The organism is Luteimonas huabeiensis HB2, assembly GCF_000559025.1.
GTDB lineage: Bacteria > Pseudomonadota > Gammaproteobacteria > Xanthomonadales > Xanthomonadaceae > Luteimonas > Luteimonas huabeiensis.
The window spans coordinates 1-55,560 of sequence record NZ_JAAN01000003.1; the positions used below are offsets into that span (position 1 = coordinate 1).

General features: G+C 73.3%; 41 protein-coding genes and 1 pseudogene. 9 read left to right on the forward strand and 33 right to left on the reverse strand.

Features of this window, described 5'->3' with window-relative positions; translation table 11 throughout:
• The 16 genes from Z164_RS0100240 to Z164_RS0100315 form a co-directional block, all read right to left on the reverse strand.
• Positions 1-3,792 (reverse strand): two-partner secretion domain-containing protein (locus Z164_RS0100240; protein WP_024888742.1); only part of this gene is annotated, 3,792 nt, incomplete at its 3' end.
• 12 nt (positions 3,793-3,804) lie between these two features.
• The gene (locus Z164_RS0100245; protein ID WP_236621721.1) at positions 3,805-5,613 is read right to left on the reverse strand and encodes a ShlB/FhaC/HecB family hemolysin secretion/activation protein; all 1,809 of its coding nucleotides are present in this window, start codon (positions 5,611-5,613) and stop codon (positions 3,805-3,807) included.
• Complete coding sequence (locus Z164_RS0100250; RefSeq protein ID WP_024888744.1) at positions 5,606-5,908, reverse strand: hypothetical protein; 303 nt, start codon at positions 5,906-5,908, stop codon at positions 5,606-5,608. The genes Z164_RS0100245 and Z164_RS0100250 overlap by 8 nt, the downstream gene beginning before the upstream one ends.
• The gene (locus Z164_RS0100255; protein WP_024888745.1) at positions 5,905-9,438 is read right to left on the reverse strand and encodes a bifunctional serine/threonine-protein kinase/formylglycine-generating enzyme family protein; all 3,534 of its coding nucleotides are present in this window, start codon (positions 9,436-9,438) and stop codon (positions 5,905-5,907) included. Before Z164_RS0100255 ends, Z164_RS0100250 begins: the two co-directional genes overlap by 4 nt.
• Positions 9,435-10,157: a PP2C family protein-serine/threonine phosphatase gene (locus tag Z164_RS0100260; RefSeq protein WP_024888746.1), complete on the reverse strand. Its 723-nt coding sequence runs from the start codon at positions 10,155-10,157 to the stop codon at positions 9,435-9,437. The genes Z164_RS0100255 and Z164_RS0100260 overlap by 4 nt, the downstream gene beginning before the upstream one ends.
• Positions 10,154-10,837, reverse strand: a complete 684-nt coding sequence (tagF, locus tag Z164_RS19620; RefSeq protein WP_024888747.1) for a type VI secretion system-associated protein TagF — start codon at positions 10,835-10,837, stop codon at positions 10,154-10,156. Before tagF ends, Z164_RS0100260 begins: the two co-directional genes overlap by 4 nt.
• 3 nt (positions 10,838-10,840) lie before the next feature.
• Positions 10,841-14,353, reverse strand: a complete 3,513-nt coding sequence (tssM, locus tag Z164_RS0100270) for a type VI secretion system membrane subunit TssM (RefSeq protein ID WP_024888748.1) — start codon at positions 14,351-14,353, stop codon at positions 10,841-10,843.
• Between the two features lie 4 nt (positions 14,354-14,357).
• Positions 14,358-15,629 (reverse strand): type IVB secretion system protein IcmH/DotU, encoded by a 1,272-nt coding sequence (icmH, locus tag Z164_RS0100275; RefSeq protein WP_425477198.1) that lies wholly within the window; start codon positions 15,627-15,629, stop codon positions 14,358-14,360.
• A 34-nt stretch (positions 15,630-15,663) separates the two neighbouring features.
• Entirely contained in the window at positions 15,664-17,001 is a 1,338-nt protein-coding gene (gene tssK, locus Z164_RS0100280) for a type VI secretion system baseplate subunit TssK (protein WP_024888750.1), read from the reverse strand.
• Between the two features lie 188 nt (positions 17,002-17,189).
• A complete protein-coding gene (tagH, locus tag Z164_RS0100285; RefSeq protein WP_024888751.1) occupies positions 17,190-18,491 on the reverse strand; it encodes a type VI secretion system-associated FHA domain protein TagH in 1,302 nt (433 codons plus the stop codon).
• Positions 18,492-18,540: 49 nt separating this feature from the next.
• Positions 18,541-19,074: a DUF6931 family protein gene (locus tag Z164_RS0100290; RefSeq protein ID WP_024888752.1), complete on the reverse strand. Its 534-nt coding sequence runs from the start codon at positions 19,072-19,074 to the stop codon at positions 18,541-18,543.
• Between the two features lie 7 nt (positions 19,075-19,081).
• The gene (locus Z164_RS0100295) at positions 19,082-21,082 is read right to left on the reverse strand and encodes a type VI secretion system Vgr family protein (protein WP_024888753.1); all 2,001 of its coding nucleotides are present in this window, start codon (positions 21,080-21,082) and stop codon (positions 19,082-19,084) included.
• A gap of 7 nt (positions 21,083-21,089) precedes the next feature.
• On the reverse strand, positions 21,090-22,466 hold the full coding sequence (locus Z164_RS0100300) for a tetratricopeptide repeat protein (protein ID WP_236621722.1): 1,377 nt from the start codon (positions 22,464-22,466) through the stop codon (positions 21,090-21,092).
• Positions 22,463-22,759, reverse strand: a complete 297-nt coding sequence (locus tag Z164_RS0100305; RefSeq protein ID WP_024888755.1) for a PAAR domain-containing protein — start codon at positions 22,757-22,759, stop codon at positions 22,463-22,465. The genes Z164_RS0100300 and Z164_RS0100305 overlap by 4 nt, the downstream gene beginning before the upstream one ends.
• Before the next feature lie 112 nt (positions 22,760-22,871).
• Complete coding sequence (locus Z164_RS0100310; RefSeq protein ID WP_024888756.1) at positions 22,872-23,477, reverse strand: ECF-type sigma factor; 606 nt, start codon at positions 23,475-23,477, stop codon at positions 22,872-22,874.
• A 112-nt stretch (positions 23,478-23,589) separates the two neighbouring features.
• The gene (locus Z164_RS0100315; protein ID WP_024888757.1) at positions 23,590-24,192 is read right to left on the reverse strand and encodes a recombinase family protein; all 603 of its coding nucleotides are present in this window, start codon (positions 24,190-24,192) and stop codon (positions 23,590-23,592) included.
• Positions 24,193-24,365: 173 nt separating this feature from the next.
• Here Z164_RS0100315 and Z164_RS19625 point away from each other — a divergent pair, with 173 nt between their 5' ends.
• Positions 24,366-25,235: an EAL domain-containing protein gene (locus Z164_RS19625; protein ID WP_024888758.1), complete on the forward strand. Its 870-nt coding sequence runs from the start codon at positions 24,366-24,368 to the stop codon at positions 25,233-25,235.
• Between the two features lie 75 nt (positions 25,236-25,310).
• Here Z164_RS19625 and pgaD read toward each other — a convergent pair whose 3' ends face one another.
• The 5 genes from pgaD to Z164_RS0100345 form a co-directional block, all read right to left on the reverse strand.
• On the reverse strand, positions 25,311-25,778 hold the full coding sequence (pgaD, locus tag Z164_RS0100325) for a poly-beta-1,6-N-acetyl-D-glucosamine biosynthesis protein PgaD (protein WP_024888759.1): 468 nt from the start codon (positions 25,776-25,778) through the stop codon (positions 25,311-25,313).
• A complete protein-coding gene (gene pgaC / locus Z164_RS0100330; protein ID WP_024888760.1) occupies positions 25,775-27,028 on the reverse strand; it encodes a poly-beta-1,6-N-acetyl-D-glucosamine synthase in 1,254 nt (417 codons plus the stop codon). Before pgaC ends, pgaD begins: the two co-directional genes overlap by 4 nt.
• Position 27,029: 1 nt before the next feature.
• Positions 27,030-28,934 carry a poly-beta-1,6-N-acetyl-D-glucosamine N-deacetylase PgaB gene (gene pgaB / locus Z164_RS0100335; RefSeq protein ID WP_024888761.1) on the reverse strand — a complete coding sequence of 635 codons (1,905 nt, stop codon included), beginning with the start codon at positions 28,932-28,934 and terminating at the stop codon, positions 27,030-27,032.
• Positions 28,935-28,936: 2 nt separating this feature from the next.
• A complete protein-coding gene (pgaA, locus tag Z164_RS0100340; RefSeq protein ID WP_024888762.1) occupies positions 28,937-30,955 on the reverse strand; it encodes a poly-beta-1,6 N-acetyl-D-glucosamine export porin PgaA in 2,019 nt (672 codons plus the stop codon).
• Positions 30,956-31,142: 187 nt separating this feature from the next.
• A complete protein-coding gene (locus Z164_RS0100345; protein WP_024888763.1) occupies positions 31,143-32,636 on the reverse strand; it encodes a hypothetical protein in 1,494 nt (497 codons plus the stop codon).
• A 196-nt stretch (positions 32,637-32,832) separates the two neighbouring features.
• Here Z164_RS0100345 and Z164_RS0100350 point away from each other — a divergent pair, with 196 nt between their 5' ends.
• Positions 32,833-33,093, forward strand: a complete 261-nt coding sequence (locus Z164_RS0100350) for a hypothetical protein (RefSeq protein WP_024888764.1) — start codon at positions 32,833-32,835, stop codon at positions 33,091-33,093.
• A 479-nt stretch (positions 33,094-33,572) separates the two neighbouring features.
• On the opposite strand, the gene Z164_RS0100355 is transcribed toward Z164_RS0100350, so the two are convergent.
• The 10 genes from Z164_RS0100355 to tssB all read right to left on the reverse strand — a co-directional run bounded on the left by Z164_RS0100355 (position 33,573) and on the right by tssB (position 44,573).
• Entirely contained in the window at positions 33,573-34,067 is a 495-nt protein-coding gene (locus tag Z164_RS0100355; RefSeq protein WP_152540819.1) for a hypothetical protein, read from the reverse strand.
• 118 nt (positions 34,068-34,185) lie between these two features.
• A complete protein-coding gene (locus Z164_RS0100360) occupies positions 34,186-34,881 on the reverse strand; it encodes a hypothetical protein (protein ID WP_024888766.1) in 696 nt (231 codons plus the stop codon).
• A 27-nt stretch (positions 34,882-34,908) separates the two neighbouring features.
• Positions 34,909-37,671: a type VI secretion system ATPase TssH gene (tssH, locus tag Z164_RS0100365; protein ID WP_024888767.1), complete on the reverse strand. Its 2,763-nt coding sequence runs from the start codon at positions 37,669-37,671 to the stop codon at positions 34,909-34,911.
• Between the two features lie 22 nt (positions 37,672-37,693).
• Entirely contained in the window at positions 37,694-38,761 is a 1,068-nt protein-coding gene (tssG, locus tag Z164_RS0100370; RefSeq protein WP_024888768.1) for a type VI secretion system baseplate subunit TssG, read from the reverse strand.
• The gene (gene tssF, locus Z164_RS0100375; RefSeq protein ID WP_024888769.1) at positions 38,725-40,608 is read right to left on the reverse strand and encodes a type VI secretion system baseplate subunit TssF; all 1,884 of its coding nucleotides are present in this window, start codon (positions 40,606-40,608) and stop codon (positions 38,725-38,727) included. The genes tssG and tssF overlap by 37 nt, the downstream gene beginning before the upstream one ends.
• A 5-nt stretch (positions 40,609-40,613) precedes the next feature.
• On the reverse strand, positions 40,614-41,117 hold the full coding sequence (tssE, locus tag Z164_RS0100380; RefSeq protein ID WP_024888770.1) for a type VI secretion system baseplate subunit TssE: 504 nt from the start codon (positions 41,115-41,117) through the stop codon (positions 40,614-40,616).
• 14 nt (positions 41,118-41,131) lie between these two features.
• Positions 41,132-41,956: a type VI secretion system accessory protein TagJ gene (locus Z164_RS0100385; protein WP_024888771.1), complete on the reverse strand. Its 825-nt coding sequence runs from the start codon at positions 41,954-41,956 to the stop codon at positions 41,132-41,134.
• 18 nt (positions 41,957-41,974) lie between these two features.
• Entirely contained in the window at positions 41,975-42,475 is a 501-nt protein-coding gene (locus Z164_RS0100390; RefSeq protein WP_024888772.1) for an Hcp family type VI secretion system effector, read from the reverse strand.
• Between the two features lie 91 nt (positions 42,476-42,566).
• Positions 42,567-44,057, reverse strand: coding sequence for a type VI secretion system contractile sheath large subunit (gene tssC / locus Z164_RS0100395; protein ID WP_024888773.1), 1,491 nt, complete (start codon positions 44,055-44,057; stop codon positions 42,567-42,569).
• A gap of 6 nt (positions 44,058-44,063) precedes the next feature.
• A complete protein-coding gene (gene tssB / locus Z164_RS0100400; RefSeq protein WP_024888774.1) occupies positions 44,064-44,573 on the reverse strand; it encodes a type VI secretion system contractile sheath small subunit in 510 nt (169 codons plus the stop codon).
• Between the two features lie 376 nt (positions 44,574-44,949).
• On the opposite strand from tssB, the gene Z164_RS19630 reads away from it, so the two are divergent.
• The 6 genes from Z164_RS19630 to Z164_RS0100430 all read left to right on the forward strand — a co-directional run bounded on the left by Z164_RS19630 (position 44,950) and on the right by Z164_RS0100430 (position 51,538).
• Positions 44,950-45,435 carry a helix-turn-helix domain-containing protein gene (locus Z164_RS19630; RefSeq protein WP_024888775.1) on the forward strand — a complete coding sequence of 162 codons (486 nt, stop codon included), beginning with the start codon at positions 44,950-44,952 and terminating at the stop codon, positions 45,433-45,435.
• Positions 45,436-45,633: 198 nt separating this feature from the next.
• Positions 45,634-46,149, forward strand: a complete 516-nt coding sequence (locus Z164_RS0100410) for a c-type cytochrome (protein ID WP_024888776.1) — start codon at positions 45,634-45,636, stop codon at positions 46,147-46,149.
• Between the two features lie 93 nt (positions 46,150-46,242).
• A complete protein-coding gene (locus Z164_RS0100415; protein ID WP_024888777.1) occupies positions 46,243-47,997 on the forward strand; it encodes an ExeM/NucH family extracellular endonuclease in 1,755 nt (584 codons plus the stop codon).
• Positions 47,998-48,408: 411 nt separating this feature from the next.
• A complete protein-coding gene (locus Z164_RS0100420) occupies positions 48,409-49,086 on the forward strand; it encodes an alpha/beta hydrolase (RefSeq protein WP_024888778.1) in 678 nt (225 codons plus the stop codon).
• A gap of 55 nt (positions 49,087-49,141) precedes the next feature.
• Positions 49,142-50,554 carry a cell division protein ZapE gene (gene zapE, locus Z164_RS23600; RefSeq protein WP_024888779.1) on the forward strand — a complete coding sequence of 471 codons (1,413 nt, stop codon included), beginning with the start codon at positions 49,142-49,144 and terminating at the stop codon, positions 50,552-50,554.
• A gap of 135 nt (positions 50,555-50,689) precedes the next feature.
• Positions 50,690-51,538 (forward strand): glycoside hydrolase family 16 protein, encoded by an 849-nt coding sequence (locus Z164_RS0100430; RefSeq protein ID WP_081769998.1) that lies wholly within the window; start codon positions 50,690-50,692, stop codon positions 51,536-51,538.
• Positions 51,539-51,607: 69 nt separating this feature from the next.
• On the opposite strand, the gene Z164_RS0100435 is transcribed toward Z164_RS0100430, so the two are convergent.
• Positions 51,608-52,843 carry a glycoside hydrolase family 64 protein gene (locus tag Z164_RS0100435; protein WP_024888781.1) on the reverse strand — a complete coding sequence of 412 codons (1,236 nt, stop codon included), beginning with the start codon at positions 52,841-52,843 and terminating at the stop codon, positions 51,608-51,610.
• 252 nt (positions 52,844-53,095) lie between these two features.
• Here Z164_RS0100435 and scpC point away from each other — a divergent pair, with 252 nt between their 5' ends.
• Positions 53,096-54,613: a succinyl-CoA:acetate CoA-transferase ScpC gene (scpC, locus tag Z164_RS0100440; RefSeq protein WP_024888782.1), complete on the forward strand. Its 1,518-nt coding sequence runs from the start codon at positions 53,096-53,098 to the stop codon at positions 54,611-54,613.
• Between the two features lie 331 nt (positions 54,614-54,944).
• Here scpC and Z164_RS23760 read toward each other — a convergent pair.
• Positions 54,945-55,502, reverse strand: a pseudogene (locus Z164_RS23760) (Tle-like phospholipase domain-containing protein); the annotation flags it as partial.
• Between the last annotated feature and the right edge of the window lie 58 nt (positions 55,503-55,560).

A 55,560-nucleotide genomic window follows, 5' to 3' on the forward strand; every position in this document is an offset into this window, starting at 1 on the left:
CGCGCCGACGAAATCGTTGCCCGCTGCGGCCAGGCGGATGTCGCCGCCCGCCTCGGCGGTGGTGGTCCCTCCGGCGTGGATGCTGCCGCCCGTCTGCGCCACGTCGCCGTGCGTGCTGGACAGCGTCAGCTCGTCGCCGGCAGCGACGTCGTGCGCGAGCACCACGCCCCCGGCGCCATGCAGCGTCAGCGCGCCGCCGGACAGCGCGCCGGCCGTGGACAGCGTGCCGCCTGCGACCAGGGTCAGCGCGCCGTCGCCGGTGTCGATCGCCTGCTCGGGCAGGGCCAGCGCGCCGCCCGCCTCCAGGTGCACGCCGTGGCCCGCGCCCGTGGCCAGGCCGGCGATGGTCAGGTCGCCGGCGTCGTGCAGCGCGACGCCCTGGCCGGACTCCAGGCGCACCGGGCCGGAGAAATCGTTGCCGCCGTCGCGCAGCGCGATGCCGCCCGACGCGCGCAGGTCGGCGCTGCCGCCGACCGTCCACGCGCCGTTCTGGCCGATCCCGCCGGCGGTCGTGGCGATCGCCAGCGCCCCGGCCGTGGCCAGCGGGCCGCCGGCGCGGAAGGTCGCCGAGGCCGCGTCCAGCTCGCGCAGCTGGACCGCGCCGCCGAAGTCCACCGCACCCTGCGCGGCGCGCGCGGTCATCCGCTGCGCGCTGCCGTCCACGGCCTGGAAGCTCAGGCTGCCGGCGTCGCTGCTCAGCGCGGTGTCGCGCTCCAGCACGAGGCGGCCGGCATAGGTCTGGTCGCCGCCCGTGGCCACCGTGTCGAGGTCGAGGCGGATCGTCTGCGCCCGCACGTGCAGGTCCGTGGCATCGATGCCGGTCAGGCGGATCTCGTTGTCGTCGCTCAGGCGCGCGTCGATGCCCGCCACGGAGACCGTGGCGAAGTCGTTGCCGGCCTGCGTCAGCAGGATGTCGCCGCTGCCGGCGTCGAGCGCGGCGTCGCCGGTCACGGTCAGCGCGCCGGACTGGCCGATCCCGCCGGCGGCGCTGGTCGCGCTCAGCGCACCGCCGACGAGACCCTGGCCGAGCCCCAGCGCGCCGCCGCTGGAGGCCGTCAACGCGCCGGTGGCCAAGCGGCCGAGCGTCAGTGCATTGGCGTCGTGGATCCGCACCGCATCGCCGGCGAGATCCACCGTGCCGCGGAAGTCGTTGCCCGCCTGGGTCAGGACGATGTCGCCGCCCCCCGCATCCAGCGCGCTGGCGCCGCCGATGGTCCAGGCGGCGGCCTGGCCGATCCCGCCCTGCGCCACGGTCAGCCGCAGATCGCCGGCGACGGCTACGCTGCCGGCGGCGGCGAACGTGCCGCTGTCCACGGTCAGCGCCGCCAGCGCACCAGCGCTCGCACTGCCGATCGCGCCGCCGAAGGCGACGTCCGCCGCCCGCGCGCTCAGCGCGTGCGCGCCGTCGACGGTGGACTGGAAGGCGATGCCGCCGTCCGCGCTGGCCAACGCCACGCTGCCGCCCAGCGACACCGCGCTGCGGTAGATCTGATCGCCTCCGGTGGCGACGTCGCCGCCGAGGTGGATCCTGCCCGCGCCCACGTCCAGCCGTTCCAGCGCGGCGGTCGCGCCGACGGCCGTCCTGAAGAACACGTTGCCCGCCGCCGTGACCTCGAGCGCATGCGCGCCGTCGAGGGTGCCGCGGATATCGACGTCGCCGAGCGTCGACGCGATCCGGGTGTCCTGCGCCAGGCGGACGTCGCCGACGTAGAACTGGAGGCCGTCGCTGCGCATGTCCGCCGCCAACCACAGTTCCGGCGCGGTGGCCTGGAGGCTGCCGACATCCACCGCGCCGAAGCGCAGCGCGGTCCGGTCGCGGATCCGGACGTTGCCTCCGCTCAGCCAGACCGGCCCCTGCAGCCGGTTGTCCGCGTGGTCGAACGCGATTTCGCCCGCGGACAACGAGATCTCGCCGCCGATGCTGGCCGCGCCGTCCTGCCGGATCCCGCCGCCGGCCGAGCGCGCGGCCAGCGCGCCGGAGAGCGTCGTGGCGCCGAAGGTCAGGTCGCCGCCGCTGGCCACGTCCAGCACGGCGGCGTCGACCTGACCGAACGTCAGCGCGTTCGCATCGGCCATGACCACCACGCCGGCGCCGAGGATATCGACGGTGCCGACGAAGTCGTTGCCGGCCTGGTTCAGGAGGATGCCGTGGCTGCCGGCGTCGAACGTGGCGGCGCCGCGCACGGTCAGCGCGCCGGACTGGCCGATCGAGCCGCCGGCCACGACCTCGAGCGCGCCGCCGACCGTCCCGCCGGCGAAGGACACGCCGCCCTGGCTGGCCACCGTCAGGTTGCCGCGGGCATCCAGGCTGCCGAAGCGCAAGCCGGTGCTGCTGCCGAGGCTCGCATCCTGGGCGACGATGTCGACATCGCCGCCGAAGGCGTTGCCGGCATGGCGCAGGTCGATGTCGTGGCTGCCCGCGTCGAACGCGCTGCCGTCGCGCACAGTCAGCGCGCCGGTCTGGGCGATGCCGGCGGCCTCGACATCGAGCGCGCCGGCGACCGTTCCGCCGGCGAACGAGACGGCGCCCAGGCTGTCCACGGCCAGGTTGCCTCGCACGTCCAGGTCGCCGATGCGCAGGTCGCTGCCGCTGACGAGGTCGACGTTCCGGCCGGCCGCATCGACGCGGCCGCCGAAATCGTTGCCGGCCCGGCTCAGGTCGATGTCCTGGCTCGCCTCCAGCACGGCGGTGCCGCGCACGGCCAGCGCGCCGCCGCCCTGCTGGATGTCGCGGGCGTACAGCGACAGGCTGCCGGCCTCGATGTCGCCGTCCAGGTACGCCTGGGCGTCGCCCGAACTCAGGCTCAGGCTCGTGCCCGCGGCGATGTCGCCGCCGGCGCGCAGCTGGCCGCCGCTGCCGGTCAGCGCGATGTCGGACGCCTCGATCACGCCCTCGGTGTTGATCGCGGCGCTCACCGTGCCGACGCGACCGCGCGCGCCGAGGATCGCGCTGCCGCCGACGGCCTGGATGCGGCCGAGGTTGTTCACCAGGGTGGCCTGCAGCGCGTTCTGCACCGCCTGCTGGATCGTCACGCCGGACACGCTGCCCCAGCCCAGCGTCAGTTGCACGCCATCGGCCGCGTACAGGCCCGCGCGCCCACCGTCGGCCTGGATCGTGGCGCCGGCCGCGTTCTCGACGTATCCCCCGACCAGCGCGATCTGCCCGCCGCGCAGCGCGCCCCGGTTGACGATCGCGCCCTGCGCGTTCGGCCCGATCGCCAGCGTCATCGACGGGCTGCCCTGCAGGAAATCTTGGATCGGATCCGGGGCGCCCGGATAGGCGGCCACGGGCGAAAGCGTGGAGGCCACCAGGCCGCCGACGTTCACCTGCGCGCCCTCGCCGAACAGGAGGCCGTTCGGGTTGATCAGGAAGATGGTCGCGGTGGCGTCGAGCTTGCCCAGGATCTGGCTGGCATCGCCGTCCAGGATCCGGTTCAGCGCGATGCTGCCGCCGGACTGGGTGAACCTGACGCTGGCGTCGCTGCCGATGTCGAAGGTGCTCCAGTCGATCACCGTGCGCCCGTTCTGCACGATCTCCAGGCTGCCGTGGCCCGGGGTGATGCTCGCCGAGCCGCCGACGATGTTGCCGCCGGTGGGCAGGTCGAGCGCGCCCGGCGCCTGCGCGGCCGCCTGGCCGGCGGCGGCGAGCAGGGCCGCGCACAGCACCGACTTGCCGGGCGCGCCCGCGCGGCCGCCGGCCGCCGCCGCGCCGCGGCGCCGCGAGGCGACCTCGGCGACGGCCTGCACCTGGCCGAGGGCGCGATTGAACACGAGACGGTAGATGCGATTCATGCGCGTGGTCCTCTAGAAGGTCATGCCGAGCCGGGCCCAGACCTGCAGGTCGTCGCCGTCGGAGGGATCGTCGCCGCCGATCGGCACCGCGGCCGAGAGGCGGAAACTGAAGTCGTGGCGATGCGGCAGCCGGAACTGCAGGCCGGCGCCGGCGCCGTGGAAGGTACGGCCGCCGGCCGACACGCTGGCGCGGCCGGCGGGCATCGCCCGCCCGTGGTCCACGAACAGGTCGAACTGCAGCAGGTCGCGCCACGGCCGGCCGCCGAACGGCGAGGCGCGGTCGCCGAAGCCCGGCGCATCGACCTGGTACTCCAGGCTGGCGTGGTAGCCGCGGTCGCCCAGCGCCTCGGACACCGGCAGCGAACGCACGCTGTCCGGCCCGCCGACGGCGATCTGCTCCATCGGCACCAACACGTCCTCGGTGTGCTGGCCGTAGAAGCGCGCGAACAGCCGCTGCGAACGGCCGAGGTACTGCATGCGCGCCAGCGACAGCCGCAGCACGGTGAAATGGCTGTCGCGCTGCGGGGTGATCGAATCGGGGTCGCGCGAGCGGTCGTCGGTGGCCTGCCGCACGCTGGCCTGCAGCAGATTGACCCCGCGCGTGCGGCGGTCGATGTGGCGCAGCGTGTAGCTGCCCTCGACCACGTCGAAGCGCTGGTCCGACAGCGGCACCGCGCCGTCGAAGACCGACAGCTGCGAGCGCTCGCGCATGAAGCGCAGGCCCGCCTGCATCTGCAGGTGCTCGCGATTGAGGAACTTCCAGTCGCCGCCGACGTAGGCGAAGCTGGCCGGACCGCTCAGGCCCAGCGCGGCGAACGGGCCGGTGTTGACGTCCATCTCGCTGCGGGTGTAGCCGGCGCCGATCGACAGCCCGTCCACGGCGTGGACCGGCAGGCTGTAGCCGATCGCGCCGAACTGGCTCTGCTGCGGATCGAAGGCATGGGTATAGCTGGCGGTGAGCACGTCGCCCAGGCCCAGCGCGTTGCGCCAGACCAGCCCGGCCTGCGCGCGGTAGCGGCCGGTCTGGTCGGTGCCGTGGTTGCTGGCCGCCAGCGAGACCGCGAACGGGCGCGCCTCCTCGCTGGCGGCGATCAGCAGGTCGGTCTCGCCGGTGTTCTGCCCGGGCGCGAGCACCGGCGAAGCGGACACCCCCGGCAGGTCGCGCAGGTACAGCAGCGCCGATTCCAGCTCCGGGCGGCGCAGCGCGCGCCCCTGCAGCCGCTGCGCGGGCGCGGCCAGCACGCTCGCGCGGTAGCGCTCGGCGCCCTCCACCACCACCCGGCCCAGCCGCCCTTCCAGCACCGCGATGCGCACGATGCCGTCCGCGCCCAGGTCCTGCGCGGGCAGGTACGCGGTGGCGACGATGAAGCCGGCCTCGCGATAGGCGGCGGTGAGCGCATCGGCCACGCCCTGCAACTGGTCGAAGTCCAGGCGCGCGCTGTCGGCGCCGCCGGCGAGCGCGCGGAAGCGCGCGTCGGCCAGCGCCTGCAGGCGCGCGGGGTCGATCCCGGCCTCGGGATAGTCGCCGACGCCCTCGACGCGGAAGCCGCGCACGACCAGCGCCGGCACGCGCGCGTCCGCGCGCTCGCGCACCGGCGGCAGGCCGAGCCCGGCGGCCGTCTCGTCCACGCCCGCCGCGGCCTGCCCGGCCTCGCGCAGCTGCTCGCGTTCGTCCGGCAGCGTGCCGTGCGGCACCGGCGGCGGCGCCGTCTGCGCCGCCGCGTGTCCGCCCATGCCGAGCGCGCCCGCGCACGCCAGCGCCAATGCCGCGCGCGCGACGCCCCGCGAGCCGGGCGCACGCGCCCAGAGCCGATCACACATGCCCCTGTCCCCTGTTCCACAGTCCGAAGAAAATCGCCAGCGCGACGACGAAGAGCGCCAGCACGAATCGCCAGGACGCGAAGCTCCCCCGCCGCGACGCTAGCAGCATCCGCGCCGGAACGTCCTGAATGGCGCTCGGCGGCTGCCGCCGCTGGGTGATCGCCTGCGACTCGCGCAGCGTGGCGAACAACCGACGGCGCCGCGCGCGATAGGTCTCGCGGCCGATGCCGCCCTGCCGGTAGGCCTCGCCCAGCGCGCGCAGCGACGCGTTGGCCTGTCGTTCCCAATCGTTCATTTCAATTCCCGCAAGACCCGGAAGCCCACGTCGGCCTGCGCGGCGCCGCTGTCGGAGCGACGCGCCTCCACCGTGCAGTCCGACCAGAAGCTGGTGTAGGCGCCGCCGCGCACCGCCACCGCGCCGGCGCTGTCGGTCCATTCCCAGAGGTTGCCGCTCAGGTTGATCAGGCCCCAGGGATTGGCGGCGCGGCCGCGCGCCGAGACCGGCGCGGCGGCGCCCCCGGCGCTGGCGCCGGGCGGGATGCAATGGCTGTCCTCGGCCTGGCGCCAGCCGGCCGCGGCGCGCGCGGCATGCGTCCATTCGGCATCGGTGGGCAGCCGGTAGCGCCAGCCGCCGCTGGCGTGCGCCAGCCAGCGCGCATAGGCGCGCGCCTGCGCCAGCGGCACGCCCGACACCGCCACCGTGCCGGCCGCGGCGTCGGCGACCGGCCGCAGCCGGCAACGGCCGGTGGCGCTGCAGAAGGCGTTGAACTCGTTGACGGTGACCTCGGCACGGCCGAGCGCGTACGGCCTGCCGCCGTCGCGCCCCGGCACCACCACCAGCGTCGGTCCGCGCCCTTCGCCGATCGCGTCGAAGCAGAAGCGGCCGCGCCCGGCCAGCGCGGCGTCGCAGGGGTCCGGCCCGTCCGGCACCGGCGGCAGCGCCGCGTCCGGATCGGACGCGACCGGGGCGGCGGCGGGCGCCGCCGCCGGGGCGACGGGGACCGGCTCGGCGCGGGGCGCCGGGCGTGCGGCGCCCGCGGCGCCGCGCGGGGCGGGCGCCAGCGCCTCCAGCCGCGCCTGCAGCGTGCCTTCGGGCAGGCGACCGCGCTCGCGCAGGTCCGCCTCCAGCGCCGCCAGGCCCTCGGCGTCGGTGCGAGCGAGCGCACGCAGGCGCTCGCCCAGCTGCGCAAGGCGCTCGGGCGTGGGCGCGTCCTGCGCGGCGGCATCCAGCAGGGCGACCAGGTCGTAGCGCGCCTTCGCGGTGCGCAGGTCGAGCCGCTCGCCGAGCAGCGCCTCGGCCTCGGCGAGCCGCTGCGCGGCCTGGTCGGCGCGGCCCTCGGCGAAGCGGCGCGAGGCGGCGGCCAGGTAGGCGTTGGCGAGCAGCTGCGGCCCCTCGACGGTGGCGAAGGCGCCGCCGGACTGCAGCGCGCGCAGGCGCTGCAGCGCTTCGCCCGCCTTGGACAGGTCGCCGGCGGCCGCGGCGCGACGCAGCGATTCGCTGCGCGCGGCGGTCTCGGCGGCGGCGCTGTCGCGCGCCAGGCGCGCCTCCAGGTCCGCCGTCAGGCCCGCCAGCCGCGCCTGCTGCGCGCGCAGCTCGACCGAGGCCGGCACCTGCTCGAGCCCGAAGTCGACCAGCGCGCGCGCGCCGGCCAGCTCGACCGGCTCGTCGGCCCCGTCGGCGTGGTGGGCGATGGCGCGGCCGAGCGCGTCGAGGCGCGCGCGGTGCGCGGCGGAAGCGTCGCTGCGCAGGGCCTGCAACGCCGCGGCGACGTCCGCACGCCAGGCCGGATCGGCCGACGGCGCGGCGATGCGCTCGGACAGCAGCGCGCGGGCGCGCTCGGCGTCGAGCGGCGCGGCGGCCCGGGGCATGGCGGCGTCGGCCCCGGCCTGCGCGGCGGCGAGATCCGCCGCGGCCAGGTCCAGCCGCAGCGATTCGGGAAACGCCGCCTGCGCCTGCCGCAGGCGCTCGCCGGCCAGCGCGAAATCGCCGCGCTCGCGGGCCTCGGCCACGGCCTGCGCGTAGGCCGTTTCCAGCCCCGGATCGCGCAGCAGCGGGCTGGCGGGATCGATCGCGCGCACCCGGGCCAGGGTTTCGCCGGCGTTGGGCGCGCGGTCCTCGAACAGCGCGCCAGCCTCGACGCGCTCGGCCAGCTCGGTGTCCAGCGCGTTGAGCAGCTCGTCCTTCTGCAACTCCATGCGCGCGCGGCGCGCGTCGAGCTCCGGCGAATACAGCCGCAGGTCGTCGCGCAATGCGAACACCTGCTGCGCGCGGGCGTACTCGAACCGGCCCAGCTCGGGCTTCCACAGTTCGTCGAGGCGGCGCAGCAGGAAGGCCTCAATGCGGCGGTCGTGGCCGAGCACCAGGGCATGCCGCTCGTCCTCGTCCAGCGCCGAGAGCGCGTCCCGCGCGGCCGTCTCGTCGGCGTAGCGGTCCGGGCCGTCGACGTCGAAACCGGCCACCACCGCCGCCAGCTGGCGCGCGTGCAGGTGGCGCGCCAGCGCCCAGGCGCCGCCCCCGGCCAGCAGGGCGAACGCGGTGCCCCAGGCCGCCAGCGGCAGCAGCCGCTCGCGCAGGCCGATCTCGCGCAGGCCCTCCAGCAACGGCTCCACGGTCTGCAGCCGCTCGCCGGCGTGGAAGGCCACCGCGCGGCACAGCGTGCGGTACTGGCGCCGGCTCAGCCCCGGCACCTTCGGCGGCACGCGGCCTTCGCGCAGCGCGACCTCGGCGCTGGCCTTGCCGAACGGGTGCTGGCCGGTCAGCAGCTCGAAGCAGACGCAGCCCAGCGCGTAGACGTCGTCGGCCGGGGTCGGCTCGCCGCCGCGCAGCATCTCCAGGCTGGCGTAGGCCGGGGTCAGCGCGCCCAGGGTGGCGGCGTCGAACACCGTCAGCTCGCCGCTGGCGCCGGCGCCGTGATGGCCCGCGCGCGCGATGCCGAAATCGAACACCTTGGCCACGCCGTCGGCGGTCACCATGACGTTGCCGGGCTTGAAGTCGGAGTGCACCACGCCGGCGGCGTGCGCGCGGGCCAGCGCGCGCGCCATGCCCTCGATCAGCGGCCGCGCCCGCGCCAGCGGCATGCCCTGCCAGGCCTGCTCGCGGATCAGCGTGCGCAGGTCGGCGCCGTCGATGTACTCCATCGTCATGAAGACGATGGTTGCGTCCTTGTCGAAGTCGTAGACGCGCACGATGTTGTCGTGGGCCAGCCGCTGCGAGCGCCGCGCCTCGCGCTGCAGCGCGACCAGCGAGTCCGGGTGGCGGCGGAACTCGTCGTTGAGCACCTTGACCGCGACGTAGGGATCGCGGTCGCGCGCCTCGACCTTGCGCTCGTCGCGGGCCAGGAACACCACGCCCATGCCGCCGCGGCCCAGCTCGCGCTCCAGCAGGAAGCGGCCCTTGAGCAGCATGCCCACGTGCGCGGCCTCGCCGGCGGCGGCCTCGGCGATCCGTTCCCAGCCGTCGGTGCCGACGGCGGTGCCGGCGGTGGTCCCGGTCCGGTCCGGCGCGGGCGGCACCACCCGGGTGGCGTCGCCGCCGGCCGGCGCGGCGAACACGGTGGCCTCGTCGGCGCCGGCGCGCGCGGGCGGCGGCGGCGCCACCACGGTCGCGGCGTCGCGCAGGGCCTGCATCCGCGTCACCAGCGTGGTGACCGTCTCGTCGTCGAAGACGCGCTCCTCGCGCAGCCGCTGCAGCGTCTCCACGCCGACGTGGTATTCCGCCTCGGGCAGCACGCCGCGCCGCGCCAGCGCCGTGAGCACGCCGCCGAGATCGAGCTTTCCGGCGCGCAGCGCCGCGACCAGTTCCACCACGCCGACTTCCTCGCTCACTTCGGACTCTCCTGGGCCTGGACCGCGACCGCGGTGACGTTGTCGCGGGCCGCCCGCGCCAGCGCCAGCTCGAACAGGCGCGTCACCAGCGCCTGCGGATCGCGCGCGCGCAGGCACTCGCGATCGAGCTCCTCGTCGCCGATCTCCTTGTTGATGCCGTCGGTGCACAGCACGAACCGGCCGCCGCGGCGGCTGTCGACCAGCGTCCAGTCGACGAACAGCTGCGGCTGCGCGCCGACCGCGCGGGTCAGCGCACCCGGCGGCGGCGCGGCGGCGCCGGCGTAGCGGGTGGCGTCGTCCTTCTGCCCGTGCACGTGATCCTCGGTGATCTGGCGCAGGCGCCGGCCGTCCACGCAGTAGCCGCGGCTGTCGCCGACCCAGCCGCACAGCACGAACTCCGTCCCCCGCACCAGCACCACCACGGTGGAGCCGATCAGGTCCAGCCCGCGCTCGGCGGCGACCCGCAGCAGCTCGGCGTTGACCGCTTCCAGCGCGTCCTCGATCGCGTCCACGAAGTCGCACAGGTCGCCGGCGCGCGGCACCGCCGCCAGCCGCTCGACGATCAGCCGGCTGGCGTAGTCGCCTGCGCTGTGCCCGCCCAGCCCATCGGCCACCGCCCACAGGCCGGCGTCGTCGCGCAGCAGGATGGCGTCCTCGTTGCAGCGCCGGACCTTGCCGGTCTCGGTGCGCCCGAAGGAATGCCAGCGCCCGGCGCTCATGCCGCACCGCCCGCGGCCGCCATCGCCGGCGCGGCGAGGAAGCCGGCGTAGGTCTCGGCCGCCGGCAGGCCGCGGCCGACCCGCAGCCGGCCCGCGCGCGCGCTCCACCACAGCGCGCATCCGGCCGGCGCCAGATGGCTCCACAGCGCCCTGGGCAACCCGGCGCGCGCGGGCAGCGGCAGCCAGTAGTCGCGGCGCGCGCGGTCGATCCCGGCCGGCAGCGCCGGCAGCGTGGGCGCGTCCGGATCGGGCGGAAGCGCCAGCGCGGCCACGCGCTGGTCGAAGCCGTCGGCGCCGAGGCGGCGATCGTGCGCATCGCGCAGGGTCCGTTCCGCCGCCTCGAACCAGCGCTCGCCGTCGTACAGCAGCCCCGGCGCGTCCGCCTCCAGCGGCGCGGCGATTGCCATCGGGAAGCAGCGCCCGACCCGGTCCGTCGCCGGGCCGACCACGCCGCCCCAGGCGCCGGCGCCGCAGATGCCGGGCGAAAGCAGGAAGCGCCACGCCGGGCTGGCGCGATAGGCCGCGCCCCAGTCCGCACCGAGCAGGTCGCGGCTTTCGGCGATCGCGCGCGAGAAGCCGCGGTCCCAGGCGTCGACGAACGCCGGCGGCAGCCGGCGCTGGACGAAGTCGCCGGCGCCGGCGAGCTTGCCGAAGTATCCGGGGGTCCGCGCCCGCGCCATCGCTCAGCCCCCGCAACCGAACCGGCGCACCGATTCGTCCAGGAACGGATGGCGCAGGCTGCCGGCGCGCAGCGGCAGCTCCACGCTGCCGCCGTCGAACCCGAAGCGCGCGACGAATTCCAGGTCGGAGCGGCGCGCCAGATCGGTGTGCAGCAGCCGCAGCACGGCCCAGTCGCCCTGGTGGGCGATGCGTCCGAGCGGTGCGCCGGCGGCGTCGAAGGCCGCGATCGACGCCCGGCCCGGCGTCGGGCCGGGCCAGCGCACGGGCGCGGCCTGCTCGCCGTCGGCCGCCCATTCGAATGCCTGCCCGTCGAGATCGACCGCCACCCGCGCGACGCGTCCGCTCATCGCCGCCGGCTGCAGGGTGAACCTCACCTCCGGCAGCGCGCCGTCGCGGAAGTAATGGCGCTTGATCCGGTCGGCCGCCTGCATCCGCGCCGGCAGCCCCGGCGGGCCCTCGACCAGGCCCGGGCCGGTGCGCCAGCGCCAGCTGCGGCCGCCGGTGTCGATCAGCTTCTCCAGCGATTGCCGGAACAGGGTGTCGAAGCGGCCGCCGTAGCCGAACAGCTCGCCGAAGTTCTGCAGCGGGATCTCCGACCGGCTGTCCGGATCGAACGGGTAGCGCCCCTGGACGAATTCCGCGCAGTCGGCGCCGATCGAGGCCTGCGCCTGCGCGCCGAGCGCGTCGCGCGCGCCGGAGGCGACCAGCGACGCGCTCGCGCCGCTGAGCGCGGCCACCCAGCCGGACACCGGCGGCGGCAGCTGCGCCGCCTCCTGCCGCGCCAGCAGCAGCTGCGGGTTGGGCTGGCCGGCGTCGAACTCGGTCATCGTCAGCAGCGTCCTGCCGAGCTGTTCGACCACGCCGAGGGTCCGGTCCAGCGGCATCGCGCCGGGCTCGCCCTCGGTGAGCCGGTTGAGCGCGGCGAAATGCGCCTCCACCGCCTGCCCCGGCGCCTCGGCGGCGGCCGCGTCGTCGCCGCCCAGCGCCGCCGCCAGCGCGGCGCTGCGCGCGGCGGCCTGCTGCGTGGCGGCCTGCGCGGCCGCGGCGACCTGCTCCGCCGCCGCGCCGGCTGCGGAGGCGTCCGCGGGCGCGCGCATGAGGTCGGTGGTGTGCTCGCGCACCAGCTTGAGCAGCAGCCGCAGCGGCGATCCCTGGCCGGACAGCTTGGCCGCGAGCATGCTCGCCTCCTGCAGGTCGGCGGCCGGGCGCAGTTGCAGATCCTCCAGCAGCCCGTCCCAGGCGCGGATGTAGTCCTGCTCGTACAGCGCGGCGACCTGCCGCACCGTGCGCGCGCGCGCCAGCGCATCGGCCGGCGCCGCCGCGAACACCCAGTCGTCGGCGAGGAAGCGCCCGACCGCCGCCTCGATGCCGCCGTCGATCTGCGCGGCGAACACCGGCTGGGTGTACAGCGCCGGCCACGGCGCCGTCAGCGGCGCGCCGCTGCGGCGCTGGAACACGTCGCCGAGCAGGCCCAGCGCGCGGTCCAGCCGCACCGCGTCGTCGCTGGCGCCCTGCTGGCCGAGCTTGAGGCTGCTGTAGACCAGCATCGGCAGGTCCGCCGAGCGCAGCGTGTTGCGCGCCCGCTCCACCTGCGCCTGGTCCAGCGGCAGCGCGCGCAGCCGCTCCGGCGCGTCGAGCAGCGCCTGGAAGTGGCCGGCCAGCGCCGCCTGCAGCGCCGGATCGCGCGGGAACAGGCGGCGCCACTCGATCGCCGCCAGCGACGCCAGCTCGCCGGCGTCGACGTGCTGCGGCTGGCCGAGCATCAGATAGCCCTTGAGGTAGTAGTACAGCGCCTGCAGGTCGGCGGCGTTGCCCGACAGCCCGCGGCGGAACTGCGCGCCCAGGCCGGGCAGCAGCGCGGCGTTGAGCTCGCGCAGGTAGGCGTCGCGCAGCTGCCCGCCGATCGCCCGGCCCTGGTACAGCCCGGCGCGCATCGACCACGGCACGTCGCCGCGGTGGCGCTCGGCCGCCTCGAGCGCCGGCCGCACGGCGTCCAGCCGCTGCAGCGCCAGCGCGAAGAAGCGCGCCGTCGTGTCCGCCGGCGGTGCGGCGCCGTCGGCGGCCGGGCGCGCATCCAGCGCGGCGCGCACCTCGGCCAGGTAGCGGGCGTTGCGCACGTAGCTGCCGGTCATCGCCGCCAGCGCCAGCGCGGCGGCCACGCCGATGCCGCCGTAGCAGGCCGCGCGCCGCAGGGCGCGCCGGCGCGCCTCGGCCGGGGCGATGCCGGCGAAGCCGGCCTCGGCGAACACCACCTGCTTCAGCAGCCGCTCGACGAAGAACGTGCGCGTGCGCATGCCCGGCGCGTGCATGCGCGCCTCGTCGACGCCGAAGGTGCGCGCCACCGCGCCCATCATGCGGTCGATCGGCGTGCCTTCCTGGGTGCCGGAGGTCAGGTAGACGCCGCGCAGCAGCGACGGCATGCCGTAGGCGTGGCCGGCGAACGCGCCCTCGACGAACTGCCGCGCGGTCTCGCCGAAGGCGGCCAGCTGCTGCGGGAACGACAGGATCGCCGCGCGCCGGACGCGGTCGCGCTCGCTGTGCAGGCGGTCGAGCAGCCGCGCGTTGAGCCGGTCCAGCAGCAGGTCGAACTCGTCGGCGAAGGCGCGCACCGCGCTGCCGTCCAGGGTCCTGTCCACCGGGAACGACATGCCCCAGACCTGGGCGCGCTGCTCGGGATCGAGGTCGTCGAAGAACTCGCCGAAACCGGCCAGCAGGTCGCACTTGGTGAACACCAGGTACACCGGCACGCTGACCTTGAGGTGCTCGGCCAGCTCGTCGAGCCGGCGCCGGATCGCCTGCACGTGCTCGTCGCGCTCGGCGGCGTCGAGCAGCAGCAGGTCCGACAGGCTCATGGTCACGATCACCCCGTCCACCGGCCGGTGGCGGCGGAACCGGCGCAGCAGGCCCAAGAAGTCGGCCCAGGCCCCGGCATCGGCGCGGCGGTCGGAATCCTGGGTGGTGTAGCGGCCGGCGGTATCCAGGAACACCGCCTCGTCGGTGAACCACCAGTCGCAATTGCGGGTGCCGCCGACGCCGCGCAGCGCCTGTTCGCCGAACTGGCCGCCGAGCGGGAAGCGCAGCCCGGAATTGCGGATCAGCGTGCTCTTGCCCGAGCCCGGCGGGCCGATCACCACGTACCACGGCAGGCTGTAGAGGCTGCCGCGGCCCAGGCGCCGGCGCAGCAGCCCGACCGCCTCGCGGAAGCGCGTCTGCAGTTGCGCGCGCTCGGCGGCGGCGATGGCCTCGCGATCGTCGGCCGCGCCGGCCTGCGCGGTGAGCTCCCGGCCCATGCGCGCGTCGCGCGCGCGCTGGCGCAGGCGCCAGGCCAGCAGGCCGACCGCCCACGCCAGCCCCATCAGCGCGATCGCCGCCAGCCGCGCCAGCGGGCTGGCCAGCGGCTGGCGCCCGGCGAAACCCAGCAGCGGCCCCAGCGTCCACACCAGCAGCGCCAGCAGCAGCAGGCCCAGCAGGGTCATGAACCATCCGGACCTGAGCACGGTCAGCAGCTTGCCCATCGCCTCAGTCCCCCGGCTGGAACAGGATTTCGACGCGCCGGTTGCGCGCCCGGTTGTCTGGCACGGACGGCGGCGTCGCGATCGGCTGCGAGGCGCCGGCGCCCACCGCCTCGATCCGTCCCGGGTCGGTCAGCGCCGCGGCCAGCACCTCGGCGACGGCGCGCGCGCGCGCGGTGGACAGCTCGTAGTTGTCCTTGAAGCGCAGCGACCGCAGCGGCTGGTCGTCGGTGTGGCCGACCACGATCACCCGGCCCGGCAGGCGTTCGAGCGCGGCGCCGACCCGCTCCAGCAGCGCGCGCTGATCGGCATCGACCTCGGCGCCGCCGGAAGCGAACATCCGCGTCGCCGCCAGCCGCACGCGCGCGCGGCCGTCGGCGCCCTCCTCGACGTCGAGCAGGTCCGCCCGTTCCTCCGCCGACAGCAGCGCCTTCAGCCCCAGCCGCGGCGGCGCTCGCGCGGCGTCGCCAGGTGGAACCGCCGTCTCCAGCCCGATCCGCGCGGCCGCGGCGCCGATCGGCGCCGCCTGTTCGTTGAGGCGGGCGTGGAACCACAGGAACGCCGCCAGCAGCAGGCACGCCGCCGCCGCGCCGAACACCCACAGCGGCACGTAGCGCACCAGCGGATTGCGCCGGTCCCCGGCGCCGCGCCAGTGCGGCGCCAGCGCCTCGGGCGCGCGGCCGCGATGGGCGCGGATGCGCCGGTACAGGTCGTCCTGGATCTCGGCCAGCCGGGCGCGGCCGCCGGCCTCGATCTGGTAGCGGCCGGAGAAGCCCAGCGCGAGGCAGACGTACATCAGCTCCAGCAGATCGACGTGGCGCGGCACGTCGGCGGCCAGGCGTTCGAGCAGCAGGAAGAACTTGGCGCCGCCGTAGGACTCGCCGTGGAAGGTCACCAGCAGGGTCTTCTGCGCCCAGCCGCTGCGCTCGCCCCACGGCGAGTTCAGCACCGCCTCGTCCACCGTCGCGCACAGCACGTAGCGCGCGGCGGTGACGGCCTGCGGCGCCACCCCCGATTCCGACGCGCGCTGCTCGAAGCGGGCGATCTGCGCGCGCACCTGCTCGCGCAGCGCCTCCGGATCGCCGGCGGCGGCGCTGTGGCGCAACTGCACCGCCAGCAGCAGCAGCGGGCTGGCCGCCTGCACCAGCGGGTTCAGCCCGCGGCCGAGGAATTCGCTGATGTCGGCCGGCGGCGGGTCGTCGTCGCCGGCCGGCCGCGGCGGCGCGGGCGGCGGCGCGGACGCCGGCGGCTGCGGGCGCACGATGGTCGCGTCCTCCAGCGGGTCGTAGGCCGGTCCCGGCGTGCTCATGCGCTCACCCCCGGATCGCCCAGAGCTGCAGGTCGAGGCCGGGGTACGCGTTGCCGAAGTGGAACGCGATGCCGCCGGCGCCCTTCAGCTCGCGCCACAGCGGCGCCTGGCGGTCGAACTCGAAGTACAGGTAGCCGGCGTGGTACGGGATCTGCCGCGGCGCGACCGGCATCGGCAGCAGCCCGATCCCCGGCAGCTGCAGGTTGACCAGGTCGCGGATCTTCTCGACCGGCCCGATCTTCGCCTGCGCCGGCAGCTGCCGGCGCAGCGCCTCCGACGGCTGGTCGGCGCGCGCGGCGAGCACGAAGGCGGCGCCGTCGAACAGGCTGGGATCGGCCGCGACCGCCACCCAGACCCCGAACTTGCGCTGCTGGATCGGGATCGCGACGGCGGTCTGCTCCAGCACCGCGCTGAGGCTCGCGCGCAGCGCCGCGATCACCGGCTCGAAGCTCTCGCGCAGCGCCTCGTGGCGGTACGGCGGCAGCGCCGGCAGGCGCTTGCCCGGCGCGGTGAAGGTCGCCAGTTCGCCGGCCAGCGAGGCCAGCGCGCGGTACAGGTCCTCCGGGTGCGGCGTGGACGCCTCGGCCCAGTGCGCGACCTGCGGCTGCCAGCGGTTGAGCGCCTGCAGCATCAGGAAATCGGCGATCTCGGCCGCGCCGCCGCGATCGGTCAGCGCGACCCGGTTGGCCAGCGCCTCGCCGCGCTGGTGCAGCAGGCCCAGCAGCTCGACCAGGAAGGTCTGCAGCCGCGGCGCGGCGCGGCAGGCGCTGACGGTGGGCACGAAGGTCTCGTCGAGCGCGACCCGGTTGTCGGCGCGGCGCTCGACGATGCGCGCGAGCGGGATCCGCGCCAGCCCCTCCAGAGGCTGCGACTGCGGCAGCAGCCGCGCGCTCATGCCGCCGACTTCCAGCAGCACCGCATCGGCGACGCTGCCGGAGGCGTCGATGGCCTCCGACTCGCGCACCCGGTAGCGCACCAGGCGCTCGGCCGGCGCGTCCGGCCAGGCGCTGTCGGGCTGCGACGGCGAGCGCAGCGGCAGGGTCAGGTGGACGATCTCGTCGCGGCAGCCGGCATCGACCTCCAGCGGCGGCGGCAGCGGATCGTCGTCGGGCATCGAGAACGGGGTGCCGTCGGGGAACACGCCGCGCGCGCGGCGCAGGCCGATCCGGCCCACGGCCAGCAGGTCCGGCTCGAACTCCAGCTCGGAGAATCCCCAGGCGTGCGGGCGCAGCGCGCCGGCGCGCAGCTCGATGCAGCGCTCCAGATAGCGCTCGTGCTGCTGCATGTGCTGCGGGCGCAGGAACAGGCCCTCGCTCCACACGATCTTGTTGTTGTGCGTCATCCGCTGTGCTCGTCCGTCCCGTGCGGCCGATCGGGCGCATCGGCGGAGGCTCCGGCGTCCCCTGCACGACCGGCGGCGTGGTCCGCGGCGGCGGCGCCGGCGCGATGCGTCGGCGATGGCTGCCGTGGAGGGCCGATTCTGCGCGGGGCGCGCGCGGCCGGCCCGACATTTCGTCTCAGCGACGACGCTCAGCCGCGCTGGCGCCCGCGCCGCGCCGACTTCAGCCGCGCCAGCTGGGCCTCGTAGGCGCGCGCGAACTCGTCGCCGAACAGCATCCGGAAGCATTCGTCCGGGTCCGCGACCGCGCGCTCGAACTGCTCGCGGTAACGCGCCCAGTAGCGGGCCTTGCCGGCGAATGCGCGCCGCCCGGCGCTGTCGGCCTCGCGCTCCAGCCGATCCGGGTTGAAATGGAACAGCAGCGATTCGAACGCCGCGCGCATGCCGGCCAGCATCGCCATCTGGTGGCAGCGGATGTCGTCGAAGGCGTCCTCGAAGGCGTCGGCGCCGGACAGGAACGCGCCGTCGGCCTGCGCCAGCTTGCGCATCGCCTCGTCCGGGGTGGCGGCGAACTTGAGCGGATTGTTCTCGCTGCGCTGGATGAGGGTGACCGGCAGGCGGAAGGTGTTCTTGATCTCGGCGCGCGCGCGCAGCACCTCCATCACGCCGTCGACGACGATGCCGAAGATGCGGTCCAGCTCGGCCGGCGCGGGCAGCCCCGCCGGCGCGGCGGCGGCGGGCGGCTCGGGTGGCGGCGCGGCCAGCAGCGCGTCGAGGTCGGCGCCCTGCGCGGGCGCCGCGGCGTCGGGCGCCGCGGGCGCGGCGGCGAAGTCGCCGCTGGTGAGGTCCCACGCCTCCGGCAGCACCGGCGCCGGCGCCAGCGGGCGCGGCGGCCGGAAATGGTCGGCGCTCGCCGGGCCGTGGTGCCAGCCGGCGTCGGCCGGCGCCGCGGCCGGCGGCGGCGACGGGGCCTCGAACAGCCGCAGCGGATCGAGTTCGTCGCCGGCGGCGTCCAGCCCGCCGAACAGGGCGTCGATCGCGCCGTCCCGCGGCGACGGCGCGGCGACCGGCGGCGGCGGTAGCGGCGGCGACCGGGCCGGCGCGGGCGCCGGGGGCGGCACCGCCGCCGCGGGCGCGGCCATGAAGGTCGCCTCGGCCTGCGCGCCGGCCTCGTCGCGCAGCGCGACCTCGATCTGGTAGGTGTCCAGCTGCAGGCGGTCGCCGTCGGAGAGCATCGCCGGTTCGCTGCGCGCCAGCGGGGCGCCGTTGAGCAGCAGGCCGTTGGTGCTGCGGTCCTCGACGAAGTAGAGCCCGTCGAGATAGCGCACCACCGCATGCGTGCGCGACACGCCCGGCGAAGCGAACACCCAGTCGCATTCCTCCGAGCGGCCGATGCTGCCGCCGCGCTGGCGGAACTCGAACGCGGCGCGGCCGCCCGGCGGCGGCGCGCGGGTGCCGGACAGCGTCAGGGTCAGGATCTGGGGACGGGTCATGGCGGCGGCTTCCTCGGTTCGGGTCGCACGGATGCGGCATCGGGGCGGGTCACGGCGCCGCCCCGTCGCCGAGCAGCGGCAGCGCGCGGTTCGCGAAGGCGATGCGGCGCTGCTCGAAGCGTTCCGGCTGCAGCGCCGCGAGCAGGTTGGCCGCGGCGGTGGCCGCGCGCGCGGTCATCCACGGCGCCGGCGGCACCGCCGGCTGCTGGGCGGGCGCCAGGCTGCCGCCCGCCCAGCCGGCGCTCGCCGCCAGCCAGGCACCGAGCGTGCGGTAGCCGGCGGCGCTGGCGAACTCGTAGGCGTCGCGGCGATGGGCCTCGCTGGGCTCGCGCACCCAGCGCTCGGCCAGGGCCGCGCCGGCGCGATCGGCGGGCGCGAGCGCTTCGTCGCGCGCGCACTGGCACAGCCACGCGACCACGTAGCGCCTGGGCAGCAGCCGCGCGAGCAGCCGCAGCGCGTCCTGCACGCGGCCGTGTTCCAGCAACGTGGCGACCGCCGCCTGCGACGCGGTCTCCGCCGCCAGCAGCGCGCGCGCGCCGGCATCGATCTCCATCTCCTCGCAGGCCTGCCGCAATGCGTCCATCGCCGCCTCAGCCGATCTTGATCAGCGGCGCCGACATCTGCGCGATGCCCTGGCCGTCGAGGCTGAGCACCGGCGACCTGACCGTGGCGGTGGCGCCGCCCTCGGCGGTCAGCATCGCGTCGGACTTGAGCGTCATCGCGGCGCCGGCCTTGACGTCCATCGTCGCCCCCGCCTGGATGCCGACCTGTACGCCGCCCTCCGCCTGCACCGCGTTGCGGCCGGCGATGGCGATGTCGATGCCCTCGATCCGGATCTCGCCGGCGCTGGTCATGACGATCCTGGACTGGCCGGTCACCAGCTCGATCTCGCTGCCGGCCTCGAGCCGGAACTTGCCGCCGACCTCGAGGGTGTCGTCGTTGCCGATCTCGTGGCGGCGGTCGCGCGTCACCTTCAGCCGCTGGTCGTTGCCGATCTCGGCGTCCTCGTCGCGCTCGACCCGGAGCAAGCGGTCGTTCTCCACCGCCTCGCGCAGGTCCTTCCGGGCGTGCAGGTACAGCTCCTCGCTGCCCTTCTTGTCGTCGAAGCGGATTTCGTTGAAGTCCTCGGCGCCGCCGCCCTCGCTGCGGCTCCTGATGCCGCTGCGGGTCTTCTCGCCCGGCAGCGGGTAGGGCGGCATGTGGGTGGCGTTGTAGACGCTGCCCACGATCAGCGGGCGGTCCGGATCGCCTTCCAGGAAGCTCACCACCACTTCCTGCCCGACCCGCGGGATGTGGATCGCGCCCCACTGCTTGCCGGCCCACGGCGTGGCCACGCGCACCGGGCAGGAGTGCGCCTGGTCGCGCCCGCGGGCGCTGTCGGACCAGTGGAACCGCACGTGGACCCGGCCGTGCCGATCGACCGCGATGGCCTCGTCGTCGCCTTCGCCGCCGGCGTCGCAGACCGTCGCGGTCTGCAGCCCGGCCACCAGCGGGCGCGGCGTGGCCTGCGGGCTGCGGAACGCCACCCGGCTGTCGATGGCCTCGAAGCGGCATTGCCAGGGCGCCTCGCCGGCATCGTCGTCGCCGGCCTCGCGCGCGGCGAAGGCGCAGGCGGTCAGCAGGTACTCGCGGTCCCACGCGCCCCCGGGCGAGCCGGCCAGCGCGAACAGCGCACCGGCGGCCAGCCCGTAGGCGTCGCAGGCGCCGCTGCAGCGCGCGCGGGCCACGGCCTGCGCCTCCACCGCCACCTGCGCCAGCCGGCCGTGCTCGCCGGCGCTGGCGCGGGCGCCGGGGAAGTCGAACTGCTCCAGCCCGTCCACCGCGTGCAGCCGCACGCCCTGCGCGGCGTCGCCGCGGCCCTCCAGGTCGGTGCGCGGGCTGGCGGGATCGTAGTCGGTCAGGCGCACCGCGGTGGCGTGCAACGCGCTCGACGGCCGCCACTCGGTCACCCCGACCGCCTCGCGCATCCCGTGCGCGCCCGCCGCCAGCCACGGCAGCTTCGCCGCGCCCTTCGCCGCGGCGTGGGCGCCGATGCCGTCGGCCAGCACCAGCGTGTGCTTGGCCGCGTCGTGCTCGAACCAGTAGTAGATGCCCTCCTGCTCCATCAGCCGGCTGAGGAAGGCGAAGTCGTCCTCGCGGTACTGCACGCAGGTCTCGCGCACGGGATAGTCCGCCGACAGGCCGACGCGCACGTCGGAGAAGCCGATGCCGTCGAGCACCGCGCGCAGGATCGAGACCACGTCGCGGTTGGCGAACACCCGGCTGTGGCGGCGGCGGGTGAGCAGCCACAGCCGCGGCGCCAGCACGATCTCGTAGACCGCGTGGCGCAGGTCGTCGATCACCGTGAAGCCGGTCTGCGCCGCCTCGATGGCGATGCCGTGGAAATGCCGCGAGAACCCGTCCGGCATCCGCATGGCCACGGCCATCGGCTTGCCCAGCAGGCCCACCAGGTCGAGCCTGGGGTCGGGGGAGGCCGCCCGCACGCGGAACTCGTACAGCGCGCCCAGGCGCTCGCGGCCGTCCATCGCCAGCAGGCGCAGCGCGTCGCCGTGGTCGGATTCCAGGACGAAGCTGGGCCGATCGCGCGCCATCGCCCGCTCAGGCCCCGGCGCGGCGTGCGGCGACCACCCAGCCCGGCACCGGCAGCCCGCCCTCGCTGCGCAGCTCGCGCGCCTGGATCCGGGTCTCGGCGAAGCCCGCCGCCGCCAGCGCGGCAGCCACGTGCGCGCGCGCATGCCGGTAGCGGCCGCTCGGGCCCAGTTCGAACGCCGGGCCGTCGCCGGCCGCATCGTCCAGCGCCTCGACCGAGAACGCCAGCCAGCCGCCCGCGCGCAGCGCGCCGGCCGCCGCGGCGCAGACCCGGTGCAGGTCGCCGAAGTAGACCAGGGTGTCCGCCGATGCGACCACGTCCCAGCGCCGCGGCCGCGCCAGCAGGTGCGCGGTCAGCTCGCCCTCGTGCAGGGCGTCGTAGCCGCCGCGCCGGCGCGCGCGCTCGAGCATGCCGGGCGACAGGTCCACGCCCTCCAGCCGCCGCGCCAGCGGCCGCAACAGCGGCGCGCACAGGCCGGTGCCGCAGCCGGCGTCGAGCACGTCCAGGCCGTCGCGGCCGGCCAGCGCCGCCGCCAACGCGTCGGCCAGCAGTTGCGGCGCGCGGTAGTCGAGGTGGTTCAGCAACTGCTCGTCGAAGCTCGCGGCGAAGCCGTCGAACAGCGTGCGCACGTAGGCGTCGCCGGCGCGCTCGGGGGCCTCGGCGCCGCCGGATGCGGCGAGCATGTGCGCCGCGACCGGCGAGTCCGGCTCGCGGTCGAGCCAGTCGCGGTAGACCGCCCGCGCCGCTTCGTGATCGCCCAGCACGTACAGCACGGTGCCGAGCGATTCCAGCGCGCGCAGGTTGCCCGGGTCCAGCTCCCACGCGCGCCGCAGGCAGGCCGCGGCCTGCCGCCCGTGCTCGGCGTGCGCAGCGTGGTTGCGCAGGAACAGGCCCAGCAGGTGGTAGCCGTGCGCATAGGCCGGGGCGACGGTCAGCAGCAGGCCGTAGGCCTTGAAGGCGTCATCGAGCCGGCCCTGCAGCTCCAGCGCCACGGCGAGGTTGCCGATCGCGACGAAGTGCGAAGGCGCGCAGCGCAGCGCGCGCCGGTAGCAGACCTCGGCCGCGACCGCGTCGCCGCGCTCCTTGTGGATGTTGCCGAGGTTGTTGTGGATGTCGGCATGCCGGGGCGCGCGTTCGAGCGCGCGCGCGATGAGCGCGATCGCGCCCTCGCTGTCGCCGCGCCGGTGCCGCAGCACGCCGAGGAAGTGCAGCGCGTCGGGCTGGCCCGGATCGAGCGCCAGGACGTCCGCGTAGCGCGCGGCCGCGGCGGCGGCGTCGCCGGCGCGGTGCATGGCGACGGCCGCCTGCAGCAGCGCCTGCACGCCGGCGCCGTCCTGCGCGCTGGACGCCGCGGCGCGCGCGGCCGCGGCCGGCATCGTGCTCATCCGCCGCCGCCGTAGAGCACGGTCGGCAGGCCGGCGACGATGACGCCGCCGTGGGCGGTCGAGTCGCTGATGCGCGCGGCCGGCTGGCCCATGATGAGGATCGTCGGCACCCCGGTCACGATGACGTCGGGCGGGCCGACGCAGGCGGCGGTGTCGCCCATGCGCGCGGCCGGCAGGCCGCCGACCAGCACCGGCGGCGCGCCCGGCGCGACGATCGGGCCGCCGACGTGCGGCACCACGCCGGTGACCATCGGGCAGGCGTGCATGTCGGTCAGGCGCGCGGCGGGCAGCATGGCGGCGGCTCGGAAGGAACGTCCCGGAAGCTTCGGCCGCCGGCGCCGCGGTGACCCGACGATTCGTCTCAACCGGCGCGGCGCCGGGCGTCCGCGGCCCGGCGGCGGCCGCTCAGCCGAGCTCGCGGCGCAGCCACGCGCGCGCGATCCGCCATTCGCGCTGCACCGTCGAAACCGACAGGCCCAGCAGCGCGGCGACCTCCTCCCCGGTCAGGCCGGCGAAGAACTTCAGCTCGACGATGCGCGCCTGCCGCGGGTCGATCGCCGCCAGCTCATCGAGGACCCGGCCCAGCGCTGCCGGCCCGGCATCGCCGGCCAGCGCATCGACGATGCCGGTCAGCGCGATGCGGTCCTCCGGTGCGGGCCGCTTGGCCGCGTTGCGGCGGCGCGCGGCGTCGATCAGCACCTGCCGCATCGCGCGCGCGGCCATGCCCAGCAGGTGCCGGCGGTCCTCGATGCGCGGCGGCGCGCCGGCGCCGAACAGGCGCAGGAAGCTCTCGTTGACCAGCTCGGTCGCGCTGAGCGTGCGCTGCTGGAACTCGCCGCCGAGCTGCTGCCGCGCGACCTGGCGCAACGCGGCGTACATCCGCCGCATCACCCGCTCCATCGCCTCGGCGTCGCCGGACAGCGCGTCCGGCAGCCAGGCGGTGACGTCTTCGCGGCGCGCGCGCCCGCCGTGCCCGGCGCGCCGTCCCGTGGCCACGCGATCCTGGACCATCGCCGCGTTCCCCTGGCGGTCGATCGAAGCGGCAGTATGCCACCGGCGGCCGGGGCCGCAGCGACGCAGCCCGGCCGCCCGCGGCCGGCGCACGGCGCCGCCGCGGCCGCCCCTACGCGCGGCGCGCCTGCGCGGCGACGATGCCTTCCTGCCCGTTCCGCTCGATCCGGCCGACCAGCCGCAGCAGCGTGCGCTCGGTGACGCCGAAATGGCGCGCCGTCCAGGCCGGACTGCGCCCGGCGTCGAGGTAGCCGAGCGCCTGCAGGCACTGCTCGCGATCCAGCGAGGGGCGCCGGCCCACGTGCTTGCCCTGGGCCCGCGCGGCGGCCATGCCGGCGCGGGTGCGTTCGCTGATCAGCGTGCGCTCGAACTCGGCCAGCGCCGCCATCATGTGGAACACCAGGCGCCCGCCGGAGGAACTGGTGTCGATGTGCTCGCACAGCGACTTGAACCGCACGTCCCGCCGGCCCAGGTCGTCGAGCAGCTGGACGAGGTGGACCAGCGATCGGCCCAGCCGGTCCAGTCGCCAGACGACCAGCTTGTCGCCCGGCGCCAGCGCCGCGAGCGCGCGGTCCAGGCCCGGGCGACTGACGAGGCTGCCCGAGATGCCGCTGTCGGTGAACACGCGATCGCAGCCATCCCGCTCCAGGGCCTGGATCTGGAGATCCAGGTTCTGTTCGTCCGTCGATACCCGGGCATAACCGATACGCTTCATGATTGACTTCAAGGAGAGTTCTCTACGGGAGATCGCGCCCGCCGAACGTGCGCCGGGACCCGCGCGGTACGTCCGGGCCATGATGACGGCCCGTATCCGCGAACGCCGACCTCCGTTGTTGAAAAAAGGGGGGACCCCTTTTGGTTGAAAGGCGGTCGTCAGAAGGGGGCAGGATGCGCCATCCCGAGCAGGCGGCGGACCGTCGCGACACCGGCGACACCGCGAGTCGGCAACGCACGTCGGGCCTGGAAACGGCGGCCCATCGTCGCGACCGGACGCTGGCAGCGGAGCTGCTGGACGACCTGATCCATCGGCGCCTCGTCCTGGCGTTCCAGCCCGTCCGCCGGCTGGCGGCCGCGGACGCGTCGGCCTGCCTTTACGAAGAAGCCCTGCTGCGCCGGGCGGGCGAGCGCGACGACGCCCCCGCCGAGGCCATCCGCGCGCTGGAGCGCCAGGGCGCGATCGCGCAGCTGGACCGCAGCGTGCTCTGGAGCGTGATCCAGACGCTGGCGCGGCACCCCGGGCAGTGCCTGGGCGCGAACATCTCGGCGGCCTCGCTGCGCGCCGAGGCCTGGTGGCAGGCGCCGCTGCGCTACCTGGGCGCGCACCCCCGGGTCGCCCGCCGGCTGACGGTGGAGATCACCGAGACCGCGCCGGTCCGCCACCCCATCGAGGCCCTGAGCCTGATCGCGGGGCTGCAGGCGCGCGGCGTGCGCGTCGCCCTCGACGACCTGGGCGCCGGGCACGCCACCCTGGCGTTCCTGGCGCGCAGCCGGGCGGACCTGGCCAAGATCGACCGCTCCGTGCTGTTCCGTCCGCCCGACGCCCTGCGCGAACTCGTGCGCGCCTGCGCGGACCACTGCCCCTGCGTCGTGGTCGAAGGCATCGAATCCGAAGCCGACCTCGCCGCCGCCCGCCACGCCGGCGCCCATGCTGCGCAGGGCTTCCACGTGGGACGCCCGACGACCACGCCGCCGTGGCTGACCGGGCCCGCAGTCACGGTGTCCCCAGTCGAGCCGGCGTCGTGTCCCCAGCCCCGGTGAATCCGCTCGATGGAAGCGGCGTCGTGTCCGCGCCCGGAACAGCGACTGCGGCCTGCGCCGGCCCCATCGCGCGCGTCACGCGGCGCCGGAGGCGTCGATGCGCACGTCCACCGGGCGCGCCCGGTCGTCCATCGCCAGGGTCGCGATGCGCGCCCGCGAAAGCCGCCGCGCCAGCTCGACGTCCACCCCCAGGCCCTGCGCCACCTCGTCCAGCGTGGCCGCCGCCTGCGGCGCGCGTCTTTCCTTGTCGGCGAAGCGGAACCGGTTGTACTCGGCCCAGGCGATGAGCGCGATCGCGCAGGCGGCGCAGATCAGCGGCAGCGCGACGAGGACGAAGGTGTCCACCTGCTGCTCCTGGCGGTACAGCTGCAGCCACGCCAGCCGCGCGCCGAACAGCCACGACAGCAGGGTGAGCAGCGGCACCCAGAGGTAGAGGTAGAAACCCCAGAACGCCAGGGTCACCACGCCCCACAGCGTCCGGTGCGCGATCTGCTGGCGCTCGGGCTTGTGGATCAGGCGCGAATCGTAGCGGCTGGCGCTCATCGGATCCCCCTGTCCGGGCTGACCCAGACCGCGCGCCCGCCCTTGCGCTTGAGCAGCGCGCGCGGCAGCGCGACGACGGTGGTGAACAGGTTGATGGTCCAGTAGGCCATGGGATACCAGATCACCCAGAAGTAGTTGCGGCCGACGCGGGTCTCGTAGCGCCGGTCGATGATCACGCTGCTGGCGAACTGCAGCAGGCAGACCAGGGCCAGGACCATGCCGTGCCACTTCGGCAGCAGCGTGGCCACGTGCAGGTCGGGCGGCAGCGCCACGAACCTGCCCAGCGCCCAGAGCAGGACGATCGCCAGCATCGTGTAGGCCCAGGCCACGCTCAGCACGTACTCGCCCAGCACGCCCCACATGCGGCGCATGCGCCAGCTCAGCAGCGAGGCGCCGTGCCGCAGCAGCACCTCCACGCCGCCCTGGGCCCAGCGCAGGCGCTGCTTCCACAGCCCGCGCAGGGTCTCGGGCATGAGGATGAAGCACATCGCGTTCGGCTCGTAGCGGATGTCCCAGTGGTCGCGCTGGATGCGCCAGCTGATGTCGATGTCCTCGGTCACCATGTCGTCGGCCCAGTAGCCGACGCGGTGCAGGGCGGTGCGGCGGAAGCCGGCGATCACCCCGGAGACGGTGAAGATGCGGCCGTAGACGCGCTGGGCGCGCTTGATCATGCCGATGATCGAGGAGAACTCCGCCACCTGCAGCCGCCCGAGCAGGGTGGAACGGTTGCGCACGCGCGGGTTGCCGGTGACCGCGCCCACGCGCGGGCCGGAGGTCAGGTGCCAGACCATCCAGTGCAGCGCGTGCGTTTCCAGCATGGCGTCGCCGTCGATGCACACCAGGTACTCCGAGCGCGCGGCCAGCGCGCCCATGCGCAGGGCGTTGGCCTTGCCCAGGTTCCGGCTGAGGTGGATCACGCGCAGCCGCGGATGCCGCGCCGCCAGGGCGTCGAGCCGGGCGCCGGTGTCGTCGCGGCTGCCGTCGTTGATGGCGATGACCTCGTAGTCGGGGTAGGCCTGCGACAGCGCCGCGCCGAGGGTGTCGTCCACGTCCTCGGCCTCGTTGTGGCAAGGCACCAGGATCGTGGCGAACGGCGCCTCGGCCATCGGCGGCGGGTCGGCGCGGTCGCGCGCGCCGCGCTCGCGGCGGAAGAAGTAGTACAGCCCGCCGGACATCCAGAAGAACGCCATCACCATCGGGTAGAAGAAGGCGAACTGGAACATCGCGAACAGCACGGGATGCATGTCCATCTCACGGCTCCTGGTACGGGAAGCCGCTCGACGACAACGCCGCCCGCGCCTCTTCGGTGGTGGGCCGGTCGGCGACGAAGTCGTCCGGATACCAGGCCAGGTGGCGCACGCCCTGCGCCTGCAGCCGGCGCAGCTGCGCGAGCAGGCGCGGGCCGGGGATCGGCCGGCCGCTGCGCCAGTCCCGGGTCTGCAGCTCGAACACGGTGTGGACGAAGGCGGGATCGTGCGGCCGCACCGCGTCCACCAGCCGGTCGAGCCAGCGCTCGGGATCGTCGGCGCCCTCCATCCAGGGCATGGCCATCACCGCGGTGTAGTCGTAGGCCTCGCGGAACAGGTCCAGGCGCTGGGCGAACCACGCCGTGCTGGCCGGCTCCAGCAGCGGGCGCGCGTACATGTTGCGCGCGGTCTCCAGCTTCGGTCGCCAGCGCTCGGCGCGGTCGCGCAGTTCCAGGGTGAAGTCGATCAGGGCGCGCGTGCGCGCCGGGGCCTGCGCCGTCTCCGCCGGCAGTTGCGGCAGCTCCGCGTCGCGCAGGTAGGCATCGTCGTGGAACAGCAGGCCGGAGAAGCGGGCGCTGGCGGCCAGGTCCTCGTAGAGATCGCCGATCAGCGCGCGCACCTCCGGGCGGGTGAAGTCCAGGCGGTAGATGCCGTCGGCCTCGTGCGAGGCGATCGCCCACGCCCGCCGCCGTTGCGGGTCCGGCAGCTCGTAGGCCAGCACCGGCATCCAGGCGTAGACCTCGGCGCCGGTCCGGGTTAACAGCTGCCAAGCCACGCGGTTGAACAGGTCCGCGCGCATCGGCAGGTGGCGGTTGGGGAAGTACAGCGCGTCGGCCGCGCCGTTGCCGTCCGGGTCGGCGAAGGCCTGCAGGAACACGTGCGAGGGATGCACGCGCTTGACGCGCTCGACCAGGACGTCGAGGTTGCGCGCCTGCTGCGCCGGATCCGGGTCGTAGACCGCGTCCAGGTCCACGTGCAGCGCGCGCATCGTCTCCAGCGACAGGTCGCGCCGCAGTTCCGTGGCCAGGTCGATCGCGGTCGGGTTGTCCATCACCAGCAGCCGCGCCAGGTCGTGCAGGTCGGCGGTCAGCGGCGTGTCGCGGCCTTCCAGGTCGAAGGAGACGTGCATGCCCAGCGCGTCGGCGATCTCGCGCGCCGGGGCGTTGTACGCCGCGTACGGCCAGACGATGGCCCGCGGGCGGCGGCCCAGCGCCTGCTCGATGCGCTGCGCGCTCAGGGCCAGGTCGGCGCGCAGGCGCTCGATGTGCGCCGCCTCGGTTTCGTAAACGCCGCGCGCAGCGTCGTACATGCGCGTGGTGACCGCCGGCGCGGTGTTGCCCTGGGGATTGGACGGGATGCCGCGGTGCAGGTCGTGGGTATGGCTGGCCACCTCCACCAGGCCGCTGTCCTGCATCTCGCGCAGTTGCGCCCAGGTCAGGAAGTCCTCGCGGCCGAACTCGCGATAGCCGTAGTCCACCGTCCGCCCCGGCTCCAGGTCCACGTAGCTGGTGATCACGGCCGCCAGCGCCGGGTAGCCGTAGGCGCGCAGCAGCGGGAAGACCTTGTCGTAGACGCTGCGCAGGCCGTCGTCGAAGGTCAGCAGCACCGGCCGGGGCGGCAGCGGGCGGCCGCCGCGCGAGGCCTCGATCACCTGCGACAGCGAGACCGGCTGGTAGCCGTGCCCGGCCAGCCAATCGAAGTGCGCGGCCAGGTTCTGGGTGCTGATCGCGTACAGGTCGGCATCGCCCTTCTCGGCGACGTCGTCGCGCACGTCGTGGTAGCTCAGCACCAGCAGGCGCGGCGCGTCGGCCGGCGCGGCCGGGCGCGCCAAGGCCGGCAGGGCCAGGAGCAGGCCCAGCAACAGGGCGGCCAGGCCGGGAAGACGGGATGTCCAGCGGTCGCGGTGCATGCTCACTCTCCCCAGTACAGCGCGGCATCGAAGCCGATGCGTTTCTCGCGGCCGCCGTCGTAGACCGGGCGCGACCAGCTCACGCCGTACTCCAGGATCCGGCCCGCGCCCAGGCGCCACTCGTGGCGGTACGCGGCCGCGGGCACGAGCGCCGAGCCGTAGCCGTCCTGCCAGTAGTCGCCCACGGACACGGTGAGCCGATGGCGGACATGCCGTTCGTAGCGCCGCCACAGCAACTGGTCGGCGCGCAGGCCGAGTTCGAGCGAACGATCGCGCGCCGGGCTGAAGTAGGGCACGTCGTCGCGGCGGCCGCGGCTGGCGTAGAGACCGCCGAGCCCGTCGAGCTGCCAGGTGGGGCGGGTCAGCAGGCGCTGCTCCAGCGACACGGACGCATCCTCGCGCCGGTTGCCGTCGTCCAGCCGCCATTGCCCCACGCCGAAATCGAGCGCGGTGCGCTCGTGCGGCCGGAAGCGCGCACGCAGTTCCAGCCGGTCGGCGGCGATGCCGGCGGCGCGGGCCTGGCTGGAGGCGTCGGCGGCGTTGCGGTCGGCGTGCGCGGAGACGTACCAGCGATCGTCGAAGCGCCAGCCCACGCTGGCGCCGGCGGAGGTGCCGCCGAGGTCGTCGTTGGGACGGCCCAGATAGGCCTCGGCGTCCAGGCGGTCGAACCGGTAGCGCAGGCCCGCGCCCAGCCACAGCGGATCGACCTCGCGTTCGTCGTAGTCGACCTCGTTGCGCTCGGCGAACGCGAACAGGCGCCAGCGGTCCCGCAACAGCCGCGATTCCACTTCCAGCCCGAAGCTGCGGTCGTCGTTGCCGAGCGGCGATGCGCCATCGCCGCCCCGGCTGCGGCCGGCCGCGGCGCGGGCCTCGATGTGCCACCCACGGTGGGCGCGCCATTCGCGGCCGGCGCGGCGCACGTCGGCGCGCGCGTGGTGCATGCGTTCCAGGTCGTCGTAGATCGGGCGCGCGATGTCGGTGCGCTGCAGGCGCATCCAGGACTCGGCCATGCCGATGCGCGGCGGCACCGCGCGCGGCTCCAGCGTATGGGCGATGCGATGGCGCTCCAGCGCCCGCTCCGACCAGCCGCGCATCCCGTAGATGGTGCCCAGCGAGGTCTGCAGGCCGCCGTTGGCCGGCGCCATCGCCACCAGGGCTTCCAGGTCGCGCTGCGCGCCGGGCAGGTCGCCGGTATAGCCGCGGATCATCCCCAGCGTCAGGTCCACGTCGTGGCGGGCCCAATTCTCGTACGGCCGGCCGGCCTGGCCCCAGGCCGGTTCGGCGGCCTGCCACGCCTGCAGATAGTCGAGCGCGCGCCGCGGCTGCTCGCTTTCCAGGAAGGCGTAGGCCAGCTCGGTCCGGGCCCGCGAGCGGGCGGGATCGTTCCGGGTCGCCGCTTCCAGCACCGGGATCGCCTCGTCCGGATGGCCTTCGGCCAGCAGCGAAGCGCCCACGTACTCCAGCACGTAGTCCGGCAGCGTGACGCCATCGGCCTGCAACGCCTGCACCTCGCGGCGAAGCTGCGCGTGCCGGCCCAGGCGATGCAGCAGGATCAGCCGATCCAGGCGCACGCGGACCGGCGCGCGCTCAGGCGAAGTACCGCTGCGGTCGAGGTACTCGTGCAGGCGCGCTTCGGCCTGCAGCGCCTCCTCGAGATCGCGTTGCTCGGAATCGCCCGGGACCAGGCTCCAGTTGACGAGCCGGGCCAGATACTCCGATTCCAGCCGCTGCACGTGACCCGGCTCGAACAATTCGGGGCGCTGCCGGTACGCGTCCCAGGCGCGGTAGGCGCTGCCGAGGTCGCTCAGGGTCAGGACCCGGAGCCGGTACAGCGCCGGATCGTCCGGTGCTGCCGCCAGCGCCCGCTCGATGGCGTCCAGGGCGTCGAGCCACCGGCCCTGGTCGCGGGCCTGCGCGATGCGTTCCAGCGGCCCGGCAGGCGTCGAAGCCGAACCATCGGCATGGGCGAGCGCAAGGCAGGCCAAGCCGACACACGCGGCCAATGCGGCAGGTCGTGACATGAGAAGAGCCGGTTAACACCCCAACAAAATGTGACATACATCACATTATGGGGTCAAGGTTTTGTGAATCCCGGTGACTCGCGCACCGCGGCCCGCCGATATCCATGACCACGATGGCGGTCCTGAGACGTTCCGGATCGCCCTTCTTGAGGGCGGAACCGGGTGCGCTCGAAGTGCCGATCTCCCCTCAGCCCCCGATCTTCTTCATGATCGTGACCAGCCGATCGGCGAAGCTGTGCTCGTTACCGATGATCGAGACCGGCTTGCCGATCTCGCGCTTGTTTTCGTACAGGTCCAGCACCGTCTGCACCAGGGGATCCGACGTACTGACCGCGATCTTCTCGGCCTGCGCATACTCCAGCAGGCGCTTGCTCGTCTTGTAGATGTACCGGGTTGCGGCCGCGTAGTAGGACGACCCGCAGGTCGCGCGCCCGAGCCGATCCGAGTTCATCATCCGGAAGAAGTACACGGGGTTGCTGCAACCGGCGAAGTTGAGGGTGCAGGCAGGCACGAACGGCACCTTGACCGCGCCTTCGCGATACCACTTCGCGAACGCGTCATGGTCCCGGTAGAGCTTCATTTCCAGTAGTTTTCCCGCCTCCTCGCAGAATCTCCGCAACCTGCTGGTCTGCCAGCCCTTGACCACCGCGCGCGCGATGCAGCTGCATGCGGCGGAGATCATCTCGATCAGACTGGCGGCGAGCGGCGTGGCCATGACGCCGGCGATCCCCTTGCCGGCGTTGACGAGTGCGTCGAAGAACGTCTTGCCGAGATCCACCCGCATCGCCACGTCCAGCGCCTTGACGATGGTCTGGGGATGCCCGTCGCGAATTTCCACGCCGCCACGGCGGAGCGCCTGTTCGTCGAAATACCTGCGCGCGTACTCGATGCTCTTGCCGATGCCCCCCACCAGCGAGCGGAACGTACCGATGAACGCGCCGACGAACGCGCCCGCCGCCTCCGCCGCCTTGGTGTTCACCAGCTTGAGCACCCAGTCCGAGGCGGTCGCCGCGATGTCCGTCCAGCTTCCGACCGCGTCCAGTGTGGTGAACATCGTTTCCACCAGCCGTCCCACCATCGCCCGCAGCCAGGCCATGAACTTCCCCCAGGCGGTTTTCATCTCCTGGACAGTGGGCGATTCGGCGTTGCCGATACCGGCCTCGATGGTCGGCGCGACATAATTCTGCAGGATATCGTTCCCCTTCGAGCCGGAATCGGTCTTGGCCGCAAGCGCGGTGAAGTGCGCCTTCATCTCGCTGGTCTTAGCCGAATCGGCAGCCTGATCGAGCTTGAACGACGCCGCCGAGAACGCGATGTTCATCCCCGTGAAAAGAGCGTCCAGCACCGTGGCGCCGAACGGCATCGGCGCCACCTCGATCTTCGAGAACAGATAGAGGATGCCCTTCCTCTGCGTGTCGAGCTCGTCGTCGATCCAGGTGAATCCCAGCGCCGCGCCGATGCTTCGCGCCAGATCGCCGCGCGGCAAGGTCCGGCCGGTGACGCCCCGATCCTGCTTCCAGCGCGCGAACGCGTTCTGCACGTTCTTCTTCGCCTTGTTCGAGTCGGCGCCAGCGTCGACCCGCTTGCGATAGGCCTCGATGGCCTTCCGGACCTTCGCCCAGGCCGGGTCGCCTGGCGCATATGCGGCAACGGCCTGACTATCCGGCAGATCAATGCTCACGCGTTCCTCCTGTCGATGACGAGCGGACAGCGGCATCCCGCCCGAGGCATGCCCCATCCGAGCCGCGCGACGCTACCAGGGCGCCGCGGACGCGACACGACATGCCGTCTCATCGAGAGCGCCGAACATCCCAAAGGGTTCAATGGGGTGAGAGGGATTCACGACCCCATGAGCGCGCCACCGCGACAGTCGCCGCATGATCCCATCGCCCCACCTCTACCTCGTCCACCTGGAGACCGACGCACGGCCCGACGGCACCGATCCCCTGGGCTGGGTGGAACTCGCGCCTGGCCTGTACCTCGCCGAGTCCGGTCTCGACCGCTCGCGCCTCTACCACGCCATCAAGCGCCGTTACGCACCGCAACGCCTGCTGGTCGCCCCGCTCGCGGCCGCCCCCAAGTTCAAGGGCATGGCGCCCGGCGCACTGAAATGGCTGCGAGCGCGCGGGCACGCCTGAAGAGCGCCTCCGGTCGGGCCGAAGTCGTCCTTCGGTTTTCCGAAAGCCAGCCAGCGATCGCGCGTCCCGCGCCGACGCCTACCGGGCGTGGCCACACGCCCGCTGGCCGCGGACGAAGCCACCCGCATCCGCGCCTACCATGGCGCAGGAGAGTCCCTCGGCGACCTTCCAGTCGATAGTGGAGGAGACGCCGAACAGACCCGTCGACGTGCGGCCGAGGGCCGGATGCCGGGCAAAAAAGGAGAAAGGGATCGGGGTTTCTAAAGCAAGCCTAACCCCGTTTTTCTCTCCTCAATTCGTCCGCCAAGACTTCACATAGCCGTCCGCCACACCGGATGGAACCGCCTAAAAGTGAACCTGATCCCGTTACCACCACCCAGTTATCTCAACCTGACCCCGCTACATCCCGACGCTCGCCCCAAAAATCACTCTGACCCCATTACTGTGACCCCATTACTGCATTTCCCCTCCTGGGAAATCTATGCCATCGAATGGCTGGTGAACGCTCCGTTGTCCATCTCGAAAATCCAGATCCGCTGGGCAGCATCCTGGACATGAGGAGGAACCCCTCCGACCCTCAGGTAAGCACTTGCTGCCAGGCCGTCGCTCCAGTCCTCCACGCCCCCACCGAAGTAAAGGATGGGACGATTCAGCTGGAACCCGGCCGCCTGCATCGCGGCGTTGAATTGGACGATGTCGTACTGCACTCCTGATGCGAACATCGAGAAGTGGGCACCTCGAAGCCCGAAGTCATCGACTACTTGTAGCGCCCCGAGGCACGAATCGATCCTGGTGAAGGCAATCACGCGCCCCTCTGCGAACTCCCACTCCCGGATGATAGGGATTCGATGAGGATCCGTTTCCTTCGTCGCGCGAGCACCACCAAGCGCACAGCGCGCACCCGGGTTGTCCGCGGGATCGATCGAATTCCGTATCCCTCGCCCGACTTCATACTCGTAGTTGGCTGCAGCCACCGTTCAACCTCCCCAATCGCCACGATCCACCGGAAAAACGGGGTCTGGCGATGTCTCGCATCGACACAGCCGCCCGACGCGATCAACATCTCCAAATAAATGAACCTGACCCCATTTCTTACATCTTCGGGACGTACTCCCAGTAGATGCCATCGATCTTTCCCGCTATCTCTTTCAGATTCCGCAGGCTGGCGGTCACTGTCTTCTGGCACGATATGCAGGGCGAGAAGTTACTGCCTTTCTTGTCGCAGGCATAGATGATGATGCTGCAGCGCTTCGGGGCTCCGATGTCCGGTGACTTGAGGATCTGATCGAGGCTGCCCACCGCGTCAACCGCAAGTTCGGTGGAGATGTGTTCCGCGTGGATCTGCCCATTGCCGTGGCAAGAATGCTGATTCAGGCTTGACGACGCCACCACCACGTCCACGTCCACGCTATGCTCGCCTTCGCACTGCAGGCAGATAATGGTGATGGCCGAAGCGGTGGGATCACCCTTGCCCTCTTCGCGCAGAGAGCCCAGGTATTCCTTCATTGGCCTGCAGTTGACGTACAGCGATTTCAGGTTCTTCGTCAGATTATCGAAGTCAAGCGATGCGTCCATGCCGAGCCAGTTATTCACTTCGGCAGGCAAGCCGTCGTTGCTCACGTTGGATACCCAGATGAAATAGGGCTCTTGCGTCCTCATCACGGCCGGCTTGGAATCGTAAGCCCCGCTCAGCGCCTTGAGAAAGCCACCGCCCTGGGTCGGCTGCTCCGCGGAGCACGAGGCTTTCGTCTTGCCCTTCTGCTTCATCTTGTGCTTCGGCACGTTCATGGATTGCTCTCGTCTCTTGGGCGCCGCTCAGGCGAACTCGTAGTGGAATCCGGCATCGCCGCCACGTAGCCGCACACCGGTGACGACACGACCATCGAGCGCACGCCCGAGAAACTCCCGACTCACTTCCGGCAACATCGTATTGGTCAAAATCGCATCGATCATCCGCCCCCCCGATTCGCTCTCGGTGCAGCGGCTCACCACCAGCCGCACCACCTCCTCGTCGTACTCGAACGGAATCTTGTAGCGGGCCTCCACCCGCTTCTTGATGCGATTCAACTGCAGCTTCACGATCTCGCCCAGCATCGCGTCGCTCAGCGGGTAGTACGGGATCGCCACCAGCCGCCCCAGCAGCGCCGGCGGGAACACCTTCAGCAGCGGCTCGCGCAGGGCCTTGGCCATGCCCTCAGGTTCCGGCATCAGCTCCGGGTCGGCGCAGAGGCTGGCGATGAGGTCGGTGCCGGCGTTGCTGGTGAGGATGATCAGGGTGTTGCGGAAGTCGATCTTCCGGCCCTCGCCGTCTTCCATCCAGCCCTTGTCGAAGACCTGGAAGAACAGCTCGTGCACGTCGGGGTGGGCCTTCTCCACCTCGTCCAGCAGCACCACGGAGTACGGCCGCCGACGCACGGCTTCGGTGAGGACGCCGCCTTCGCCGTAGCCGACGTAGCCGGGCGGCGCGCCCTTGAGCGAGGAGACGGTGTGCGCTTCCTGGTACTCGCTCATGTTGATGGTGATGAGGTTCTGTTCGCCGCCGTACAGGGTCTCGGCCAGGGCCAGGGCGGTTTCGGTCTTGCCGACGCCGGAGGTGCCGGCCAGCAGGAACACGCCGATCGGCTTGGAGGGGTTGTCGATGCCGGCGCGGCTGGTCTGGATGCGCTTGGCGATCATCTCCATCGCGTGGTCCTGGCCGATGACGCGCTTGGCCAGCAGTTCGGGCAGGCGCAGCACGGTCTCGATCTCGTTGCGGGCCATGCGCCCGACCGGGATGCCGGTCCAGTCGGCGACCACCGCGGCCACCGCCTGGTAGTCCACGGTCGGCAGGATCAGCGGGCGCTCGCCCTGCAGTTCGGCGAGCTCGGCCTGCACCTCGCGCAGGCGCGCGAGCAGGGTGTCGCGTTCGGCCTCGCCCGGCGCTCCGGCCTCGCGCGCAGGCGCGAGCGCCACAGCAGCGGCAGGACCCGCCTCGGCTTCGGCTTCGGCCGCCGCCTCCAGCGCGCTGCCGGTGCCCTCCACCGGCGCGAGGCCATCGCGCAGGCGCGCGCGCAGCGCCAGCAGTTCGTCCACCAGCGCTTTCTCGGCCTGCCAGCGCCGGTCGAGCTCGGCCTGTCGTGCCTGCTCGGCCGCCAGCGCGGCGCGGCAGTCGGCGGCGCGCTCGTCCACGGCAATGCCGATGGCCTGCTCGCGCGCGATGATCGCCAGCTCCGTCTCCAGCGCCTCGATCCGGCGGCGGCTGTCGTCCACTTCGGCGGGCACCGCGTGCAGGCTCACCGCCACCCGCGCACAGGCGGTGTCGAGCAGGCTCACCGATTTGTCCGGCAGCTGCCGCGCGGGGATGTAGCGGTGGCTGAGCTTGACCGCCGCTTCCAGCGCCTCGTCGAGGATCTGCACCTGGTGGTGGTGCTCCATGGTGCTGGCCACGCCGCGCATCATCAGCACCGCGCGGGCCTCGTCGGGTTCTTCCACCAACACGGTCTGGAAGCGGCGGGTCAGCGCCGGGTCCTTCTCGATGTGCTTCTTGTATTCGGCCCAGGTGGTGGCGCCGATGGTGCGCAGCACGCCGCGCGCCAGCGCGGGTTTCAGCAGATTGGCGGCGTCGCCCGTGCCCGCGGCGCCGCCGGCGCCGATGAGGGTATGGGTCTCGTCGACGAACAGCACGATCGGCCTGGGGCTGGCCTGCACCTCGTCGATCACCGCGCGCAGGCGCTGTTCGAACTCGCCCTTCATGCTGGCGCCGGCCTGCAGCAGGCCGACGTCGAGCGCGCGCAGCTCGATGTCCCTGAGCGCGGGCGGCACGTCGCCGCGCACGATGCGCTGGGCGAAGCCTTCCACCACCGCGGTCTTGCCCACGCCAGCCTCGCCGACCAGGATCGGGTTGTTCTGCCGCCGGCGCATCAGGATGTCCACGACCTGGCGGATCTCGTCGTCGCGGCCGACGATGGGGTCGAGCTTGCCGCTGCGGGCCTGCTCGGTGAGGTCGGTGGTGAACTTCTTCAGCGCCTCCTGCCTGCCCAGCGCGGCCGGGGCGATGGCGCCGCTGGCCTCGCCCGGCGCGGCGGCGCCGAGGTCGAAGCCGTCGCTGGCGCGCTGGCCGGTCTCGGGGGAGTCGCCGACGATGGCGTCGAAGCCGTCGGTGAGCGCTTCGGGCTTGAGCTTGCCGAACTCGGCCGAGATGCCCAGCAGTAGGTTGCGCAGTTGCGGCGTGCGCAACGCGCCGACCACGAGATACCCGCTGCGCACCTGCGCCTCGCCGAACATCAGGGTGGCGTACACCCAGGCGCGTTCCACCGCGTCCTCCACGGTGGACGAGAGATCGGAGATCGCGGTGGCGCCGCGCGGCAGGCGGTCGAGGGCGGCGGTGACGTCGCCGGCCAGCCGCGACGGCTCCAGCCCGAAGTGCCGCACGATGCGGTGCAGGTCCGAGTCCTCCAGCTGCAGCAACTGGTGCAGCCAGTGCACCAGTTCCACGTAGGGGTTGCCGCGCAGCTTGCAGAACACCGTGGCGCTCTCGATCGCGCGGTAGGTGGTCGGGTTGAGCTTGCCGAACAGCGCGTTGCGGCCGATGTCCGCCATGGTTGCAGTCCTCCGGGATTCGTCATGCGGGAGCGGCGCGCACGGCGCCGGCGGGCGCGGACGCGCGCACCACCACGTCGTGGGCGTCCTCGGGGTCGCGGGCGCGGCCGCCCATCCAGGTGTCCAGGCCGATGCGGCCGGACAGGCCCAGCCGGGTCGGGGGCACGTCGGCGGCGCGCAGCACCAGTTGCACGTCCCATTCGTATTCGTCGCCGGCATAGGTGCGCACCAGCGCGGCGAGCTCGCGCAGGGTGCGCCCGCCCGGCATGAAGCGGCGGAAGCCGGCGCCGTCGAGCGGCCCGATCCGCAGCCGGAAGCGATGCTGGGCGCCGCGCACCCTGGCGCCCAGCACCGCGGTGCGGCCCAGGCCGGCGACCGCGGCGCGGCGGCCGAGCCGCAGCCGGGCGTCGTCGGGCAGCCGCATCCAGCCGGCGACGAAGCCGATCACCCGCACCGGCACGCCGAACGCCTGCTCGAGCAGGGCGCGCAGGCCTTCCGGATTGCGCGAGGGCGGCAGCAGGCGGCCGGCGTAGTGGCGCGCGCCGGTGGCCGCGACCGGATCGGCGGCCGCCGAGGTGCCGCCCATGCCGATCAGCGCGCCGAGATAGAAGCGGAAGCGGTCGTCGCCGGGTCGGTCGGCCTGCACGGTCGGCCGGGCGTCGGCCCAGGCGCGGTAGAACAGGCTCAGCATGCGGTGATGGAAGATGTCGGCGAACGCGGCGAAGGTGCCGTCGCGGGCGTTGAGGCTGCGGTCGATCGCGTATTCGGTCAGGTGCAGCGGCAACGGGCCGTGCGGGCCGAACAGGCCCGGCGCGAAGACGTCCAGCCGCGCCGGCCGGTCGCCGTCGGCGGGGCGGTAGCGGTCGACATGGCGCGGCGCGAAAGCCAGCGACGGGGTCTGCCGCAGGCGCACCGGGTCCTCTGCCGGGCGGCTGGAACGGCCCAGCCGCGGGCGCTGCGGGTGCGCGCGCTCCAGCAGGCGCAGGGCCTCGAACAGCTCGAACGCCTCCGGGCGCCGGGCCAGGGCGGCCTCCAGCGCCGACGGCGCCGGCATCAGACGATCCGGCGCGTGCCCAGGCGTGCCGGCCATCGGGCCACCTCGTTGCGTTCCAGGGTGCGCAGCACGGTCTCGGCGAACGCGTTGACCGAGACGTAGCGGGCGAAGAAGCGCTGCATCACCGCGCCCAGCAGGTAGGCGCCAGTACCCTCGAACGCGCTGTCGTCGCAGGTCAGCGCGATCTCCAGGCCGCGGCCGAACGCGATGGGGCCCGGCACCGGCAGCCGTCGCACCACCGGCGATGCCACGACCGACTTGATCCCTTCGATCTGCCGCAGCGCCGCCGCGTCGTGCGGGTCGCAGTACAGGCCGAGCATCTCGCGCAGCGCGGCGCCGCCCTGGCGCGGGCCGTCCTCGAACAGCGACAGGTAGTCGAACTGCAGATGGCTCAGCAGCCGCCACGCGGTCTCGCCGTTGGCGGCCGGCGGGCGCGGGCGGGTGGGACCGGCCACGCAGCGCGCGCGTTCGACGGGGAGGCCGCCGGCGACGGTGAAGTCGGTGCGCGACTTGCCCACCGGCATGTGCAGCGGCAAGTCGCGGTTGGTGCACAGCAGCTGCATGCCGAGCTGCCGCAGCGCGCTGGCGTGCGGGCGGTCGGCCGCGTCCACCAGGGCGATGAACACCTCGCTGCCGACGTAGCTCGAGCGCGCGCCCTGCCGGCGCTGCCGCCCCGACAACAGCCGCGGCTCGCGGCGCAGGGTGTAGTAGGCGGCGTGGCGGTCGTGCCAGGTGCGCGCGTCGCCGCCGTAGAAGGGCTGGAAGCGCTGCTCCGGCTCCTGGCGGTCGCCGAAGCCCTCCACGTGGCCGACGCTGTGGACCTCGAAGTCCATCGGCCGGGCGCGGTCGGCCAGCACGTGGTACTCGGTCTGGCCGGTCTTGAGGTGGATGCGGTCGGCACGGCGCGGGAACAGGTTGATCGCCGGGGTGCAGAACAGCCGGAAGTTGTCCGCGCTCACGCCGCGCCCCAGGCCGGCGACGCTGCGCCGCAGCAGCACCACGATCTCGAACTCGGCCCCCCGCGCGCGCTGCAGCGCCGCGCGCAGGCCGTCGAACTCCGCGAACAGGAAGCGCTCGGGGCAGGCGAAGTATTCCTGCAGCAGGCGGTAGCCGCTGAACGAGCGGCCGTCGTAGGGCAGCAGCGCGTCCTCGTCGTCGAAGCCGCGCGCGCGGATCGAGGCGGCGTCGCGGAACACGCCGACCGGTCCGTTCGCGCCCGTCGCGCGCACCAGGAAGCCTTCGGCATCGGCGAACAGTTGTTCGTACAGCCGCTTGGGAAGCGCGTCGGCGCCGGCGACGAATACCGGCAGGCGATCCAGCGCCAGCATCGACGCCTCGACGCCACCGGTCGCGCGCAGCTTCAGGCGGATGCCGGCGCGCGCGTCGATGCCGCCGGGGATCTCGACCCCGGCCGCGGCCAGCGCCGCGGGCGTCTCGCAGTACGCGGCCTCGGCCAGTTCCAGCGGCCACAGGGTGACATCGTGCGCGGTGCGGTATTCGCAGGCGGTGCGTTCCTCGGCGCCGGTCAGGCTGTGCAGCGGCGTGTGCCGGGGCACGCGGTGCCCGGCCGCCAGGCCGGCATCCTTCGGGTCCGGGTGCAGCTGGACCACCGCCATCGAGGGCACCGGCAGCAGGTAGTGCGGATAGAGCATCTCCAGCAGGTGCTGGGTGAACACCGGGTACTGCGCGTCGAGCTTGAGCTGCACCCGCGCGGCGAGGAAGGCGAAGCCCTCCAGCAGGCGCTCGACGTAGGGATCGGCGCACTCGAATCCGTCCAGCCCCAGGCGGCCGGCGATCTTCGGGTATTCGCGCGCGAACTCCGCGCCCATCTCGCGCACGTGCGCCAGTTCGCGGTTGTAGTAGGGGATCAGGCGCGGGTCCATGCGGCTCAGCCGTAGCGCTCGCCGACTTCGAGGCGCCCGGTCTCCAGGTCCACCTCGGTCTTGAGGTACAGGTTCAGCGGCAGCGGCTGCGCCCACATCTCCGATTCGATGTCGAACACCAGCGACTTGCGATCCATCCGCCGGCCGTCGGCGCGCACGCGCACCTGCAGCGTGTCCGGCAGCAGGCGCGGCTCGAAGGCCAGGATCGCCGCGCGCAGCCGGCGTTCCATCTGCGCCGGGTCGATGCCCGACAGCGCCAGGCCGGCGAGGTCCGGAATGCCGAAGTTCAGCACCGAGCACGCCGCGTGCGGATGGTCGTCGAACGCGCGGTCGGCTTCGGCGTGGGTGCAGTTGAGCAGCCAGGACAGGTCGCGGATCACGCACTCGCGCAGGCGCGCGGCGGTGATCGTGCGGCGGTCCCGGCTCTCCTCGCCGCGGCCCGGTTCGTCGTCGGCGAGCCGGTCCAGCAGCGATGGTTGCAGGCGTTCCTGCGGCGTCAGTTCGGCCATCGCGCGCTCCGTCGTCAGTCGAGGTCGAACTCGATCCGGCGGATGTCGAGCAGCGGGTACTCGCCCGTGTCGGTGGCCAGCATGCGTTGCCCGCAGCCGGTCCAGGTCTGCGCGTCGCATTGCGACCAGTCGGTGCGCCGGCCCAGCCGCAGCAGGTCGTCGGCCGCCGCCTCGCTGCCGGGATAGCGCGCCGGCACGAACGCCGGGGTCTGCCCGCCGTTGCTCCAGGTGACGGTGGCCGGCGCCCACAGCGTGTCGCACAGCATCGTCGGCGCTTCCAGGCGCAGCTCGCGGATGCGCGAGAACGGCGCCCAGCCGTAGCCGCCGTCGATCAGCACCTCCAGGCACGGCCCGAAGCGCGGGTCGGCGTCGGCCAGCCAGGCGAACGGCGCGCCGTCGATGCGGCCGCGCGTGGCCGGCGCCTGCTCGAAGGCTTGCGCGCGCAGCGGCGCCGCCGGCGCGTGCAGCCCCTGCGCGCTCAGCTTCGCGGCCTGCAGCAGCAGCACCAGCCAGGGTTCCGGCTCGCCGATCGCGGTCGGCAGCCACTCCCCGGCGAACACCGCCGCGCGCACCCGCTCGGCTTCCAGCACGGCGCCGTAGGCCGCCTCCAGCACGGCATTGGAGGCGTCCATGCGCCGGCTCGCCTGCAGCTGGCTCGCGGCCCGCTCCCATTGCCCGGCCGCGGCCAGCAGCTGGAACAGGAACACCCGCGACGCCGCGTCGGCGGGATGGCCGCGGACGTGCGCGCTCAGCGCCTGCAGCGCCTCGCCCAGGCGGCCGGCCCTGAGCAGGGCTTCGGCCGGCGAGGGCGCGGGATCGCTGGAGTTCGCGGACGGCATCGCGCGCGGCGCCGGCCGTCAGGCCGCCGCGGTGGCCTGGATGTCGTAGGTGAACTCCTTGGCCGCGCCGTCCTTGGCGCCGTCGGGCTTCTGCGGCTGGAAGCCGTACTTGAACTTGCCGAAGTGCAGGGTGACGTTCTCGGTCAGGCGGTCCTCGCCGCCGGAGCCGCCGGTGGACACCGAGGTGACCATCACGCCGTTGCTCAGGTGCAGGGTGACGTAGTCGGTCTGCTCGCCGGTGGCGTTGGTGACGTACAGCCAGGCCTCCTCGATGCGCGCGCCGGTGGCGGCGGCCTGCAGCAGCGCGTGCGAGGACGCGTCCACGTACTTGGTCAGGGAGATGTCCTGCACGTGCGCCTTGCCGCCGGCGCCGGTGCTGGCGCTGTGCAGGTCGGCCGAGTTGGACAGGCCCCAGGACCAGGCCAGGATCGGCACCTCGCCCTTGTGCTTGGCGTGGTCGGACGCGCCTTCGATCTTGATCTTGCCGCCGCCGAACTTGATGTGCATGTCGAACGCCATTGGGTGAATCCTCTCGTGGTCGAATCGTTTCGGATGGATCGCGCGCGCGCCGGAGCGAGGGGCGCGGCGAAGGGGAACGCAGGGCCGCGCGTCAGGCCTTCGCCTCGGACGGCAGCCTCGACACCAGCCGCAGCGAGACGGTCAGGCCCTCGAGCTGGTAGTGCGGCTTGAGATAGAACTTGGAGGTGTAGTAGCCGGGCGCGCCCTCGACCTCCTCGACCACGACCTCCGCCGCGGCCAGCGGCTTGCGCGCCTTGGCGTCCTCGCTGGAGTTGGCCGGATCGCCGTCGACGTAGTTGAGGATCCAGTCCTGCAGCCAGCTCTGGACCTGGTCGCGGCTGCGGAACGAACCGATCTTGTCGCGCACGATGCACTTCAGGTAGTGCGCGAAGCGGCAGCAGGCGAACATGTACGGCAGCCGCGCGGCCAGCGCGGCGTTGGCGGTGGCGTCCGGGTCGTCGAACTCCTCCGGCTTGTTGAGCGACTGCGCGCTGATGAACGCCGCCATGTCCGAGTTCTTGCGGTGGACCAGCGGCATCAGGCCCATGCGGTCGAGCTCGGCGGAGCGGCGGTCGGTGATCGCGATCTCGGTCGGGCACTTCATGTCCACGCCGCCGTCGTCGGTCGGGAACGTGTGCGTGGGCAGGTTCTGCACCGCGCCGCCCGATTCCACGCCGCGGATGCGCGAGCACCAGCCGTATTCCTTGAACGAGCGGTTGATGTTGACCGCCATCGCGTAGGCCGCGTTCTGCCAGGTGTACCTGGACGAGTCGGCGCCGGCGGTGTCTTCCTCGAAATCGAATTCCTCGACCGGCTCGGTCCTGGCGCCGTAGGGCAGCCGCGCCAGCGTGCGCGGCATCGCCAGCCCGATGTAGCGCGCGTCGTCGGATTCGCGCAGCGAGCGCCAGGCCGCGTAGTCGGGCGTGGAGAAGATCTTCGCCAGGTCGCGCGGGTTGGACAGCTCGTTCCAGCTCTCCATGCCCATCAGGCTCGGCGCGGCGCCGCCGATGAACGGCGCGTGCGCGGCCGCGGCGACCTGCGCGATGCCGCGCAGCAGTTCGACGTCCGGCGGGCTGTGGTCGAAGTGGTAGTCGCCGACCAGGCAGCCGTAGGGCTCGCCGCCGAGCTGGCCGTACTCCTCCTCGTAGATCTTCTTGAACACCGGGCTCTGGTCCCAGGCGGTGCCCTTGTAGCGCTTGAGCACCTTGCCCAGGTCCTTCTTGGACACGTTGAGCACGCGGATCTTGAGCTGCGTGTCGGTCTCGGTGTTGTTGACCAGGTAGTGCAGGCCGCGCCAGGCGCTTTCCACCTGCTGGAACGCCGGGCTGTGCAGGACCAGGTTGAGCTGCTCGCCGAGCTTGCGGTCGATCTCGGCGATGTAGGCCTTGATCGTCTGCGAGACGTCGTCGGAGACCACGTCGGCGCGGCTGAGCACCTGCTCGGCCAGGGTGCGCACCGCCGATTCCACTTCCTCCCGCGCGCGGTCGCTCCTGGGCTTGAACTCCTTGTTGAGCAGGGCGGCGAAGTCGCCGGCCTCGAGGGTGGCGGCTTCCGGCGCGGCGGCCAGCTGTTCGGTGGACATGGCCGGTTACTCCCCGTTCTCGCCGTCGGCCGGCTTGGCCGCGGACGTCAGCGCCTGCAGCAGGGCGGGATCGCGGATCGCCTGCGCGATCAGGTTCTCGGCGCCGGCCTTGCCGTCCATGTAGGTGTCGAGGTTGGCCAGCTGGGTGCGCGCCTCGAGCAGCTTGGCCAGCGGTTCGATCTTGCGCGCGACCGCCGCCGGCGAGAAGTCGTCCATGCTCTCGAAGGTGATGTCGACCGCCAGCTCGCCCTCGCCGGTCAGCGTGTTGGGCACCTTGGCCACCACCCGCGGCTTCATCGACTGCAGACGGCTGTCGAAGTTGTCGACGTCGATCTCCAGCGCCTTGCGCTCTTCCACCGGCGGCAGGTCGGCGGCGTTGGCGCCGGACAGATCCGACAGCACGCCCATCACGAACGGGATCTGCACCTTCTTCTGCGCGCCGTAGACCTCGACGTCGTACTCGATCTGCACCCTTGGGGCGCGGTTGCGCGCGATGAACTTCTGACTGCTTGCCATGGCTCGTGGCCTCCGATTGATCCCTGTGCCGGTCCCCGCCGGCGACGGCTCCGGTGCGCTGGCGGCCCGGAAGACGCATCGCGGCCGCCGGGCCCGGAGACCCTGCCGCGACGTCGCGCGCCGCCGTGGCGGGCGGTGCGGCGACGCGTGTGGCGGTGCGGTCCCCTTGGCCGGACGAATGGCCGATGCGGCGCGGTTGCAGCCGACGATCCGCAGTCTAGGAGCGGCCTTCCGGCGCAACCCGACAATTCGTCTCAGCCGCGCGCCGGCGCGATCGCGCACCCGGCGCGCGATCGGATGACGGGATCGGTCGCCGTTTTGCGCATTGGTTGAACGAGGGGGCGAGGACGCCCCGCCTTGCGCGACCGATCCACCGATGAACCGAACCCACGCTCCGACCGCGACGACGCCGCCGCGCCCGTCCCATTCCGCCCCGTACCGCTCCCGGCCCACGCAAGCGCTGGACGCGCCGCCGCCGCCGGCGGCCGCCGCGAACGCGGCCGGCGATCCGCGCATGCTGCGCATCCTGCTCCATATCGAGCAGCACATCGGCGACCCGGACCTGGGCGCGACCCGGCTGCAGCGGTCGTTCGGCGTATCGCGTCCCACCCTCTATCGCATGTTCCAGCCGGTCGGCGGCGTCTCCCGCTACATCCGCGAACGCCGCCTGCTGGCCGCCCACCAGCGGCTGCGGCGCGAACCCGGCAGCAGCATCACCTTCCTGCTCTACGACCTGGGCTTCGAGTCCGAGCGGCAGTTCCAGCGCGCGTTCCAGGCCTGCTTCGGCATGTCGCCGGCGCAGTGGCGCGAGCACTGCCGCGCCGAGGCGCCGCCGCGCGCGCTCCGTCGCCAGGGTCGCTAGGCGCGGGAAACACCGGGCCGGCCAGCCGCGCGCCCGGCCCTGGCGCGCCGTGTCGCACGCCCCGGGGCAATCTGAAATAATGCCCCCGCTGCATCGCCGCCCCGCCGCCGCACGCTCCGCCTCGCGATGCCGGTCCCGCGGCGTGTCATATACTCAGCCGCTAGCTGTGGCCTCGCAGCCACGCGCCAAGGGTGACCCGTGCGCAACTACGACCTCGATTTCCTCAAGAAATTCTCGCTGGTGATCCTGTTCCTGATGGTGGTCACCGGCGGGCTCATCGGCCTGGCCGCGTGGCTGCACCGCACGATCCCGGCCGATGTTCCGGACGCGGTCGTGCAGCAACGGATCGACCGCATCGCGCCGGCGGGCGAGGTCTACGCCGGCTCCACCGGCGCCGCGGCCCAGGCCGCCGCCGCGGCCGCGGCGGCCGCGCAGGCGGCTTCGCAGGTCGCCTACGGGGGCACCCTGGACGGCGGCGTGATCTACCAGAACCTCTGCGCGGGCTGCCACGCCAGCGGCGCCGGCGGCGCCCCAACGCTCGACCACGCGCACTGGGACAGCCGCATCGCTCAGGGCGTGGAAACCCTGCACCGCCACGCCATCGAGGGCTTCACCGGTTCGACCGGCGTGATGCCCGCGCGCGGCGGCAACCCGGCGCTGACCGACGAGCAGGTGATCGCCTCGGTCGACTGGATGCTCGAGAACCTCAAGTAGCCCGCGCGCCGGGCGAGCGACGCCGCCGCAAGGCGGCGTTCGCGTTTCTGGCCCGCGCAACCCGCGACCCGCCCCCCAAGAGAGCCGCCCTGCATGCCCCGCCGCCTGTCGAACCCGCTCCGCCTGGCCGCGCTGCTGGCGCTGGCGTTGTCCGGCTGCGGCGCGCCGCCGACGCAGCAGGCGGCGCCGGGGGACGGCCCGCTCCCGATCGGCCGGGTGCAGGGCGACGGCGCGCGCAGCCCGCTGGAGGGCCGCGAGGTGGAGATCGAGGGCACGGTCACCGGCCATTTCGCCCGCCACCTGGGCGGCTGGTTCGTGCAGGACCACGGCGACGGCGATCCCGCCACCTCCGACGGCCTGTTCGTGCTCGGCGGGCCGGCGGTCGAGGGCCTGCGCCAGGGCGCGCGGGTGCGGGTACGCGGGCGCGTGGTCGAGCACGGCGAGGACGAGGCAGGCACGACCCTGACCGCCCTGGTCCCGGGTACGGTGCAGGTCCTGGGCGCGGGCGAACCGCCGGCGCCGCTGGCGCTGCGCGAGCCGCCGGAGGACTGGGAGCCCTACGAAGGCATGCGCGTGCGCATCGAGGCGCCGCTGACCATCGGCGGCCACCACGAGCTGGCGCGGCGCGGCGTGCTGCTGGCGAGCTTCGGCGGCCGCCTGTACGCCCCGACCGAGATCGCCGCGCCCGGCGCCCCCGCACGCCGCGTCGCGCAGGACAACGCGCGCCGCGAACTGCTGCTCGACGACGCCCGCGCCGACACCCCGCGCGACATCTGGTACCTGCCCGACGAGGCCCAGGCGCCGCGCAGCGGCGGCACGCTGTCGGGCGTGGAAGGCATCGTCGACCAGCGCTGGGGCCGGGTGCGCCTGCAGCTCACCGCGCCCCCGCGCCTGCACGCCGCGCCCCGGCCCGAGCCGCCGCGCGTGGGCGGCGACGTGCGCGTGGCCGCGCTCAACCTGGAGAACCTGTTCAACGGCGACGGCCGCGGCGGCGGCTTCCCGACCGAGCGCGGCGCGCGCACGGCGGCCGAGTTCGAGGCCCAGCGCGACCGGCATGCCGCCACCATCGCCGCGCTCGATCCCGACATCGTGGCGTTGATGGAACTGGAAAACGACGGCGACGGCCCCGAGTCCGCGATCGCCGCGCTGACCCGGGCGCTGCGCCGCGACGGCGGCGACTGGCGCCACGTGGCCGCCGGCAGCGGCGCTGGCGGCGATGCGATCCGCGTCGGCCTGGTCTACCGCGCCGACCGCGTGCGGCCGCTGGGCGCGCCGGCCGCGCTGCGCGAGGCGCCCTTCGACGCCGGCAGCCGGCCGCCGCTGGCGCAGGCCTTCGTGCCGCGCGCCGGCGGCCCGGCGCTGGTCGTGGTCGCCAACCACTTCAAGTCCAAGGGCTGCCGCGACGCCGCCGGCGAGAACGCCGACCGCGGCGACGGCCAGGCCTGCTGGAACGCGATGCGGGTCGAATCCGCGCGCCGGCTCGACGCCTGGCTGCGCACCGACCCGACCGGCGCCGGAAGCGCGCTCACGCTGATCGTCGGCGACCTGAACGCCTATGCGCAGGAAGATCCGCTGCGCCTGCTGCGCGCGGCCGGCTGGCGCGACGCCTTCGCCGGCGCCGACGACGCGCCGCCCTACAGCTATGTCTACGAGGGCCGCGCCGGCCGCCTCGACCATGCGCTGCTGAGCCCCGCGCTGGCCGCGCGGCTGGCCGGCGCCGCGCACTGGCACGTCAATGCCGACGAACCCGCCTCCCTCGGCTACCGCCATGCCGACGGCCGCGGCCCCTGGCGCAGCTCCGACCACGACCCGCTGCTGCTGGGCTTCCACCTCGCACGGCCGCAGTAGGGCGCATCGACATTCCGGCCCGCAGCGCAGAAGCGGTCCTGCGCCCGCGAGCGGCAGCATGTCGTCCCTTCCCGCACGCGGGCCCATGCCGCTCCCTCTCCCGCAAGCGGGGCCATGTCGTCCCTTCTCCCGCAAGCGGGGTCGTGCCGTCCCTTCTCCCGCAAGCCGGATGAGGGCCGCTTTACACGCCTGCGGCGCACCCCCATCCGCCTTCGGCACCTTCCCCCGCTCGCGGGGGAAGGAAAAAACAGGATGCCCCCCGCTTGCGGGGGAAGGGAAAAACAAGATGGCCCCCGCTTGCGGGGCAAGGCAAAGACAGCCTGGCCTCCGCCATCGCGCGGCGTTCCCGCCGGCGGCGGCTTCGACGTGCGCCGCCACGGCGCCCGCACGCGCTGCCGGTATCATCCACGCATGGACCTGCCCCCCTTCCCCGACGATTCCGCGACGCTGACCCTGCCCGGCCCGGCGGGCCGGCTCGAAGTGGCGGTCGATCCGCCGGACGAGGACGCGCCGGCGCGGCCGTTGGTGGCGATCGTGTGTCACCCGCTGCCCACCGAGGGCGGCACCATGCACAACAAGGTGGTCACCATGACCGCGCGCGCGCTGCGCGAGGTCGGCGCCGCCACGGTGCGCTTCAATTTCCGCGGCACCGGCGAATCGGAAGGCGCATTCGACCACGGCGACGGCGAACTGGACGACCTGCGCGCAGTGGCCGCCTGGGTGCGCGCGCAGCGCCCCGGCGACGCGCTGTGGCTGGCCGGTTTCAGCTTCGGCGCCTACGTCAGCCTGCGCGCGGCGGCCGAGCTGCAGCCGGGCATGCTGATCTCCATCGCGCCCCCGGCCGGACGCTGGGACTTCGGCGCCATCGCCCTGCCGACCTGCCCGTGGCTGGTGATCCAGGGCGAGGCCGACGAGGTGGTGGACCCGCAGGCGGTCTACGACTGGCTGGACGCGGCCGAGGCCGAGGCCGAGCTGGTGCGCATGCCCGACACCGGCCACTTCTTCCACCGCAAGCTGATGGACCTGCGCGGCGCGATCAAGCACGGCGTGCGCGACCACCTGCCCGCGCCGCGCGCATCGGTCGGCTGATGCGGTCTCCCCACGGCACGCGCGCGCCGGCGTCCGCCGGCGCCGGGACCGCGCGATGAGCGCATCCGGCTCGCCCTCGCAGCGCTACGCCGCCGGCGTGGCGCGCGGCGACTGGCAGGACGATCCCGCGCAGCGCGCGGTGCTGCCGGAACTGGACCGCCTGCACGCCGCGCTCTCGCAGCCGCCGGCCCGGCGCGGCGCCCTGAAGCGGCTGTTCGGCCGAGGCGATGCGCCTGAAGCGATCGACGGCCTGTACCTGTGGGGCGGCGTGGGCCGCGGCAAGACCTTCCTGATCGACCTCTTCATCGACGCGCTGCCCCTGAAAGAACTCAAGGGCGAAGCCCTTTCCGGCGCCCCTCTCCCGGATACCGGGAGCGGGGGGGACCGTTCGCAGAGCGAACGGTGGGGCGAGGGCCTCTCGAATGCCGAAGCCCTTTCCGGCGTCCCTCTCCCGGATACCGGGAGAGGGGGGGACCGTTCGCAGAGCGAACGGTGGGGTGAGGGCCTCTCGAATGCCGAAGCCCTTTCCGGCGTCCCTCTCCCGGACACCGGGAGAGGGGGGGACCGTTCGCAAGGCGAACGGTGGGGTGAGGGCGACGGATCAGCGCCCGCCCCGGCCGATCCGCGCCTGGGCGGCAAGCGCCGCACCCACTTCCACCGCTTCATGCGCGGCGTGCACGAACAGTTGCGCGGGCACGCCGGCGAACGCGACCCGATCGCCGCGGTCGTGCGCCAGTGGCGCGAGGCCGGGCTGCGGGTGCTGGCGCTGGACGAGTTCTTCGTCACCGACATCGGCGACGCGATGCTGCTGGCGCGCCTGCTCGAGCGCATGTTCGGCGAGGGCATCGTGCTGGTCACCACCTCCAACATCGCGCCGGACGGCCTGTACCGCGATGGCCTGCAGCGCGCGCGCTTCCTGCCCGCGATCGAACTGCTGAAGGCGCATTGCCGGGTGCTGGAAATGGCCAGCGACACCGACTACCGGCTGCGCGCGCTGACCCGCTCGCCGGTCTACCGCACGCCGCTGGACGCGGGTGCCGCGGACTGGCTGGCCGAGCGCTGGCGCGCGCTGGGCGGCGGCGAGCGCCGCCGCGACGGCGGCATCGTCGTCGACGGCCGCCGCATCGCGGTGCGCGCACGCGCCCCCGGCATGGCCTGGTTCGACTTCGACGCCCTGTGCGAAGGCCCGCGCGGCAGCGCCGACTACATCCAGATCGCACGCGAGTTCCACACCGTGCTGGTGGGCGGGGTGCCGCAGTTCGACGACACCCGCAACGATGCCGCGCGCCGCTTCGTCACCCTCGTCGACGAGCTCTACGACCGCCACGTCAACCTGGTCTGCACCGCCGCCGCCGAACCGCCCGCGCTCTACGCCGGCGAGCGCCTGGCCGCCACCTTCGAACGCACCGCCTCGCGCCTGATCGAGATGCGCAGCGCCGAGTACCTGGCCCGCCCGCACCGCCCCTAACTGCGATGCACGGCTCGCGGGATCCGAGACCTGGCGACAGGAACGCGACGGCCGGCGCGATGGGCGGTTGACGCCGGCACGCGCGACTGGGTAAGCCTGCGCTGGCGCAAGGCGCGCGCAACCGGGAGAGGACGGATGTCGAGGCGACCCGCGGTCTGGATGACGGCAGCGTTCGCGATGGTCGTGGGCGGCACGGCGCACGCGCAGACGCGCATCTTCCGCGACGATTTCAACGGCAGCGCCGGTTCCAGCCCCACCCAGTGGGTGGTCGAGACCCACTGGCAGGGCCGCGGGAAGTTCGGCCAGCCCGGCTGGGTGACCGGTTCGGGCGCGATGGACGTCTCGGTCGGCCGCTACAACCCCGAGTCGCCGGGCGCGCTGCGACAGACCTCGCTGCGCACGGTGCAGTCCTTCCAGCCTTCGCCGGGCCGTGTGCTCGACTTCCGGATCCGGGCGCGGGTGTGGGGCCAGGACCAGCGCGGCATCGTCACCGCGTTCTTCCTCTACAGCCAGGGCCAGCGCAACGGCGCCTTCCGCTCCGACGAGGCGGACATCGAGTGGCTGACCAACGCCGCCGCGAACCGGAGCGACGACAGCATCCTGATCTCCACCTGGCACGACTGGAACCGCGACGACCCGCACTACGGCGTGGACCAGCATCCGCAGTTCGGCACCCAGCTCTCGCGGCTGGAGCCGGTCGGCTTCGACATCGGCGGCTGGCAGACCTACACGATCCGCTGGGGCCACGGGGTGCTGGAGTTCTTCGCCGACCAGCCCAACGGCCAGTGGCGCTACATCGGCGGCTACTACGGCGGCCAGGTGCCCACCCACCCCATGCATCTGTTCGTCAACGCCTGGGCGCCGGACAGCAGCTGGCCGCAGGCCTTCGATGCCAGCCTGCAGCCCACGGCGGACCCCGCCCAGCAGGCCTGGCATGGCATGAGCGTGGACTGGATCGAGGTGGTGGACCGGGCCGCGCCGTGAGCCGGCCGCGCATGCCCCCCGGGCGTGCCCGCGATCACCGCCGCGACCGCGGGCGCTCGCCGCGTCGCGTCACCAACCGATGGTGAAGGTCACCCGGGTCGGCGACGGGGTGTGCAGCGACGGGCTGTGGCCGCCCACGTCGTCGTAGGAGAACCCGTAGGCCAGGCCGCGGTGGGCGATGTCGCTGCCGTGCCAGAACTGGGCGTAGCGGTTGGCGAGCTCGCCCGCCGGGTAGTGGAACGCGGCGTCGTACCACTGCGACGGCCGCTCGATCACGTGCCGGTTCAGCGCCGCGGCCACCTGCGCCTGGATCTGCAACTGGGTGCCGATGTCCTGCGGCGCGGCGTTGGCGGGATCGTTGAGCAGGCCATCGCCGCGAAAGACCATCTGCGTATCCGGCTTGCCGTTGATGAAGAACGTGCCATTCTGGTGTCCGCCGGTGAAGCGGAAGGTATCGCCCTGCACGCGGCCGCTGAAGGTGCCCAGCCCCTGCAGCGAGAACACCAGGTCCTCGTGGCTGTAGCGTTCCCACACATGGTCGATGTAGGGCTGCAGGTAGGCCGCGTGCGCGCGCCCGTGGCCGAAGCCGCCGTGCGCCGGGGCCACGATCCGGTACGGCGCGTAGGGCGGTTGCGCCAGGTGCGCGAACTCCGCCGGCACCCGCTGCACGAAGCGCGCGAACACCTCGTCGCGCGTCAGCGTGTCCACCCGCTCGCCCACGGTCTCGTCGTAGCCGCCGAGCCCCTGCACCCGCAACTGCAGCGGGAAGCCGAACTGGTCCACCCGCGAGGTGTTGACGAAGATCCCGCGGTCCGGGCGGTCGATCGGCACGATCGCCATCTCGCCGAAGTCGAAGATCACGTCGAGGTTGGGGTCGGTGGGGTTCTGGATGTCGGCGCCGGCGTAGCCGAGGTTGCCGGCGGCATCGATCAGCACCTTGATGTACATCGGCCCGCCCACCGACAGCATGATCCGTGCCGAATCGAGCGGCGCGATGCTCACCTCCGGCACGTCCGACAGGCGGTGGAAGTAGTTGGCGTAGCCCTCGCCGTTGCGGACCAGCGCACCGTTGTCGGCCACCGACATCGGCACCTGGCGGCCCTGCGCGTCGATCCAGACGAAGTGGCCGTCGGCCCAGCGGCGGCCGATGATCGCCCAGTGGATCTGCTGATCGGTCCAGCGCCCGCGCGTCTGGTTGACCACCTCGAACACGGTCCGTTCGTTCCAGTCCTGCGCCACGGCCATGGCGGACGGCCCCAGCGCGAGTGAGACCAGGACGGCCAACAAGGCGAACATGCGTTTCATCGCGACTTCCCTCCCTGCACTTCATGCGCATCGTTGTGGCGCCTTGCCGGCTCGCCCATGCGTCCGGCAAGGCGACCCGCGGGTGGCGGGCACGCCCGACCCTAAGCCGTCCTGCGCCGGCAGTCCGTTAACCCGATGCCGGTTTTCGCCCGCGGCACGCACCGCGTTCCGTGCCGCGGCGGAGCGCGAGCGCGCTCGACGTGCCCACGGCGGCATACAATCGCGTGTTTGGATTCCTGCATGGGGACGGGCATGGCGAACTCGACGCGGATCGCGCATCCGGGACTGGCGGCAAAGCGGACCGACGCCGCACGCGCCGCGGAATGGATCGAGCCGGGCATGGCAGTCGGGATGAGCGGCTTCACCGGCGCCGGCTATCCCAAGGCGGTGCCGCAGGCGCTGGCTGCGCGCATCGAGGCCGCGCGCGCGCGAGGCGATGCCTTCGCGCTGCGCGTGCTGACCGGCGCCTCCACCGCACCCGAGCTCGACGGCGCGCTGGCGCGCGCCGGCGGCATCGACTTCCGCCTGCCGTACCAGTCCGATCCCGAGCTGCGCGCGCGCATCAACCGCGGCGAGATCGAATACATGGACATCCACCTGGGCCACGTCGCGCAGTACGCGTGGTTCGGGTTCCTGGGCAAGATCGACGTGGCGGTGATCGAGGCGACCGCCATCCTGCCCGACGGCCGCCTGGTGCCGTCCACCTCGGTGGGCAACAACAAGACCTGGCTCGACCTGGCCGACAAGGTGATCGTGGAGGTCAACCACCGCCAGCCGATCGGCCTGGACGGCATGCACGACATCTACTACGGCACCGCGCTGCCGCCGGCGCGCAAGCCGATCCCCCTGCTGCACCCGGGCGACCGCATCGGCGAACCCTACCTGCGGGTGGACCCGGACAAGATCGTGGCGGTGGTCGAGACCGACGCCCCCGACCGTCTTGGCGCGTTCGCGCCGCCCGACGCCACCTCGCGCCGCATCGCCGGCCATCTGGTGGAGTTCTTCCGCCACGAGATCCGCGCCGGGCGCCTGGGCGGCTCGCTGCTGCCGCTGCAGTCGGGCGTGGGCAACATCGCCAACGCGGTGCTGACCGGGCTGCGCGAAGGCGGTTTCTCCGGGCTGACCGCCTACACCGAGGTGATCCAGGACGGCATGCTCGAGCTGATCGAGCACGGCACGATCGAGGTCGCCTCGTCGACCGCGCTGTCGCTGAGCCCGGAGGCGGTGGCGCGCTTCGTCGAGCGCATCGAGCTGTTTCGCGAGCGGATCGTGCTGCGCCCGCAGGAGATCTCCAACCACGCCGAGCTGGTGCGGCGGCTGGGCTGCATCGCCATCAACGGCATGGTCGAGGCCGACCTGTACGGCAACGTCAACTCCACCCACGTCGCCGGCTCCACCATCATCAACGGCATCGGCGGCTCGGGCGACTTCGCCCGCAACGGCTTCCTGTCCTGCTTCGTGACCCCCAGTACCGCCAAGGGCGGCGCGATCTCGGCGATCGTGCCGATGGTCAGCCACGTCGACCACAACGAGCACGACGTCGATGTGGTGGTGACCGAGCAGGGCCTGTCCGACCTGCGCGGGCTCTCGCCCAAGCAGCGCGCACGCTCGATCATCGCCCACTGCGCGCACCCGGACTATCGCGACGCGCTGCAGGACTACTTCGACCGCGCGCTGGCCTCCGGCGGCGGCCGCCATACCCCGCACCTGCTGGCCGAGGCGCTGTCCTGGCACCAGCGTTATCTGGAAACCGGCTCGATGCGCGCGTGAGCGCGCGGCCACGGCGGTGAAGCCGCGCGCGGGGCCGCGCCTCCGCGCCTAGCGCGCGAGGCCCGGCTCGGCCGCTTCGCGGGCCTGCTGCGCGGCGCGCGCGTCCTGCTGCACGGCGCTCGCCAGGCCGGCGCGCTCGGCCGCGTCCGCCTGGCTCCCCGGCCGCCTGCGGCAGGTCGCGGATCAGGCGCGCGGCGTCGCCCTGCGCCACCCGGTCCACGAACGCCTCGATGGCCGGGTGCGAGCTTTCCGGGATGCCCGAGAGCAGCTTCTCCGCCAGCAACTGGCGCGCCTGCGGCACGTGCTGCACCGCATCGGCCACGTCCGACAGCAGCCCCGCCATCCGCTCGCGCTGCAGGGTGCCCAGGTTGGCCAGATCGTGCTGCACGCCGTCGTTGAGCAGGTCGCCCTGCACCTGCCAGGCGGTCACCCGGCGGTCGGTCTCGAACAGCGGCAGCCCGCCCTGTTCCTGCGAAAAGCGCCGCGCGGTCTCCGGGTGCAGGCCTGCGGCATTGAAGGTCACCGCCCGCATGCCCGTCACCGCCGCACCCGCCGAAGCCAGGCCGCCGGCCAGGCTGTGGCCTGCGAGGTCGAAGTCGAAACCCTGTCGTTTCAGTTCCATCGACAAGTTCATCGCGCGGTCGTAGTAATCGGTCTTCAGGCCGATCGACTGCGGGAAGTTGTTGCCGAGGAAATCCTCGGCGGCGGTGCCGCGCAGCTTGCCGTCGGAGCCGACCACCTCGTTGGCCGAGCCCTTGAACACCAGGGTCGGCTTGTAACCGGGTCCCAGCACCTCGGGATCGGGCAGATAGATCTCTGCACGGAAGCCGGACTTCTCAGGCTTGAGCATGTCGCGCAGCTCTTCGTCGCTTGCCTTCAAGCCCGGCATCGCGACCCGCAACAAGTCCAGGTTCTCGCTGGCGCGGACCCAACCGCTGGGCGGAGTT

Coding starts and splice junctions, on each gene's coding strand:
- tssM (WP_024888748.1), bottom strand. CDS start 14,353: ATGGGCAAGCTGCTGACCGTGCTCAGGTCCGGATGGTTCATGACCCTG.
- Z164_RS0100300 (WP_236621722.1), bottom strand. CDS start 22,466: ATGAGCACGATGCCGGCCGCGGCCGCGCGCGCCGCGGCGTCCAGCGCG.
- tagF (WP_024888747.1), bottom strand. CDS start 10,837: ATGGCGCGGGCGCGGACCCCCGGATACTTCGGCAAGCTCGCCGGCGCC.
- pgaC (WP_024888760.1), bottom strand. CDS start 27,028: ATGGACATGCATCCCGTGCTGTTCGCGATGTTCCAGTTCGCCTTCTTC.
- Z164_RS0100350 (WP_024888764.1), top strand. CDS start 32,833: ATGATCCCATCGCCCCACCTCTACCTCGTCCACCTGGAGACCGACGCA.
- Z164_RS0100385 (WP_024888771.1), bottom strand. CDS start 41,956: ATGCCGTCCGCGAACTCCAGCGATCCCGCGCCCTCGCCGGCCGAAGCC.
- Z164_RS0100360 (WP_024888766.1), bottom strand. CDS start 34,881: ATGAACGTGCCGAAGCACAAGATGAAGCAGAAGGGCAAGACGAAAGCC.
- pgaA (WP_024888762.1), bottom strand. CDS start 30,955: ATGTCACGACCTGCCGCATTGGCCGCGTGTGTCGGCTTGGCCTGCCTT.
- Z164_RS19625 (WP_024888758.1), top strand. CDS start 24,366: ATGCGCCATCCCGAGCAGGCGGCGGACCGTCGCGACACCGGCGACACC.
- Z164_RS0100245 (WP_236621721.1), bottom strand. CDS start 5,613: ATGTGTGATCGGCTCTGGGCGCGTGCGCCCGGCTCGCGGGGCGTCGCG.
- Z164_RS0100305 (WP_024888755.1), bottom strand. CDS start 22,759: ATGCTGCCCGCCGCGCGCCTGACCGACATGCACGCCTGCCCGATGGTC.
- Z164_RS0100310 (WP_024888756.1), bottom strand. CDS start 23,477: ATGGTCCAGGATCGCGTGGCCACGGGACGGCGCGCCGGGCACGGCGGG.
- Z164_RS0100390 (WP_024888772.1), bottom strand. CDS start 42,475: ATGGCGTTCGACATGCACATCAAGTTCGGCGGCGGCAAGATCAAGATC.
- tssC (WP_024888773.1), bottom strand. CDS start 44,057: ATGTCCACCGAACAGCTGGCCGCCGCGCCGGAAGCCGCCACCCTCGAG.
- Z164_RS19630 (WP_024888775.1), top strand. CDS start 44,950: ATGAACCGAACCCACGCTCCGACCGCGACGACGCCGCCGCGCCCGTCC.
- Z164_RS0100435 (WP_024888781.1), bottom strand. CDS start 52,843: ATGAAACGCATGTTCGCCTTGTTGGCCGTCCTGGTCTCACTCGCGCTG.
- Z164_RS0100250 (WP_024888744.1), bottom strand. CDS start 5,908: ATGAACGATTGGGAACGACAGGCCAACGCGTCGCTGCGCGCGCTGGGC.
- Z164_RS0100295 (WP_024888753.1), bottom strand. CDS start 21,082: ATGGCGCGCGATCGGCCCAGCTTCGTCCTGGAATCCGACCACGGCGAC.
- Z164_RS0100315 (WP_024888757.1), bottom strand. CDS start 24,192: ATGAAGCGTATCGGTTATGCCCGGGTATCGACGGACGAACAGAACCTG.
- pgaD (WP_024888759.1), bottom strand. CDS start 25,778: ATGAGCGCCAGCCGCTACGATTCGCGCCTGATCCACAAGCCCGAGCGC.
- tssE (WP_024888770.1), bottom strand. CDS start 41,117: ATGGCCGAACTGACGCCGCAGGAACGCCTGCAACCATCGCTGCTGGAC.
- tssF (WP_024888769.1), bottom strand. CDS start 40,608: ATGGACCCGCGCCTGATCCCCTACTACAACCGCGAACTGGCGCACGTG.
- zapE (WP_024888779.1), top strand. CDS start 49,142: ATGAGCGCATCCGGCTCGCCCTCGCAGCGCTACGCCGCCGGCGTGGCG.
- pgaB (WP_024888761.1), bottom strand. CDS start 28,934: ATGCACCGCGACCGCTGGACATCCCGTCTTCCCGGCCTGGCCGCCCTG.
- Z164_RS0100290 (WP_024888752.1), bottom strand. CDS start 19,074: ATGGACGCATTGCGGCAGGCCTGCGAGGAGATGGAGATCGATGCCGGC.
- tssB (WP_024888774.1), bottom strand. CDS start 44,573: ATGGCAAGCAGTCAGAAGTTCATCGCGCGCAACCGCGCCCCAAGGGTG.
- Z164_RS0100260 (WP_024888746.1), bottom strand. CDS start 10,157: ATGAGCGCCGGGCGCTGGCATTCCTTCGGGCGCACCGAGACCGGCAAG.
- Z164_RS0100415 (WP_024888777.1), top strand. CDS start 46,243: ATGCCCCGCCGCCTGTCGAACCCGCTCCGCCTGGCCGCGCTGCTGGCG.
- tssG (WP_024888768.1), bottom strand. CDS start 38,761: ATGGCCGGCACGCCTGGGCACGCGCCGGATCGTCTGATGCCGGCGCCG.
- Z164_RS0100430 (WP_081769998.1), top strand. CDS start 50,690: ATGTCGAGGCGACCCGCGGTCTGGATGACGGCAGCGTTCGCGATGGTC.
- tssH (WP_024888767.1), bottom strand. CDS start 37,671: ATGGCGGACATCGGCCGCAACGCGCTGTTCGGCAAGCTCAACCCGACC.
- scpC (WP_024888782.1), top strand. CDS start 53,096: ATGGCGAACTCGACGCGGATCGCGCATCCGGGACTGGCGGCAAAGCGG.
- tagH (WP_024888751.1), bottom strand. CDS start 18,491: ATGACCCGTCCCCAGATCCTGACCCTGACGCTGTCCGGCACCCGCGCG.
- Z164_RS0100420 (WP_024888778.1), top strand. CDS start 48,409: ATGGACCTGCCCCCCTTCCCCGACGATTCCGCGACGCTGACCCTGCCC.
- tssK (WP_024888750.1), bottom strand. CDS start 17,001: ATGACGCACAACAACAAGATCGTGTGGAGCGAGGGCCTGTTCCTGCGC.